Below are 57,671 nucleotides of genomic sequence, written 5' to 3'. Positions count from 1 at the left end.
GTAGCTGAACCGGGGTGGCTGTAGCCAGCAGGACGCTCCGGCTGCGTTCGGCCAGATCATACATGAATCGGAGCAGATTGTTGGGATCAACGGATACGTAGCTCCGATTTTGGCCCAGATTTTGGCGACGGGCACGATGGGCTTCATCAAGAATGGCGCAATCATATTTGAGCCGGAGCAAGTTTTGAGCCGTCTCAGCGCCGTGACTAATCAGACCGCTGGAGACGATGCCAACCCGGCGTGGACATTTGAGGATACCTTCCGGGCCGATGGCCGGATGTTTGTAACCTTGTTCATCCACCCAGCAACGTCCATTCCATACCGCTGAAGGCATAGCCAGCAAATCACGCATTTCGGCCTGCCATTGCCATAGCAGAGTTTTGGGACACACCACTAAAATAGGACGGGTACCCGTGAGGGCGATCAGTTGGGCCGACATAGCCAGTTGCAGGGTTTTGCCCAAGCCAACCTGATCGGCCAGCACAAAGCGGGCACGTTTGGTGGGGCCTTGATGGGCATCAAACACCAGTTTAACAAAATATTTTTGATGCTCCCACAATCCAACCTCGTCCCGGTAAACCGGCGTTTCTACGATGGCCGCTGCCGGATCGGTCTCTGCCCCGTCGCCGGTCAGCCAATCATCAACCAGGTAGATAACGCGGCGATGAGCCAGCCGTTTGAGGTCTTGAATAACTCCTTCGGCCAGGGGGCGTGCCCGGCAGTCGCCCCACAGCGCGTTGAATTCCTCCTGCACCCAGACGACGGCCTCGGGCGAGGAGTCTTCCCAAACAATCTCATAGTTGAGCCGCCAGGCCGATTTCGACTCATTGGCACTGCCCACAAAGCAGGTTTGCGAACCATCGGCCAGGGTGATGACCCCGGCTTTGCCGTGAACCAGGCCAAAGACCTGGTCGGGCAAAACTTTGACTTCCAACTTGCCACTGCTCAACAGTTGATAGAGGTGGCTAAAACGCTCGCGGATGCGCGTTTCGCCTTCACCTTGAAGCAAATTTTCCGGGCGGGAACTTGTCCAGGCCCGGCGGATAGCCATCTGCGCGGCTTTGGCGGTTCTTACATCTTGGGGGTGTAAATCAGAGTTGCAAACAACCCGAATTTTGCCGGTAACGGTTTCTAGTTCTTCGCCAACCAGTTCCAATAGAGAGGAACTGAAGTAACCGGCAATACGATCATACTGTTGGGCACCTTTGAGGCGAGGGGACAGAAAGGAGTGATCCAGTCGCTGGCGACGGGAGGAGAAACGACGGACGACTGAAGCCTTAGACGTGGTCATTTCTCACCGTGCCGGCCAAGAGTTCCGCTGCTTGACCGTCTTTGCGCCAGTGGGCCATAGAGGAAACGCGGACCAGCGACGCTAAATAATCTAGAAGGTGGATGATCCGCTCCCGCTGGTTCCAATAATCCGGCAGTTCGGTTTTGAGCCAGTTGAGACCGGTTTGTGTTTCTTCAGTTTGACGGACTTGATGCACGGCAAAGAGACATTGGCGCAGCAACGAACCATCAAAGCCAGCCCCGGACAGCCCCTTTTTGCCGAATTCGGTGGCGCTTTTGAGGCGGGTTTCATTGGCGCGAGTATTGGCCAATAGCTCGGTGTATTCGGCGGCGCCAAAGCCCCGGGCCAATTCCTGATAAACACCACTACGATATTCGCCGTGACTTTCCACTTCCAACCCCTTCAAATAGAACCGTTCCATTGGAGATAGGAACCGCCAAATGTCGGGGTTGAAGTTCCGGGGCACCAGGTGGTCGGCGGCAATTTTGACCGCATCGCGGATCAATTTTTCTACCGGGCTGATTTCGCCGGGCTTACGCTCACGCAGAATTTCTCGCTCCGGGTTAATCTCTTCGATAGGTTGGGCGGTCAGCACTCGCAGAGCGGCGGCATAGGCAGCCAGTTGGTAATCAGCATCGCCAAAGTTGGGGTCGCTATCATCTTCCAGCCGGGTCATAGTATCAAGCTGGCGGCGCACTTCGGCCTCAACATCGTGGATGATCTCATCCATGAAGAGCGGCTCGGTTTCCTTGCGTTTGCGCAACACCAGCAGAACCGTACCTTGGACGTAATTGCCTTGTTTGAGCGCCGAGTCGGTTTCGGTGGCAATAGTCCAGGCCTGGGTGACGTGTAGTCCAGCAGCCCACAAGATCATGGTCAGATCAGCCCAGACAGCAGCATCCTGGTGGGTGAACATCACGATTTGCAAGCCGTTATCCGGCATGTTTTGCACCAGGCGGGTGTAAGCATCAACCATAGCCCGTCGAAAACTCTCATCACTACCCTGCACCGCCAGTGCCCGCTTGGAGTCAGTATACCAATCGGGAAAGAGCTGGGACAGTTGCTTATCGTACCATGCCAGGAAGAACTCCGACAATTCATGGTAATTTACCGCATCAGCGTAGGGTGGATCGGTGATCCAAATTGTGCAGGTCTCTGAAGTGTCACGGGCATCTGAAGCCATTGTATGTGAGGACACGCAAAACGATGGAACCAGTCGTAAAAAAAACGACGTTTCAAGGTATGTCAATCCTCGACACCCATAGTTAAAAAGGGTATTTAGAGCTTGATTGCCAAATGTCTGGATTACCATTTCTTTGCCAGGATTAGGTGCCCATCTTGTTAGTCGTGAACTCCAATCAGTGATACTGTTAATACCAAGTAAACAAACAGCACGTTCCGCTTTGTTCGTTAGTTTGGCATTCTCCTCTGCAAATAAACCTGCTAGTAACAACTGACGTGGCGTAAAAAGATGGTGCCAGTGGGTCCAGCCACGTTCCCTCTGCAAACGAGTAGTTTCACTGCCAGGTATAATGGCACGGCTGGGAATAAACCCTTTTACCTGCCAGTGATGAAAACGCTCTTTAAGCAATTCCAATACTTTGGCTTCCCGCTGCAAATCATCGGTGGTTGGAGCACGGTAGTGACGTCGGGTGCGTTTCCGTCCTTGGCTATCAAGATACGTCTCGACCCAACGGATACAGTAGAGCCGCTCCTGAAACACATCATCTGGACGAGGAACAAAATCGTCATTTCCCCACAAACGAAGGTTGCGCCGGATGACCTCAATAGGGGTAGAGGGGCCACCATCCGGGGGAATGAGCCGTGAATTATCTACTGTACCGCGACTTCGGGCTGTTTCCATTCCCGCTTCAGAGGCAGCTTCCACAATTTCAATATCGTACCGTCTGTTCTTTTTGTCGGGTACAAGCTTAGCGATGATATTTTTGCTGGCCGCAATAACCCAATTGGGGGCTAAAGGTATCCACCAACCAGACTCGGGATCGCGTACTTCCACACAATATAGAAAAACGTCGGCCCGCCACCCCAAACTGTTGTGCTCTATACCCCAAGAATTTATCTGTTTGCCAACGGCCTCATACACGTGCTGTTGGGCGGCCTCAACTGCTGCTACAGTTTCCTGCCCACCACCATCAATATTTAATGCCGCCCAGGTTAACAAGGCTGCCATCGGGTTTAGATCGGCTCCATAAGCTTCCACCCCCAATCGTGCCGTTTCAAAAGGAATAGAGCCGCCACCGCAAAAGGCATCGCCCACCCGAGGCACGTGACCAAAACGGAGTTGACCCAATTCCTGCACCAGTTCCGTCAAATTGTTGGCTTGAGTTCCTAGATGAGCATTAATCTCGTCCCACGATTCTGGCGCAGGACCATCAACCTGTTCGGGCCGGTCGCAATAGATCAGTTTTTCATCATAGCTCATCCGATCAAAAACTAGCCGTTGCAATTCCTCACGTTCTTCTGCTTCGGCACGAGAAAAGCGGCGTATCTGAGGGGCGTCAGATGGAGCGGTTGGGTCCAGGAATCGCTTCTGAACAGAATGTGGTAAAACCAACAACTCTTCAAGCAGTCTTTTTCCGGGAATAGTCTTGGTTTTGCGGTGCCACAAGCCCTCACTATCCATCGTCATCAACTTCAAGAAAATCTCCCGATCTTTTTCTGGCTCGGTAGTGGTAGGCAGCAACAACCCTAACAAGGCGGCTCGCACTAATACTAGCGGCTTGCGGCCCCACCATTTGCCTAGACCGGTCAAGGTTTGTCCATTACCAGCCTTACGTTCCTTATAGCTTTCCATCGAAATTTTGGCGACGGGGAATTGGTGTTCAATGAAACAAGGGGCATCCGCCAGTGGGGTTTCGGCGGGTGGCGTGGCAGATTGGGGCTGGCTGGTCACAATTACTCCTCGTTTAGTTCAGTTTCCCGGAGGGCAGCAAACAAGGGCGTTTCGGCAGCTCGACGGTAAAATTCGGGGAGAGTGGTTTGAGTTGTAAAATGATCCGTAACCGGATTTTCGGTTAAGGCGTGGCGCACAGCTCTGCGCCAACCTTTGCCCCGGTCGTTCAGGCCGTGGCCGGTGGCAGCAGCGGTTTGGGTATACAACCACCAGCGTTCCTCTGGCTCTAATCCCCGCCAATTGGCAATGGCCGCCGGGATCAGGCCGGGGTCAGCATCTTCAATGGCCCAAGCCAGCAGCACCAGTTCTTTGCCCAATTCGCGGCGTACCAGATTGGGGCCAATTTTCCAACTACCAGATTTAACGCCATACTTTTTCAAACGGCGGTTAAACTGGGCGCGTAACTCATCGGCAATGGCCTCCCACTTGAGGTGGGCTAGGCGCACCCGAATTTGACCATCGCTGCGGCTGCCATAGGAGACCTCACTGGAACCCTCAACTGGGTCCCAAGTGAAATGCTCACTGATTTCAACGTGATCGTGTTGGCCGCGCGGAATATTTACCAGAAAATGGTGCGTGCTATTTTCTGGTTCAAAGCCAAATGTATTTTGTAAAAGCCGCTCAGTTTGTTTGCTCATCAGTTACCACTTTTTTGACCGTGAGACTGCTTAAAACAGATGAAAAAGTATACCGGATATTATACACTGATTTTGCCGGTTCGACAGATGACTACTGCTGGACTTCGCCGGGTTGTAAGGTAGTTTTATCATCCTCCACCCATTCCAGCAAATCTTGCCCCATCTCAAAATGAATAGCCTCAGCCCCAAGTTGTACCTGGCCGGTGGTTTGCAGTTTGCGCAACGCGGCCAAACACTCCTCGATAATGGCCGGTTCAACCCACTTCTCCGAGTTGGTTTGCAACTCAAGCCAGTCCCGGTCGCCGCTTTCACCGGAGATGATCGCCGACACGCCCAGAGGGATACCTTGATGTTTTTTGAGCTTCTCAATAAAGTCGTAGGTGTCGCGCGTACTGGAAAATCTGAAACGCTGGGTTGGTTTCCAGGTGGCCGGACGGTCGCGTTCAACTTTAACCGTCTCATCTCGATCCCAACTGATGGGGATACGCTCTACCTGAGAGCCGATATTGTCACGTTCGGCATAAGCCAAAACCAGTTGCGAACTGCGGGAGATGATGAAAGGCTCATTATATACCGCCCCGACCGTTTTGGGGTCTGAACCATCGGTAGTGTAGAAAATCGGAGCACTTGGCGCAGCTTGCAGCTCCAATTTTTTGTCGGTGCCACTTTGAAAGGTTCGATACTTGAGCGTAATGCGGTTTTGCCAGCTTTTGGCCGGGCCGGTTTCGTGTTCGCCGGTTGAATCAACCACCAGAAAAGAAACACGCAACTCAGCGGTTTTTAATTCGTCGCCCTCAATTTTGGCCGAAGCGGTTGTGGCTGCACTGCCAACATCATAGTAAATGGTATCACCGTTCCGGGGGGTCAGCTTAAGTTGGGCTTCCCCCGTATCATTATCGCGCTCCATCTCTTGGATGGTAAGATCGGTCTTGGGTTGCGGGAAGGGCCCCTTGTCCACAAAGCCACCCTCCTCGCGCCACACATCGCGCCGTAGACAATCGGTTTTCAAATCATCCAAGGCGCTGGGTAAATGCCACTGCCATTGGGTATTGGTGGCGGCGCGCAGTTTTATCTCGCTCCAGGGTAATGATTGGGTAGTAAACAGGCGGCGTTCGCATTTCTTTTGAAAAACTTCACCGGTTACATCAGTTTCAAATTTAGCCTTTTCTTTGAGCAGTTCAACAATTTGGTCCTCGCCGCTATAGCGGTTGCCTTCAAACTGCATGCTGAAGTCGGCGCTGGTTAGGCCGTTTTTTATGGGGAACCACAAAGTGGTAAAGGTTTCTCGCACCGCCGAATGAAAGGCCAACAGAGTGCGTTCGGCCAGATCTTTAGCCTGAGTCATCTGTGGATCATTGTCCGGCACATGCTCGGCGGCTAACTCATCCAGGATTTGCTGGATCGCCCTCAAACGTTTGCCAGTATCAATCAGGTCGTTATAGGTGTTTCGCGTGCCGGTTAAAAAAGCGAGCCGGTTTTGGTAAGTGGCTTGGTCAAAAAATCGCTGCAAATCTTGTCGCAAGCCAGACCCCGGATGTGGTTCGGTGATAATGAGGGTGACCTGGTCTTGCTCCAATTCGATTTCATCCACCGCCGGTAAGGCCAGTACGCGCTGGTAACACCAGCGGTTGGTCGGCTGGAAAATTTCGGCCAGCCGGGTACGCAATTCCCGCACCGCCTGTTCAGCCTGATACGCCTTCACCAGCGACTCAAGTTTGGCGTTGAGATTCTGTGTATTCTTAAAAAACAGTTTGCCGTCGCGGGTACTGTGCAAGTACCAGGCTGCGGTGGACAACCGGGCCAAAACGTCGTTCTTAAGTTTGGAAAGGTCACGGTCTGGTTCGGCTAAAAAGGCAATGAGTTCAGAGATGGATAATCCCAAAACGGCGTTAGGCACATTTGCCAGCGAAGCCATAAAGAGCAAGCGACAGGCGTCTTGTGTGTCGGTACCGCCCAATTGGGCATCCATTACCTCTGCCACTGCATTGCCACCGGAAGCAATATCGTGAGCAACAGCATTGCCCAGTGTATTGTTGATTTGATCAATTTCGGTCATCGTTTCCTGGTAATTAAAATCCAGATCGTGGGCGGCAATCAGATAGCGTTGATTGGCTGCCCCAGTTTCCCACAATCGGGAAACGACAATTCGCATCAACCGGATTAGCCCGCGTGTCTGCTGAAAGCCGAGATTCTCGCGGAAACGGGCGTACAAGTCGCGAATAGCGGGATGGAAAGGATAAGACACCTGGATGCGGGCAGCAAACTGCTCCGGCGACTCATTGGTGATGTCCATTTGCCTGGCATCACGAACGGCTTTGGCGTAGCCCTGCGCCACCTCACTGATTTCGCTTTCAGTGGGGAGGGTTTCAAAAATACGTTTACGCAGAATATGGTACAGTTCGTCCGAGTTGATCCGAACCGGCTCCAGGCTCATAGCCGTGCGATGAGTTTCTTTCTCCAGGTCGGCCAGCACTGTTGAAATTTGCTGGCTGCCAGTTTCATAAGAGCCAGTCAGGTCGGTTAGGACCAGGCATACCCGGTCGCAAGCTTCGCGACCAATCGCAACCAATAGGTTAGAAAGCGCTGTTGCGGTTACTTCGGCCAAGTCAGAATTACCAATCGCCTTGGAACGAGCACTCTGGAAATAGGGAGGCAACTCGTCGAGCAAAATCAGGACGGTTTCATTGGCGAACAACTTCTCCCACGCTTTTTGGCCGGGGGCTTGTAAGGGTGAGTAAAGGTCTTTGAACTGATCCTTTTTGTCCATCTGTTCCGCAATAGCGCCCCAAAGACCAAACGGTGCGTCGGACTCGCGGCCAGAGAAGGCAACGACACGGATTGGCCCTAGGTCAGGGTCAGGGGTGTAGAATTCGCCCATTACCTGCTCGCGGAACTCAGGGTGCTTGGCCAACAAACCCAAGACCAACAAGTTGTGAGTTTTACCACCCCCCATCGCCTGCCTGAGTTTAAAGATACCCTGACTTGTTTTACCTTCCAGACGTTTGAAACCGTGTTCTAATAGGGTTTTCATACCTTCGGTAATGTAGTTTTCGTTGAAGAACTCTTCAGGTTTGATCCGATCGCCGATCAGATCGGTCAGATCCAGCACTGTATCTCGGCGCTGAGTGTCAAAGGCGCTTTCACGCGGGGTACAAAGTTGTTTTAGTGATTCCATTGGAGATTCCTCAAATTTTAGGAATTGTTGAAGATATGATTATTGGGTGAAGCGATTTCGCTCCTATTGGAGTGGGCTATTTTTACCTGGTAGTGAGTATGAAGAAACTAGGTTCTTTGCTAATTTTGATACTGCTTTATCAAGCCTATTCGATATTTTCTTGCCAAACCATTCATAAAGTCAATTATACCACTATTTTAAGTTTTTTTTAATCTTGCCCCCTATTCTCGATGAAAATTGCACTTACACTTGACAAAAATTTGTTTTTTGAGTAATATAGGTAGTAGATTTACTACCAATACCAAATTGATAAAAATGATTGCCAAAATTAGCCGTCAAAGCCACATTATGTTAAAATCGTCCCATAAGTACTACCTATTAAAGGACGATTCTATGCCTGAATGGCCCAGCTACACCATCAAAGAAGCCAGTCAAAAAACCGGCTATAACGAAGAATACCTACGCCGCTTGATTCGGCACGGTAAGATTGAAGCCATCAAAGTTGGTCCCACTTATCTGATTCGCGTGGATAGTTTAGAGAAGTATGTGACCGAAATTCAGAACTCAGACGATGCCCGTACCGGCCCAAAGGCAAAGAAAGAATAAGTCTCTTTTTTTAGCTAGATAGGTAGTAATTTTTCTACCAAAATAAATATGACATATTTTTTTGAAATAATAGGTAGCATTATTTATACCTAAATGGAGGTACCTGATGAATACAAAAACAATCGCTTGGATTACCGGAAGCCTGACGTTATTGATGGCATTGTTTTCCTTTGTCTTATCCTTCAATGCCTTGACCGATTTGGCCGCCCAACATGGTGTCAGCATTCCCCCACTCTTTCCCCTAGTCGTTGAGGCGGGTGTGGTTATCTTCAGTCTGAACGCACTGTACAGATCGGTAAACGGTGAAAGCGTCAGATGGCAATGGGCCTTGATCATTGGTTCCTCTTTGATCGCCGGTTCGTTCAATGTCGCCCACGCCCAGACTGACATTCTAAGCCGGGCTATGGCTGCAATGCCCAGCCTGTTTTTATTGCTGTCATTTGAAACCTTCATTGGACAGATCAAGCACGTCGTTAAACGTTCAAATACTGTCGAGAGTATTGAACAACTGACAGAGGAACTGAACACCAAACGTCTGGAACTGGATGAGCTGATCAAAGCTAAACAGTCAGCACTCAACCAACTGAACAGTGAGGCCGACAGAGTGAACAGTTCGATTGAACAAGCTCAGGAGACCTTGAACAGTCTGCGAGAGGAAATTGAACAAGCCAAACGTGTGCAAAACAGCAGTATTGCACAGGCTCAACAGGTCAAAGCGCAACAGGATGCCTTGACCATTGAACAACGCCGCGGCAAGTTGTTGCACATTCTGACCCTCGAGTGTGACATCGGCCCGACAGCCCTGGCTGACCGATTGAACACTTCGCGGGGTACAGTGTACAGCGACTTGAAAGCACTGTCAGAAACTGGACAGGTTGTCAAAAATGGTGACGGTTGGGAGGTTGTGCAATGAACACTCGTGCCATAACTCTCTGTCACCAAACTCGTTTAGCTGTGAACATCGTTGTTGAAGATGATACAGGACTGCTGGCATTTTCAATTGCGTTTGCCACGGGGTTGTTCGGGCTGTTTTGGCAAGTCAGCCAGTGGGTGTCAGTAACCAGTTATGAACTATCGGCATCAATCAGTGATGTCAAAGCGGCACTGGATTTCACAGGTAAGGTCTTGACCATCGGTTTCAATGCCCTTACCTATGGATTGGGGGTGAATTTATGAAAAATCAAATCACCATTGCTACCGTTGGACTGATCGTTCTATGTATGTTTGGCTGGTACATCGATAGCTTGGCTCACAATGAGATCACCGAGGCTGTTAGGTGGGTCGTCTACGCCCTAGCCTTCGCGATTATCGCAGTTCTCGTTGGCGTTTCCATTGTTGCGGTGCTCATTATCAATGAACGCATCCTCAAAGAGCGAGCCGACCGAAAGGTGATGGAACGCGATTCCAAAGTGATGGTAGTGCGTGCGATGGAGGGTGAACAAGTCTACATCCGGGATACTGATGACAAAGTCACTTGGCGTAGTGCACATCTGGATGGTCGGATCTATGCCAATGGAAGAGGTACATTGCCGAGCCAAGTGGAAATGGCAGCTTGGCAAACCTATATGTTACGTGGCCGCCCCAATGTGATCAGTCAGGGTATCGAAGCCCAATATTTGCCTGCGCCTACCCAGGTTGATCTGTTAGCTGCCTTGGATAGTGTACAGCGATGTCTTATCGTTGGCCCCAGTGACTCCGGTAAGACCACCCTACTTCAATGGCTCATCAGCCGGAAAGTGCAAACCTCCAAGACCATTGTCATTGACCCCCACGGCTGGCCGGATAAGTGGCCTAATAGCACCGTCGTTGGTACCGGTCGAAACTATGCCGAGATCGAAAGAGGATTGGATGCTCTGGTTCAGTTGATGACCAAACGGTATGACGAAATCGGCAAAGGTATGGTGGTTGAGGGAACCCATCCCAGAGTGACCATTCTTATCGACGAGTGGCGTGCTATCGTCTACAACGTCAAGGGTGCTAGCGAAGCCATCAAAGCTTTACTGACCGAAAGTCGTAAGGCGGCTTTTAGTGTATTTGTCGCCAGTCATTCAGATCGAGCCAAACCGTTGGGTTTGGAAGGTGAATATGACTTGAAAGATGGGTTTGCCGTCGTGAGATTATCAAATGTTAATGGTCAGCGCCAAGCGACCTTGGAGACTGGAAACGGTGAAGTACCAGCCATTCTCCCTGGCCCATTTACAGGAACTGTCCCCTACTCTGTCAATATTGACAATCTTACTTTTACCGAAGTGGATATGGAGCCGGAACCCACGGTAGCAGAAGCCTGCATTTTACGTTTGTACTCAGAGGGCAAAAGTATCTCTGCCATTGCTGAGGAAGTATTTGGCTCAAAGGGTGGTAATCAGAACCAGCAGGTCAAAGAGATTTTACAAAAATACAAAGGTGTAAAGGTGTAAGGTGTAGTTTACACCGGTTGCACCGGGAGATTACACTTTACACTCATCAAAAAGTTATAAAAAAATCATAATTGGCTAATGGTTTACGTAATTGTTAGCCAAGTAATTGATGAAAAAACAACAAAAGAATAAACCACCAATTAGGAAACAACTTGATCTTAAGACGGCATACAAAGTTTTGATTAAGGCATATCTACGGACTACCGCAGATAGAAAGGGGAATTCATGATGGGAAGAACAAGATACCAGCCTATCACAAAAAAAGATGATGCTTTGTTTGGTGACACCCAACTGCCGTTGCATCTACCGGTTGCCGTGTATTATCGCCAGTCAACCGAAGCACAAATAGGTAATATCTCAACTACTATTCAAACAGTTGATATGGTGGAACTGTTGAAGGGCCGGGGATGGGCAAAGGACAAAATAATAATGATTGATATGGACGCGGGAATCAGCGGTACAACCAAGATTGATGAACGCGAAGGCATGAGCACCCTTTTTAGTTTAATTACAAATGACAAAATCGGTGCTGTTGCCTGTCAAGATGAAGATCGCTTGTTCAGAGACATCACTCAAATTCAAGTCAACATCTTTATCGAAGCCTGTAAATCTCATAACGTGTTGGTTATCACCCCTACTGTGGTTTACAACTTCTCTCACCCGCAACTAGGGACATTTCACGCTCGGCAGTTTCGGTTCAAGTCAGAAATGGCTGCTGAGTATATCGATTCCTATGTAAAAGGCCGACTACAAAAGGCAAAGCGGCGTTTACTGGACAACGGGTTATGGGCAGGGCCACCTATCCCTCTTGGCTTCATGATAGATATGAGAAAAACACTACCCAGTGGTAGTCCTAACCCCAACTGGCGTAAACTGGTAGAATTCCAACCTTTTGCCGATGTCACACGAGAATATTTTAGATTATTTGTTTCATTTGGAGGTCAAGCCAGAACTACTGTGAGGTATATTAATGAACACGGACCGTATTTCCCAAACCCTAAAGAGTGTCAGCCACCAGAGGGATTTAAGATCGTTTATCGAATAAGACAGACTGGCGGAAAGTGGTGTTTGAGCCGGACTGCTCTTATCAGCATGTTTACAAATGCGATGTATCTTGGGCATTGGATGGTCAATGGGAATATTGTGCACTGGGATAACCATGAGGCAATTATTGACGAAGAGTTGTTTATGAGGGCGTTCAATTTTCTGTCAAAAGTAACTTTGGATGGAAAAAAGAATCCAAATTACAATCCTGCCCGTCAATACCGTAGGCCACAAAAAGAAGAAGAACGGCCAAAGGAGAGACCATTATGTGTAGGTCTAGTATTTTCTCAGGAGGATGGGGAGTGGCGGCGAGTGGGTTCAAATTGGGTAAGCCCTCTCCAACATTATACTTATACGTATTGGTCTATACATGATGATACAAAGTATTTATGGAGTAAAGCTGCGGATTTTGTAGACGAAACGATCAGTTCGTTGATAACAGGTAAGCTACAAGCCACCTTCGACTTTGATACTTGGGAAGACTCTGTTAACGCCTATATCGAAGAGTTTGAAGAAAAGCAAAAGGTCAAACGTGCCCAGTTAGATCAACTTACAACTATAAAAGAAAATCTGGTTGGTAGTTTGAGCACCTTAACAAATCCTGAAATGATCGCTGCCGCACAACAGAAATATGAAGATGCACAGGCTGAGATCAATCGCTTACAATCTGAACTGGCTACCGATACGGGTAATATATCTCAAATCAATCGGTTAAAGAAAATTAGGGAAAATTGCGGTGAAGTGCTTGAGAATTGGGGTACTATGACCAGAGATGAAAAACGAGAGGTTTTACTTTCGTTTATTCAAAGGATAGAAGCTAACCCGACAGATGGACATGGTTTGCGCCTTGTTATTCGTTGGAAAGATAGAACATCAGATGAGATAGTGCTTCCCCGGCAATCGACGACAGGGACACAATGGCTTCCTTACGAGGTAGAAGAACTGTTATCACTGGTTGCTTCTGGCGCTGATCAGATCCAAATAGCTAGGGCTTTTCCTCATCGAAAGTGGGAGATGATCAGAGATAAATATTATAGAACAACAAGAAACGGGATGCGCAAATTCGTCCCCAAACCTATAAAAGATACAGAAACCTATTTTGATTATTTGAAGCGTATTGGGGGAGGTGGTGATGATGATGAGTGTTTGGCGTATATCAAAGATGTCAACTGTTCAGAAACAAGACCCCACGATGCGCCAGGCTGATCTCGCCGGGTTTGGGCCAGCGCCCGCCACCAATCAAGCCCGCGTAACTCACCGTATGGTGCGGCGAGCGAAACGGCCGGTGGCGCACCAGCGGCTCATCCGGCGAAAGTTGGTCGGCCACGGAGTAAATCCGGGTTACGTCTAAAGCCTCTTCCACCGTCATCTTGGGCAAAATACCGGGCATTGAACGAGCGATCAGGGTTTTGCCCGCTCCCGGCGGCCCGCTCATCAACATATTGTGTCCCCCGGCCGCGGCCACTTCCAGGGCGCGTTTGACATGCTCCTGCCCCTTGATCTCCGCCAGGTCGCAGGCATAAGGCGGTGGGTCGCCGTCCAGGGAAAAGTTGACGGCATAAGGGGCTAATTTCTGGTGGCCGCTCAGATGGTCCACCAATTGCAGCAGGGTTTCAAGCGGATAAACAGTCAGCCCTTCAATCAGCGAAGCTTCGGCGGCATCCGTGGCGGGGACAAAGAGGGTGGTGAAGCCTTCCTGTTTGGCTAAATTGGCCATCGGCAGCACCCCGCTCACGTGGCGCACGCCACCGTCCAGCGATAACTCGCCCATCACAATGGCCTGGCCCACCTCGCCGTAAATCTGCTCCGAGGCCAACAGAATGCCAATGGCAATGGGCAGGTCGTAGGCCGGGCCGGCCTTGCGGATGTCAGCCGGGGCCAGGTTCACGGTCAAACGTTCCGAGGGAAAAGGCAGGCCGGAATTTTTTATGGCTGCCCGCACCCGCTCGCGGCTCTCTTGCACGGCGGCGTCGGGCAAACCAACAATGGTCATCGAGGGCAAACCCCGCGAGATGTCAATCTCTACTTCAATCAATGCGCCGTCCAAACCTACAACGGCGCAACTGGTAACTTTGGCCAACATTGAACCCTCCCAGCCCAGAGGATCGAAATTTGAAAGACTTTGGAAAAAATTTCAACCATTATACCGGTTAAATTCTGTTGAGGCCAATAATCCTCCATTAACCTGTTAATGTCGCCGCAGAATGGTGCCGTTGGTTCCCACAATAATGCAAGAACCCCCTATACAATCAATGCCATTCAGGGTTTGAGTAGTGGGCGAAGTTTCTGCACTCCAGGCGCTGCCGCCATTATTGGAGCGCAGAATAGTGCCGTTGGCCCCAACGGCAAAACAAAGCGAGGTTGAGGAACAGCTAACGCCATTCAGATGGTTGGTTGTGCCTGAACTTAAAGGCGTCCAGGCCCCGCCGTTGATTTTTTGGGCCACCACGCCATCTGTGCCCACCGCCACGCAATTATCACCATCAACACAGCTAACCGACATAAGAGTTTGCACCGGGTTGGTGAATAAATCTATCTTTGAAATAATCCCTATTCCCCCCGGACCATTTGGATTAGGATAGGTGCCAATGATCCGGCCCCCCAGCCCAACCATCCAACAAGTTTTTTCGGCAAAACAATCAACGCCGTACAGAGGCGTGTTTCCCATTCTGCCATTGATCCAAGTTTGCCCGCCATCATCCGTCACCCTGGCTTCGCTATCTTCCCCAACCGCCACGCATTGGGTAGCCGAGGGACAATCTACCGCATTCATCTGATACGTTTGGTTAAAATTCCAGGGCCAGGTTTTCCCGCCATCGTTAGAAACCAAAATTACGCCGGGGCTGCCTTTGCCTACGGCGACACATTTTGCGGCGGTGGGACAACTAACGTCATATAACACCAGCCCGGCGCTCACGTTGACCAAACTCCAGTTATCGCCACCATCACTGGTATTTAAGGTCACTGCCTGCCCGCCCACAACGCAATCAACGCTAGTGTAAGGTTTGCAACCTATCCCATAGAGTGAATTCCCAGTTCCAGAAGTTTGGGCTAGCCACCCATCTAACGCTTTAAAGATTACGGGTAAGTAGGCGTAATAGTAACTAACTGTAACCACCTGACTGCCTGTTGTTGGCGTCATTACCTCGCTGCTGGTTACCGCGGCGGTGTTGGCAATTTGCAATCCATTAGCCAAGCCGCTGTTAACGGTAACCGGGAAGGTAACGGTAATGGTGGTGTTGGGGTTAATAGTCACGTTTCTAACCAGCCGGGGCAGATCACCGGCATTTTGGGCCACCGTGCCGGTGCTGCCCTGCAAGGTAACCGGTCCGGCAAAAGTAAGATTACTGTCCAGAGTATCAGAGATGACGGCGTTGGTTGCTATGGCGCCGTTATTGTTAACAACAATCATATAAGTTACCCGCTGGCCTGGATGAGGTTTATCACGATCAACACTCTTGGTAAGAGTAAATATGGGGCCGTTGGCCTGAACCAGTAGCGGCGGCAGAATGAATAAAAACAGCCCGGCCAAAAGAATAATTACCGACAAATATTTATTTTTTTTAGACATCATAACTGTACCCATCATTCTCTGGACACTATATTTCCTTTTAATTGTTATACTTGGTTTCGACATGGTTTCCCCCTTGGTGATGAACATTTGAAATGCAAAAATTCTACAAGCGCAGCATTGAACCAGGCCACGAGAAAAATAGACTTACCTAATTGTAGCCCGGAAAGGAGGGGATTTCAAATGAAGCCAGAGATGAATCATCTGGAGAACACCTCCACAGGGTTAACCAAAGCCCAGCCTTTTTTGCTACCCAAAACAACCAGTAACCACAAAACAAAGGGCGGTTTGCTTATTGAATTTGCCTTTTTCTACTGCCGATATATTACCGCCGGCGTTACTTTGGCCTCTCCATCTATGGCTTGAAAAAGTGTTTCTGTTTGAAACGTTTTATCCAAAGCCTGGGCCAGATCGGCCAGCAAATCATCCGCAGACTCGATGCCCACGGCCAGCCGCACCAAACTGTCGCTGATGCCAATTTTGGCTCGTTCTTCAGAAGAAAATTCATAATAAGAGGTTTGGGCCACCTGCCCCACCAACGACTCCACGCCGCCCAGGCTGGGACCAATATAGGGAATTTGCAGGCGGTCAATAAAGTGGCCGGTACCGGCTAAATCGGTTTCCAATTCAAAGCTGACCACCCCGCCAAACCCCGACATTTGCTCCACTGCCACCTCGTAATCGGGATGGCTGACCAGGCCGGGGTAATAAACGCGCCGCACCGCCGGATGTTTGGCCAGGAAATGGGCAATTTTATCGGCAGTTTGATTCTGGCGTTGCACCCGCAATTCCAGCGTTTTTAGCCCCCGCAGCAGCAGATAGGCCGAGTGGGGATCGCTGATATCGCCAAGCATCCCCTGTGTTTCCCTAATGGCTCCCATCAAATAATCCGAACAAATCACCACCCCGGCCAGCAAATCGTTGTGGCCGCCCAGGTATTTGGTGGCCGAATGGATCACAAAGTCAACCCCAAATTCCAGCGGCCGCTGGTTGATGGGTGTGGCAAAGGTGCTGTCAACCACCGTTTTGATATTGTGCCGGTGGGCCATAGCCACCAATTTCTTTAAATCCAACACCCGCACGTAAGGATTGGTCGGCGACTCGGACAGGATGACTTTAGTATTGGGTTGAATAGCTGCCTCCAACGCTTCATAATTCCCCATTGGCACCTGAGACGACTCTACTCCGTAGCGGGCCAAAAATTGGGTTACAAATTGGCGGGTGCGACGATAACAATCGTTGGTAAAAATCACATGGTCGCCCGCTGCCAGCAGGCTAAGCAAGGTTGAAGTGACCGCCGCCATGCCACTGGCAAAAAGGCAGGCTGCCTCGCCGCTATCCAGGTTAGCCAGTTTAGCCTCAACCGCGGCCACGGTGGGATTGCCGTAGCGCCCGTACTCCTCTCGTCCATTCTGCGCGCCCCACTTGTGGGCTTCCTGGAAATTAACCAGATCGCGGGTGTTTTCAAAAGTAAAAGTGCTGGTTTGAACCAGGGGCGTGGTGAGCGCGTGATAAGGTTTCACCCGATCTTCACCGGCATGAACAACGCGGGTGCTTAAATGTTGGTTGGTCATCAAATAATCTCCTTAATTTTAAATGTTACAAACAAAAAAAGGGCCTCTTACCGGAAGATAAGAGGCCCTTTTGGATGGGGCGCGGTTAATAAAAAAGCCCCTTCCTAAAGAAGAGGCCGGGCGTCGTCGCTCGATTCGCTCTCATCTTCCAGAAGTTGAATTCTGCCGGAATTGGCACCGAAAATTGGGATAAATTCCAATCAGGTTGCCGGGGCTTCATAGGGCCGGTCCCTCCGCCCCTCTGGATGAGCACAGAGTGCTGGGTTCAATTGGTAAAGAAAACAATGATGATGATAGCGTATCTTGCCAGATTTGTCAAGAGTTTTTTAAAATTGGGAACTGGTCAATTTGGGGCCGGGCCAGACTCACTCCGTCGCCTCCGGCGCAACCCCGGCGGCCATTCGGGCCTGGCGAGTCTCATCAAACAAACGCGCATTTTCAATGACCAGGGTGGCTACGGCGATGATTGGCTCTAACAATTGCAAATCATTTTTGGTAAAACGACCCACTCGCGTGTCTACCACATTTAAAACACCAATCACCCCGTTTGGCGTGGTCAGCGGAATGGTCAGGATAGAACGTGTTTCCAGGCCGATCTTCTGGTCAACTTCCTTAAAATGTCGCGCTTCGGCGCGCGTGTTAGACACCAGCAGGGCGCCACCGGTTTGGGCGGCGTATCCGGCCAGTCCCTGTCCGGGGGCCAGTCGCCAGCCAATAACCTGGTTGCTGCCAGGGCCAGTGGCGTGTTGGCAAATCAATTCACCCGTGTCCGGCAGACACAGCCAAAATGAGGTGCCGGTAATATCCAACAAACGGTGTATTTCGTCAAGAATGGTGTGCAGAATCTGATTTAAATCAAATGTGGAATTAAACATCTGAACGGCTCGGCTAATCAGGGCCAACTCACGGTTGCGTTGTTGGAGTAACTCCTTGGCCCGGTTGCGGTTGGTGATTTCACGCGCTAATTCCTGGTTGGCCTGTTGCAGTTGTTCATTGGCCGCCAATAGCGCCTGCTGAGTTTGGCGCAGAGTAAGATGAATTCTAACGCGAGCCAGGATTTCATCAAGCGGGGCCGATTTGGCAATATAGTCAACGGCCCCTACCTCAAACCCCATCAGCCTATCGGCTGTTTCAGACAGCACCGTCATAAAGATGATGGGAATATCTTGAGTGGCTTCATTTTCTTTTAAACGGCGACACGTTTCAAAGCCATCCAGGCCGGGCATCAATACATCCAAAAGGATAAGATCGGGCTTAATTTCCTCAACCCGGGCCAGGGCTTCTTCCCCGCTGGAAACAGCAAGAACGTTAAAGCCGGCGTTCTCCAGTTGATCTCGCATGAGGCCTAAACTGATGGGCACATCGTCAACAATCAAAATTTTGCCGGTGACGCTTGTTCCATTCACCATAGCGTATTTCCTCCCGCTTTACCAAGCAAACTATGTAAAATTATATCACAAATACCAACAATAAAGTAGTGGACTCATTGCCTAAAGCTAAAGTCAGGCTCATTCTTTGACAGATTTGTTTCCCTTCCTACAATACTCTAAACGGAGCCAGATGATGCGCGCGGCGAAAATCAATCAACCAACCATAGTGCGGCCAATTAATGAGGCCGATAGTCGCAGTATCTTGCGGCTGGTAGACAGCGCCCGGCGCGTTCATCTACGGCTGCCGCCGGCCAATTTACCGGCCAAAATAAAAACGGCCCCCGGCTTTTTGGCCGAGGACCAGGTTGGGTTGCGCGGCTTTATGATGATTGAGGCCCAACAACCGCAGACGGCCCTGATTCTGGCTGCCGCCCTGCGGGACACGTGGGGAGTTAGCCCATACCTTGATTTGTTATTGCCCCAAATTGAGCAAAAAGCCCGCACCCAAAATTTAACCACCCTGGCCCACGTGAGTTACGACGATTGGTTGATTGACGGGCTAAAGGAACGTGGTTTTAGCACCCGCGAGTGGGTGGTGAATTTTGAGCGGCACGGCTCCTGGCCCCAAGCCATGGTGACGATACCGGCGATTATCCGCATCGCTCATCTAACCGACCTGCCGGCCATCCTGGCCCTGGACCGGCTGGCTTTTGCCCAATTCTGGCGCAAACCCCCGGCCAATTTTAGCGAAGCCCTGGCCAGGGCCGTATCGTTTATGGTGGCCGAATTGGACGGACAAATTGTAGGCTATGAGTGGTGCGAAATTTATCGCCAGCACGCTCACCTGGCCCGGCTGGCCGTTCATCCCGATTACCAGGGGCGCGGCATTGGGGCGCAATTGCTCTACCAGGCCATCATTGACACCCTGGCCAGGGGGGTCAACCTGATTACCCTCAATACCCAAGAAAACAACCACCGCTCTCACGCGCTGTACCGGCGTTTTGGCTTTATGCAAACCGGGCAGCGCATGCCGGTGTTGGGCAAGGAGTTGGGGTAATCCTCAACTGCCTTCAGCAGGCGTATCCTCATCAGCCTGCTCAATCTCAGATTTTTTATCAGTATCCTCTTGCGTTTCTTCAGGCAGGGCCGGTTTTGCGGACATCTGGCCGGCCACGGTTAATTCACGGAAGGCCAGGGTCCACAGGCCTGAACGGAAAATCAAGTAGAGGCCGGTAACAAAGGTCATGGACACAGTGAGCAGCACAATGAACACCAATCCCCCGGCCAGCAGCGCCGCCCACCATTTCCAGGTCAGCAAAAACACAACCAGGCCGGGAATAAGCCCTACCAGGCCGGCCAGCACCATCACCACAATTGTCACCACAAAGGATACCATAGCCCAGGCAATTCCCAGACCAATCATCAATAACACCAAAATGGCGACGTCCTTCAGGTTTTGGCGAATTAAGGCATAACTGGCTTTGAGGCTCTCAACAGCTCCCTTTTGCCGCAGCACGGCATAACGCCAGGCCAATTCCTGGAACGGCATCACCACAACGCTAACAATAATCACGGCCAAAATCCACAACAGCAACAGGCCAATACCGGCCACAATGCCAAAGATCAACAAGCCGGTGTTTTCCAGAAAGGCCAGGAAAAACGGGGAGACGGCGGCCAACAACAACACGCCAAAAATAATAATCAAAGGCAGGGCAATGATAAAACCAACCAAAAAGACTCGCCAGGCGCGTTTTGACCAGCCTATCCGCCAGCCTTCTTTAACGGTGACGCCCCCGGTTTCTTCAACCTGGTCCACCATGCCAATCAGGGCCGCGCGCGTTACTGCCTGCACAACGGCGCTCACCACCGCCATAAACAGAATCAGGCACAACACTGCCGCCACAATTCCCCCAATAATCAGCCAGATATTGGCGGAAGTGAAGAAGGATTCATAGGGCCAATCAAAGCCCTGCTCAAACCCATTGCCGTCGTAACTTCCCGGCGGCGGTCCGCCACTGCCGCCGCCATTGCCGCCACCACCGCCGGTGGCGCTACAGAGGGCCAGGAAAAAACCAAAAATCCACAAAGCCCGGTATTTGATGGTAATTTTAAAAGAACGTTTAATGAGGTCTACGTAATCCATTTTTTAACTCCTTATCTTGTCTGATCGCCTTGATACAAAGATCAGGCTGAACCAATTAAAATACAAAATCATGATAACGCCGATTGAAACCATATAAAGCAAAAATGGTAACATCACGCCTAACCCTAACCTGAGCTTTTGGCCTATTTCACCCAGGTAAGCCAGGTAAAAGGGATGGATCAAAACCAACCGCCACAGGTTAGTGGTAAATTGCTCAAACCACCCGCCAAAACCAAATGTTTCCACCAACCGAGCAACCCAATTGAGCTGGCTGCTCAACCAAAAGATGGCCCTGACCATCATAAAAAGTAACACCAGCCCCAAACCAGAACTCCACCCAATGATGCCCAGGTTCACCTGGGTTTTTGTTTCTCTGGCCGGCAGTGATAACGGTTGTTTTAATTGGGCCAGGCCGGAGGGTAAAATCCAGCTTTGTAAAATAGCGGCCAGGGCTTGTAATTCGGTTACACGCGCCCGGCAAATTGAACATCCGGCCAGGTGCGTTTCAACTTTCATCCTTTCTGCGCTCCCCAACTCGCCGTCGAGATAACGTAACAATTCCGCTTCTTGGCTATGCATCAGGCGTTCTCCGGTAATGGTTGCAAACGTTTTTTTAAAACTGAACGGGCGTAATTGAGCCTGGACATCACTGTGCCTACCGGAATATCCAGGATTTGGGCAATTTCTTGGTAAGAATGGTGGTGATATTCTCGTAAAATCAAGGCCGCGCGGCTTTGCTCCGGCAAACTCTGCACCGCCTGCTTAACCAACTCGGCCTGCTGCTTGCGACTCACCTGGCCTTCCAGGTCAATCCTGGCATCTTCTGTCCTGGCTGCGTCCAACTCAACGGTGGGGCGCTGGCCCCGCCAAAAATCAACCGTGGTGTTGTGGGCAATTTTCAGCAGCCAGCTTTTAAACTTTTGCCGGTGCCGGTACTTTTCCAGGCCCAACCAGGCTTTGATGAACGTTTCCTGGGCCAAGTCTTGAGCCGTATCCACCTCGTTGCCCAGCCGATACAGAAAACCCAGCACGGTGGCCTGATGTAAGGCTACCAAAGCCTGAAAAGCTTCTTTACTGCCCTGCTGCGCCGCTTTGACCAATTCTGCTTCAGATTCGGTGGGGGTGGTTGCCATAGTCCAGTCCGGGTCGCTCAGATGAGCGACTGTTATTATATACAACGGATGAAGTTGTGGTTTTATTCGGAGTATCATGACGATTTGCGCCGGTTGGGGTGATATGAAAAACCGGCAGTCAATTAACCGGCTTCAATTCAACCCGACCCACCTCCGTTGCATTTTGAGCGGGATCGTACCAGATGAGCAGGGGGGTGTATGGGCCGGGGGGGGAGTCAACCGGGAGAGTCAAATCGTACACGTCCGAAACGATTTCGCCGGGGCGCCAGGCGGTGGTGGGGTAGGCGAAGTGGACGGGCGCGGCGTCGGTGGCAGTTACAATTTCTCCGGCCTGGTTGAGCAGGCGGGCCGACACTTTTAAGTTGGCGGAGATAATAGCCTCCGCCCGCCAATAAAGGGCCAACCGCACCGGAGCAGGCCCCGCCCCGGTATGGGGAACGCGCGACACGCCATAACCGGCCAGCGTAATTTCCGGGACGGCGGTTTGATTGGCCGGAACGACTTCCTCCGGCAAGGCCGATAGCGGCGCAGGGCCGACCCGGATCAGCGGGCCAACTGCGCCCAAAAACCAGCGTTCCGGCGCGCCGCGCAGCTCGCGGGTCAAATAAACGGATTTTCCCTCCCTGAGCAATTTTTCCACCGTAACCAGGCGATCCGCTTCCAAATCGGCGGCAATCGTTTCCACCTGGGGCCGCATGGTTTCCGTTTGCTGAAAATAACGAATCAGGGTCATTTCACCCACCAGGCCCACAATCGCCGCTTGATCCTCGAATGGTTGCCGCAAAATATCCAGCCCGTAATCGTGAACGTGCCAGGTATTACGTTGGGCCAACAGGGGACGGGTGGCCCGGATATTTTGGAAAATAATAAAGCCAAAAATAACCAAAGTAAGGCCGGTCAGGGCGACGCGCCAGGCTGAAAGTTTCATAAAGCCGGTAGAAATTGAACCCTCAAGCATCCCCGGTCTGCGGTTGGCGGCCCTTCCCGCCCCGGCGGCAATTTGCAGCAAAAACGTTGCGCCCACGCCGCTCCACATGGCCCATATCAAAAAAACGGGGATAAAAAACACCTCAATGTCGGTGACCCGGTAAAAAATATTGAACGTAAAATAGGTCAAAAAGGCCAGGCCGGTCAAGGCCAGTATTTTGCGCCGGCCCACCCAAAGCAGGTAAAAGATACCCACAAAACCGGGGACCAGCGTATAGAAATGGCTGCGCATTAAATCCCAATAAAAGCCGGCGCTGCGTTCATGGTCAAAGGGGTTGTCAAATATGAACGTGCCATAACCGCCGGCGCCAACCTGTCGCCAGAAACCGGGCCAGTTATTTTGGTACGTGCCGTCAAGCGAACCGATATGCCCGCGCAGAGGAAGGTAGAGGTAAAGCAGTAAAGGCGCCAAACCCAGCAGCGCTCCCAGGGCCAGGATTTTCCAGGTGAAACGGTAGGCCCGGCGCGTCAGATAGAGATAGAGCGCCAGCGCGGGCAGGAGCAAAACCATAGTGCGATGATGCGTCAGCGACAGGCCGGTCAAAAAAGCCAGCCAGTAAAATTGCCGGTGTTCTTTGGGGGGAGCAGGCGGCGTAACCACGATGAGAAGCAGCAGAGCCACAAAAAAAGTATTCAGCGCGTAAACCTCGGCGATGGTGGCCTGTTGCCAAAAGACCGGGCCGGTAGCCAGCAACAGCGCGCCGCCAACGCCGCCCAGGTGAACGGCCCAGCCGGGTAAAGGTAAAGGCCCATTTATCCGGGGCGAGTGGCTATTGGCCCCCACTTGCCGTATTAACAGGTAAAGCAGAGCTACCGTGGCCGCGCCAAACACGGCGCTCATCAGGTTCACGCGAAAGGCCACGTTGCCCACCGGCAAAAAGGTGAATAATTTACCCAAGAGGGTATAGAGGGGGTAGCCGGTGGGGTGGGCGATGCCCAATTGGTAGGTGACCAGTTGGAATTCCAGGCTGTCGTCAAACAGCGTTACCACCGAAGGGGCCAGGGTGGTGAGGTAAAGGGCCAGGCTGGCCGTAAAGAGTATCGCGGAAATAAAAAATGGAAGATATTTAGAGACAGCGGAGGGGGGAGGCAAAAGAGCATGGGAGAAAAATCTCCAATCCTCCAAATCTCCCTTGCTCCTTTGCTTTTTGGCCTTGTTTCTTCTACGCACCGTGCCCACCGCCCGCACTTGTTTACCGGGCCAGTTCTTCCGGCTCAATGGCAATTTCAACCCGGCCGGTCATGCCGGGCCGCACGTCGTGATCTGCGCTGTTGAAATCCAGGTAAACGGTGAACAGGGCCGTGTCCCCATCCTTCCGTTCGGATTGCAGTTCAATACGGTAGACCAGGGCCGGAAACGGGGTATTGGGATAGGCTTTCAGGTAAATGTCGGCTTTGTCGCCGGGCCGGATGTCGCCCAGGTTGCGCTCGCTAAAATTGCTGGTGGCAAAACGCAACGGTTCAACCTGGGCCAGGGTGACGGAAGCATTAGCCGTTGACATACCGGGCGAGGCATTGACTGCCGTCACCTCGCCATCCCAGGGGGCCAGGAGTTGGGCTTTGACCAGATTGGCCCGGGCCTCGTTTACCTGGAGTTGAGCCTCGTTGAGCCGAGCCTCGTTGACGGCTAACGCTTCGGGCCGCAAGCCGGCCTGCAATTTATCCAGCCGGTTTTGAGCCTGAACAACTTGCAATCGGGCCGAGGCGACTTGGGCCTCGGTGGCCGGTTTGGTGGCTTCGTTGTAGATGGCCTGGGCGCGTTCGTAGTTGAGGGTGGCCCGCTGCAATTCGGCGGCCTGGGGACTCATGCCTATGCCTTCGGCATAAGCCACCGCGTCGTAAGCTTCTTGAGCTTGGCGCAATTCAACTTCGCGCAGGCGTAAATCGGCGGCGGCCTGGGTGATGGCCTCTTCAGAAGGCAAACTCAACAGGCGAGCCAGTTCTGCCTGGGCGGCGGTCAAACTGGTTTCAGCCTCGGCGATGTCGCCGGGCAGGGCGGGAGCGGCTTCGTTGGTTATTTGCGCTTGCAGCGAGGCCAGGCCGGCTTCGGCCTTCACCAGGGCATTGCGCAGGTCGGTGGCGTCAATCCGGGCCAGCAGTTCACCTTTTTTAACCCGTTGGCCGGGTACCACGTAAACTTCCTCAATGGTCGCGCTGACGCCGGGCACCTGAAAGCTGAACGTTTGGGGTGGCAGCGGCAGCACCACCTGCCCATCGGCGGCGATAGTGGTTTGGTAGGCGGTAATGGGGGTGGGTAAAGGCGTTGGCGTTCCTGCCGGGGTAGGGCTTGGTTGACCAAAGCTAAGGCCTTCGCCGGAAGCGTCGCAGGCAGAGAGAGCCAGCAAACTCAGAATGGTTAAGATTATGATCAGGATATTTTTCATTAATGTTCCTCTGTCAGGGGAGCAAGGTTGCAGGTGTAGCAGAATTTATCTTTCCTACTTCTACCCTGCTACCCTGTTACTATACCGGAAATGATAACAAACATGGCTGGGTCTAATCATAGCCCAAGCAGGCACATTTTGGCAAGAATGGTGGGCGAGGCCATTGTTTGTCTTTAATAAATAAAGAAAGGACGTTTTTATATTTCGTAAAATTCACTTACAAAAGATATTGACAAAAATAAGGTATCGTGATATAATAATACATACTTACACGTAATTAGAAAATATCATTTATAGTTTAGGAGATTTCGAAAATGGCAAAGGAAACAAAAAACAACGGCGCAGACGAACCTGTGGTTGAAGAAGCAAAGGCCCAGGGCGATAAAGTAGCCAAGGGTATGGACGAAGCGGGCAAAAAGGTTTCTGAAGGGATGAGTAAAGCGGGTGAAAAAATGTCCGAAGGGATGAGTTCAGCCAGCAAAACCCTTAACGAGGCGTTTAAGCAGGTAGAGGGTTTGGGCAAGGCCTTGGGCAGCGCGCTTCAGGATCGGGCCAACGTGGTGATGGTGCGGGTCAATAACGACAGCCTCACTTACCTGGACATGCTGGTTGAAGCCGACATCACCAGGAGTCGTTCCGAGAGCGCAGCCTTCCTCATCAACGAAGGCATCAAGGCTAACGATACGCTCTTTAAAAAAATTCGCGATATCACCGACCAGATTGCGGCTCTCAAAGCCCAACTCCGCGACGCCGTGGACGTTGAATAATCACCGCCATCAGTTAAAGTTTGCCGCCGGCAAGGGGAGGCGTTAAGCCTCCCCTTGTTCTTTTTGCGTTAAGGGACATGATTAGAGGCTTCGCATCCTTATAAATGAAGTTTTTGCCCCCTTCCCCGCCATTAAGATTGAGTATTGAAAAGACTTTCAACATTTCGGATTCGATGATATAATTGTTGTAGTTATAGATGTCCAGGAAAATTTCTTCCAAAAAACAGGGCAGCAAGGTAGCAGATATAAAATTTGTTACTCTGCTACCTTGCTACCGATTTTAGCGGCAAAAACTTTTCTGGAGCACTATATAGAAATTGATTTGTTATTTCTCCCTATTTTTGCCCACGTTCAAACTGATCGGCCTTTGCTTCATTAATGGTTTATTGTTTTGTAGCCATAACCCATACACACCAAAATCTTCAAAAAGAGACGAGGCCTGGCTCTCATCCATCAAATACATAGAGGTATAACTGATGAAACTCCCCGGTCTGCTTTCGAAACCCCATCGCCGTCAAAACGAAGCCGGTTCAACCCGGCCAACGGCACCCCTCTCTAACAATGCCCTCATTAATTTACGCCAGGTTGTCAAAACTTATGAAACGCCTGCCGGTTCATTCACTGCCCTCAAGGGCATTGATTTGCAGGTTAATGCCGGCGAATTTGTGGCCGTGATCGGCAAATCAGGCAGCGGCAAATCTACCTTGATCAATATGATCACCGGCATTGACCGGCCCACCTTGGGCGAGGTGTTTGTCGGCGGCACCCCCATCCACAAACTCAATGAAGACCAAATAGCTCTCTGGCGGGGCCGTAATTTGGGCGTGATCTTTCAATTCTTTCAACTGCTGCCAACCCTGACCTTGCTGGAAAACGTGATGCTGCCCATGGAGTTGAGCCATTTATATTCCCGGCCAGAGCGGGAAGAGTGGGCCATGCATCTGCTAGAGCAGGTTGACCTGGTTGATCAGGCCCATAAATTCCCCACCACCTTGTCGGGGGGGCAGCAACAGCGCGGGGCCATTGCCCGCGCGCTGGCTAATTCACCGGCCGTGCTGATAGCCGATGAGCCGACCGGCAGCCTCGATTCAAAAACATCCGATACCATTTTTGAGCTTTTTGAAAACTTTGCCGGGCAGGGCAAAACGGTTTTGATGGTCACCCATGATCGAGACCTGGCCGGTCGGGTTTCGCGGGTGGTGTTTATTGCCGATGGCGAGATCACCGATCAACAAATTGCCGCTGCCTTGCCCTCGTTGAGTAAAAAAGATCTGGCCGAGGTTTCCGCAAAACTTGAACCGGTCAAATATAACCCCGGCGCTACAATTGTTCAACAAGGTGACCCGGCTGAACATGTTTACATTATCATCAAGGGTAATGTTGACGTTATTTTTCAGCACGCCAGCGGGCAGGAAGTTACCATTGGCCACCTGAGCAGCGGCCAGTACTTTGGTGAAATGGGCTTGTTGGAAGGCGGAAAACGCACGGCCTCGGTGCGAGCTGCCGCCGATACGGAAGTTGTAGCTATGCAGTTAGACCGCGATACATTAACCGACTTGATGGCCCGGTCGCAAATGACCAAAGAACAAATCATTCATCTAATGCGGGAGCGGGCGACGGGACAACGTTTAGCCGAAGCTTTGCCGGTTCTGAGTCAGGCAGAACTGGACGAGATAATGGCCAAGGCTAAACCCACAACCTTTGCCCCGGGAGACACTATTGTACACCAGGGCGATACGGCCACCGAGTTTTATATTATTACCGCCGGCCGGGTTGAAGTTATTGAGCATCGCCCGGACGAGCAGGCAGTTGTGATAACACGCTTAGAGGCGGGTCAACATTTTGGTGAATTGGGTTTGTTGCGAGGCGGCAAACGGATGAACACCGTTCGGGCGGCAGCCGATACCGAGGTTGAAGTGGTGGCCCTGGATCAGGCCACGTTTCGATACCTGGTTCAGGAAAACAAAATGGTAAAAGCAGAAATTGCGCACGTCATTACCCGCCGGCAAGTGCAAGCAAAATTAAAAGACTTTATGCCCGATCTAAAACGCCGCAAACGCCAGATCCCGTTTGGGAATGAAGAGGAAACGGCCAATGATTAACCTGCGGACGCGCAAAATCCTGCGTGATTTGTGGGGCAATAAAATCCGCACCGCCCTGGTGGTATTAACCATTGCCATTGGCGTGTTTGCCGTAGGCAGCATTGCTCGTTCCTGGGTGATACTCTCGCGTGATCTATCCAATAGTTACCTGGCGGCAAATCCGGCCAGCGCCACTATCAGCACCTACGCCGCTCGCAATTTCAATAACAACGTGGTTGAACTGGTAGAGGGGATGCCCGAAGTCAAACAGGCCGAAGGTCAAAATGGACTCAGAGCGCGGGTTAAAGTGGGGCCGGACAACTGGCGCGCCTTGAGATTGGTGGTGCGGGATGATTACGATGACCTGCGGATTGCCAAATTTAGCTTGGAAGCAGGCCAATGGCCCCCGCCCAACCAAACCATGCTTCTTGAACGTTCGTCCATCAACCTGACCCAGCTTGATATTGGCGAAACCACCCTCGTTGAACTCCCCAACGGCAAACAACGAGAAATCATGGTAGCAGGCTACGTTCACGATCTTAACCAAACCCCCACCGTATTTTCTTACATTGCCTACGGTTACATTACCGCCGAAACCCTGGAAAAACTCACCGGCGAACGGGGTTTTAATGAATTGATGATCACCGTGGCCCAAAATCCTTTTGACGAGGATCATATTCGTGATGTGGTAGACAAAGTTACCCAAAAAATGGAGGACAATTACCTGATCATTGCTTCCAAAGAAATCCGGGAGCCGGGCAAACATCCCCTGGATAATATCATCCAGGCGGTGATCCTGATCTTATCTATGCTGGGCATTCTTTCGGTGTTTTTAAGCGCCTCGTTAGTGGTCAATATTATTTCCTCCATCCTGGCCCGGCAAGTGCAACAGATCGGCTCGCTCAAAGCCATTGGCGCTACCAGCCGCACCATTATGTCAATGTATATGCTGGCCATTGTGATTTTTGGTATCCTGGCCCTGATTATCTCCGTGCCGTTAGGGATGGTGGCGGCGCGGCAAAACACGGTATTTATTGCCGGTTTGCTTAATTTTAATATTACCAGCTTTGAAATTCCGCTCTACATTTTTGGCCTAGAATTATTGGCCGGCCTGATTGTGCCCTTTCTGGCGGCGCTGTATCCCATTATCAGCGGCACCCGCATTACCGTGCGCGAAGCCATTGGCGCCGGCGGGGCAAAAACAGCCCAGTTTGGGGCCAGCGCCTTTGACCAACTTTTTGAAAAATTTCGTGGTTTGCCCACATCCATTCTCTACGCCTTTCGCAATATATTCCGGCATAAAGGCCGCCTGGCCTTAACCCTGGTGGCCTTGAGTTTGGCCGGGGCCATTTTTATTGCCGTAATGAGCGTGCGGGATTCGCTTTTTTTAACCACCAATGATATTGCCGCATACTGGCAAGAAGATATTTCGATCAGTTTTGTCGACCCGCAACGCCTGGTTGAAGTGGAACGAGAAGCCCTGAGTGTCCCCGGCGTGGCGCGCGTCGAAGGTCGCTTGGTGAAACTCGGCTTCCGGGTCCGGCCTAATGGCGCCGAATCGAAACAAACCACCACCATTCACGGCGTATCGTTGCCAACCGAATTTATTACCCCCACGGTTATCAAAGGGCGCTGGTTACAGGCGGGAGACACCAACAGCCTGGTGATCAACACCGATTTTCTCGACGAAGAACCCGACCTTGCCATTGGTGATACGGTTGAGCTAAAAATTGAGGGCCGTACAATAAAATGGACAGTAGTGGGCCTGGTCACCAGCCAGATTGTCGGCGGCACCGATTTGATGGCCCCCATCGCTTACACCAATTATGATTACCTGGCCAAAACAATGGGCGAAGTGGGCCTGGTAGACCGGCTGCTCATCAGAACCCAAAAGCAGGATATCGCGTTTCAAACAGATGTGTCCGACGCCCTGGAACAACACTTTCAACGGGTCAACTTACGCATCCGGGGCAAATTACTCAATACCGATGTTCGGACCTCATTGCAAAATGTATTTGCTATTATTTTAAATCTAATGCTAACCATGACCCTGCTGTTTGCCACGGTGGGCGGTTTAGGTTTGACCAGCATGATGAGCCTGAACGTGCTGGAACGCACTCAAGAAATTGGCATTATCCGGGTTTTAGGCGGGCCGGGGCGGGTTGTGTCGCAAATTGTGCTTACCGAAGGCATTTTTATTGGCCTTTTAAGCTGGTTTTTGGGTATGTTGTTGGCTATTCCCTTGAGCATCTATTTTGGCAATTCTATCGGCGTGACGTTTTTAAATATACCGCTTGTTTATACGTTTCCCTTTTGGGGTATCTTTTTGTGGCTGGTACTGGTTATTATTCTTTCCACCATTGCCAGCCTGATTCCGGCCCGCAGCGCCTCCCGGCTGAGCGTACGTGAGACCCTGGCCTATGAATAATTCCCAAATTTATGACTCAAATTCGCTTTGAACCCATCCCCGCCACCACGCTGGTTGACCTGTTGCGCTGGCGAGCCGTACACCAACCTCAACGCCGGGCCTATACTTTTTTAGAGGACGGCGAAACCGAAGCAATCCATTGGAACTATGCCGAATTAGACCACCACGCCCGCGCTATTGGCGCACAATTGCGTAACTTGGGAGCCGCCGGAGAAAGGGTTTTATTGCTTTACCCGCCGGGCCTGAACTACATTGCGGGCTTTTTTGGCTGTTTGTACGCCGGGGCTGTGGCCGTACCCACCTATCCCCCCCGGCGTAACCGGCTCGACTTCCGCCTGGAGATGATTGTTAAAGATTCCCAGGCCGCTTTTTGCCTGGCCGAAGCCGCTGTTTTATCCGGTTTGGAACAGCGGCTGGCCCAATTGCCCGATCTGGCCCAACTACAATGGCTGGCCACGGCACAAATTGATAATACCCTGGCCGGTCAATGGCAAGCCCCTGCCATCACCGCCGATACGTTGGCTTTTCTGCAATATACCTCCGGTTCAACCGGCTCCCCCAAAGGGGTTAAGATCAGCCACGGCAATGTTTTGCACAATGCGGCTATGATTCAGCATGGATTTGGCGACACACCCGCCAGCCGGGGCTTATCCTGGCTGCCACCCTATCACGATATGGGCTTAGTGGCCATCATTCAGCCGTTATATGTTGGGGCACCCACGGTGCTGATGTCGCCGGTGGCCTTTTTGCAAAAACCGGTTCGCTGGCTCCGGGCAATTTCTCATTTTGAAGCCACCACCAGCGGCGGGCCAAATTTTGCCTATGATCTTTGCCTTGAAAAGATTACGCCCGAACAATGCAATGGGCTTGATCTCAGTAGTTGGGACCTTGCCTTTACGGGCGCTGAACCAGTCAGGCCAGAAACCATAGAAAAATTTACCCAAACTTTTGCCCCCTACGGATTCCGGCGGGAGGCATTTTACCCCTGCTACGGATTAGCCGAAGCCACGCTCTTTGTGACCGGCGGGCTAAGAACGGCTCCGCCCGTTGTCCAATACGTTGACCGGACTGCCCTCGGGCAAAACCAAATTATGCCTGTGCCGGCCTGTGCCGAACACGCGCACGCTATTGTCGGCTGCGGGCAAGGTGGGGCCGGTCAAAAAATATTAATTGTTGACCCGGAAACCCTGAAACCGTGCCGGCCGGCTGAAATTGGCGAAATCTGGGTCGCCGGACCCCACGTGAGCCGGGGTTATTGGAACAAGCCGGAGCTATCCGCCCAAACCCTTAACGCTCACCTGGCCGGTACGGGCGACGGCCCTTTTTTGCGAACCGGCGATTTGGGTTTTTTGCAGGATGGAGAACTATTTATTACCGGACGCCGCAAAGACCTGATCATCATTCGCGGCCAAAATCATTACCCGCAAGATATTGAACTGACCGTAGAAAAAAGCCATCCCGCGTTGCAGCCCGGAGCCGGCGCGGCCTTTTCCATTGACGTTCAAGGGGCCGAACGGCTGGTGATTGCCCAAGAAATAACCCGCCACGCCCGGCAAACCCTGAATGTGGCGGAAGTTACCGGCGCTGTACGCCGGGCCGTGTTAGCAGAGCACGGCTTGGACGTTTACGCGGTGTTGTTGCTCAAACCGGTCAGCATCCCCAAAACAACCAGCGGAAAAATCCAACGGCAAGCCTGTAAAACCGGCTTTTTAGATAAAATCCTGGCCGTCCAGGGAGAATGGCAGCAGACCACGCCCCCCGCAAAGGATGTGCCCGGCCCGGAAACATCGGTTAAAGCGACCAGACCGCCCAGCAACGAAACCGATATTCAAACCTGGCTGGTTGAAAAAATTGCCCAACAACGTCAATGCCCGGCGGCAGACATCAATATCAACACTCCGTTTACCCACTACGGGCTAGACTCGCTGGCCGCTATCACGCTATCGGGCGAACTGGCAGATTGGTTGGAACGTCCTGTATCGCCCACTCTGTTATACGATTACCCCACCATTGTCACCCTGGCCCAACACCTGGCCGGAACAACCCCGGCCCACCACAGCAGCCCGGTGCCGGGCACAGACTCCATGTCGGGCACGGACCTCATCGCCATTATTGGCCTTGGCTGCCGTTTTCCCGGCGCTAACGATCCCCCGGCGTTTTGGCAACTCTTGCGAGAGGGCGTTGATGCCATTGGCGAGGTTCCGCCGGGTCGTTGGCAAACGGAGAATTTTGCCAACATGTCGCCGGACACGTTGAGCATCCGGTGGGGCGGGTTTTTGGAACAGGTTGATTTGTTTGACCCGTTCTTTTTTGGCATTTCGCCCCGCGAAGCGGCACAGATGGACCCCCAGCAGCGGCTCCTGCTAGAAGTGAGTTGGGAGGCTTTGGAAAATGCCGGGCTTGCCCCGCCCCAACTGGCGGGCAGCCAAACCGGCGTATTTACGGGCATCAGCAGCAACGATTACGCCCGGCTGCAATTTGGCCCGTTAGCGCAGTTCACCACCTATACCGGCACCGGCAATGCGCTTAGTATTGCCGCCAACCGCCTCTCTTACCTGCTTGATTTACGCGGGCCAAGCCTGATCGTTGATACGGCTTGTTCATCGGCGCTGCTGGCCGTTCACCTGGCCTGCCAGAGTTTGCGCCAGGGCGAAAGCGATCTGGCGTTAGCGGGCGGGGTCAACCTTATTTTATCGCCCGATTTATCCCGCATTTTTGCTCAAGCCGGCATGCTGGCTGCCGATGGCCGCTGCAAGGCGTTTGACGCCGCCGCCGACGGTTACGGGCGCGGCGAGGGCTGCGGCGTGGTTGTGCTCAAACGGTTAGCCGATGCCGTGGCCGATAAAGATAATATTCTGGCCGTCATCAAAGGGTCGGCGGTCAATCAAGACGGCCGCACCAACGGCCTCACCGCCCCCAACGGCCCGTCGCAGCAGCAGGTCATCCGGCAAGCGTTAAAAAATGCGCAGGTATCGCCCCACGAAATTGGTTATATTGAAACCCACGGCACCGGCACCCCGCTGGGCGACCCCATTGAGGTTAATGCTTTGCAGGCCGTATTTGCCACAACGCAACCTGAACCTACTCCCTGCTGGATTGGCTCGGTAAAAACCAATATCGGCCATCTGGAAGCCGCCGCCGGAATCGCCGGATTGTGCAAGGTGGTTCTGGCGTTGCACTACGGCGAGATTCCGCCGCATGTGCATCTCGCCTCGCTCAACCCGCATATTTCGCTGAAAAATTCTCCCCTGGCTATTCCCACCGAACGCCAACCTTGGCCGGCCCATAAACCTCGCCTGGCCGGGATTAGTTCCTTTGGCTTTGGCGGCACCAACGTGCATCTGGTGGTGCAAGAAGCGCCGGCTATAACCAAACCGGACCGTCATACTGTTCAAGACCGACCGTTGCACCTGTTAGCTTTGTCGGCCAAAACAGCCCCTGCGCTTGAGGAATTGATCCGGCGCTATCAGACTATTTTAGCCACCACGCCGGGCCAAAACATAGCAGACGTTTGTTTTAGCGCCAACAAGGGCCGCGTCCATTTTCAGCACCGGCTGGGAGTTGTGGCCGCTTCGTGTGATGAATTGCAGCAAAAGCTGGCCGCGCAAATGCCCGTGTCAACATTGGCTGGCGGCAAAAAATCTCGACCCCGGCAAACCGGCATTGTTTTTCTATTCACGGGACAGGGAGCGCAATATGCGGGTATGGGACATCAACTCTATGCAACTCAGCCAACGTTCCGCAACGTTATGGATCGCTGTAACAAAATTTTACAGCCCTACCTGGACGTGCCTTTACTGGACATTCTTTATTCCGGCCAGGCCAACCTTCAATCTACTTCTCTTGACGACCCGGTCTACGCCCAACCGGCCTTGTTTGCCCTGGAATACGCATTGGCCGAGGTGTGGCGCTCGTGGGGCGTGGCGCCGGCAGTGGTTTTGGGACATAGTGTGGGCGAAATTGTGGCTGCGTGCGTGGCGGGCTGTTTTAGCCTGGAAGATGGCCTAAAACTGGCAACCGAACGGGGCCGCTTGAGGCAAGCTTTACCCCAAAACGGCGAAATGCCGGCCGCGCTTGAAGGGGCGGCCGGCCAAGTGCCGGTGAATGCGTTGCGGATGCCATTGGTGTCCAATCTCACCGGTGAAATCTTCCCTCCCGGCTATATTTTGGATGCGGCTTATTGGCGACGCCAAACCCGCGAAACGGCTCAATTTGCCGCCGGCATCAATACCTTGTTCCGGCAAGGCTACCGGACGTTTTTGGAACTCGGCCCCCGACCTGTTTTGTCAACCCTGGGCCGGCAGGGCCGGGAAGATGAAGTTGCCATCTGGTTGGCGTCGCTCAATCAAGAGGAGGAGAACTGGCGCGTGCTGCTGGAGAGCGCGGCCACCTTATACGGCCAGGGAGTTGATATAGATTGGACCGGGTTTGACCGGGACTATCCGCGCCGCCGGATTTCCTTTCTGCCAACTTATCCCTTTCAACGGAAACGATATTGGTTTAGCAGCCTGCCCAGTAATGACAAGCGCGCTCAGCCGGATATCGGTTCTGCTAAATCTGACCCGCAACCTGATGACCTGGCCGGTATCACCGATGAAATGCTGGAACGGCTTATGCAGCAACAACTGAAAACTATGGCGAACTTGATGGGCCGGCAATTAGCAACGTTGTCCGATAATGACCCAGAGTGAGGTAACTTGATGACCCAGGCAAAAACAGAACCCATCGCCATTATTGGGATGGGATGTCGATTCCCCGGCGGCGTGGAGACGCCCCAGGCTTTTTGGGAGCTACTCCGCCAGGGGCAGAACACCGTAACGGAGATCCCCGCCAGCCGCTGGCCCGTTGACGACTATTACGACCCCGACCCGGACGCTCCCGGCAAAATGCACACCCGGCACGGCAGTTTTTTGGATCAGGTAGATCAGTTCGATCCCCAATTTTTCAACATCTCGCCGCGAGAAGCCGTCAGCCTTGACCCGCAGCAGCGGCTGCTGCTGGAGGTGGCCTGGGAGGCGGTTGAGCACGCCAATATTCCGCCGGAACAGTTGCGCCACAGTTTAACCGGGGTTTTTATCGGCATCGGCGGTTTTGAATATGCGCTCCATTCGGTTAGCGCCAACGGCCTGGAGCAAATTGATGCCTACTACGGCACCGGCAATACCTTGAGCGTGGCCTCCGGTCGAATTTCGTACACGTTGGGATTGACCGGGCCGAGTCTGTCGGTAGATACGGCGTGTTCTTCATCGCTGGTGGCGCTGCACCTGGCCTGCCAAAGTTTGCGGCACCGGGAATGTAATGCGGCCCTGGCCGGCGGCATCAATTTGATGATCGCGCCCACCACCACCATTGGTTTTTCCAAAGCTCGCATGATGTCCCCCACGGGCCGCTGCAAAACCTTTGCCGCCGACGCCGACGGTTACGTGCGGGGCGAAGGCTGCGGCGTGGTTGTGCTAAAACGCCTGTCCGACGCCGTGGCCGACCAAGACCATATTCTGGCCGTGATTCGTGGCTCGGCCATAAATCAAGAAGGCCCCAGCCCCGGCCTGACCGCGCCCAGTATTTTGGCTCAGGCAGCCGTAATCCGGCAGGCGCTGGCGAATGCCGGGGTGGAACCGGCGCAGGTGGGTTATGTGGAAACGCACGGCACGGGCACGCCCGTCGGCGATCCCATTGAGGCCCGCGCATTGGGCGCAGTTTTTGGGCCGGATCGCCCCCCGGAGCAGCCGCTGTACGTGGGTTCGGTGAAGACCAATATTGGGCATTTGGAAACGGCGTCGGGCATGGCCGGTTTAATCAAGTTAATTTTGGCCTTGCAGCATCAGGAAATTCCGGCCAATCTTCACTTTCAACAACCCAGTCCCCACATTCCCTGGGCCGACATTCCTCTGCAAGTGGTCACCCAACATCGCGCCTGGCCGGGCCAGGGGAAAAAATTGGCCGGATTGAGCGGCTTTGGCTTTAGCGGGACCAATGTTCATTTTGTCTTGGAAGAAGCGCCGGCCCCGGCTGAACCCAAGCCGGATTTGGATAACCGGCCGCTTCACTTACTGACATTATCGGCCAAAACAGAAACGGCCCTCATTGAACTGGCAGACCGCTACCGGAATCTACTGGCGGCGCAACCCCATTTGGCTTGGCCGGAGGTTTGTTTTGCCACCCACACCGGGCGGGGCCATTTTCGCCACCGGCTGGGCCTGGCGGCGGCGTCAACCGAACAGGCCGCGGAAAAACTGGGCAACTTTGCTCAAGGACAACACGGCGCCGGGGTGTGGGCGGGATTTGTTGAACGCGAAGAGTCGCCCAAAATCGCGTCCCTGTTCACCGGCCAGGGATCGCAATACGTGGGCATGGGCCGCCACTTGTACGAAACCCAACCGGTGTTCCGGCAGGCGCTGGCTGAATGCGCTAAAATTTTACGGGATCATTTGCCCCAACCGCTACTCTCGGTGCTTTATCCGCCCCCGGAAGAGGCTTCGCCCATTGATGAAACCGCTTACACCCAACCCGCTCTCTTTGCCCTGGAATATGCCCTGGCCCAATTGTGGCAATCGTGGGGAATCACACCTGCTGTTGTGCTGGGGCACAGTATTGGCGAATATGTAGCTGCTTGCGTGGCGGGCCTTTTTTCGCTGGAAGATGGGCTAAAGCTGGTGGCGGCACGCGGCCGTTTGATGCAAAACTTGCCCGCAAACGGGGCGATGGTGGTTGTATTTGCCGGTGAAGCCCAGGTCGGCGCTGCCCTGGCCCCATACCACCGGGTTGTCTCAATTGCCGCCTACAACAGTCCCGGCCAAATTGTCATCTCCGGCGAAAAACAAGCTATTGAAAAAGTGGTTAATGCGCTGGAAAAGGACCATATTAAAACGCAACGTCTGACTGTTTCCCACGCCTTTCATTCGCCGTTGATGGAACCCATGCTGGCCGAATTTGGGCAAATTTTGGCCGGAGTTACATTTTTTGCGCCCCACATTGACATCATATCCAACGTCACCGGCCAACTTGCCGGCGATGAGGCGCAAACGCCCGACTATTGGCTGCGCCACGTGCGCCAACCGGTCAAGTTTCAGCAGGGTCTGCAAACCCTGCAAGCGCAAAACTGCCCTATAGTTATCGAACTTGGCCCCAAGCCGGTTTTGCTGGGTTTGGCGCGCCAAACACTACCCGACAACAACGGGGTCTGGCTGCCCAGTTTGCGCCAGGGGCAAAACGACTGGCAACCGTTGTTGGCCGCTTTGGCCACATTGTATACTCATGGTGCCGCCATGGATTGGGCCGGTTTTGAGCGAGATTATTTTGATCAGCGTCCGTCTGTAACCCTGCCCACCTACCCCTTTCAACGACAACGATTTTGGATTGAGCCAAGCACGGCTACGCCGTCTCCCCGTAACTATGCGCCCGATGATAAAAATTTGCATCCCTTGTTGGGCCGGCCGGTTCACTCGGCGGCCTTACAACCTCATCAGTTTCAATTTGAGGCCCGCATCGGCCAGCACGCCCCCGCTTTTTTAACCGACCATCGCATTTTTCAAACCGCGCTTCTCCCGGCCACCGCTTATCTGGAAATGGCGTTGGCGGCAGGACGTATTGCCCTTAAAACCGAGACCCTGACCCTTGAAAACGTTATGCTTGAGCAGGTCTTGATTCTGCCGGAAGACGGTTTAAAAACGATACAGGTTCTGTTGACGCCGGAAAACGCCAAAACTTATATCTTTCAAATTTATAGCCTGTCCGGCAACAGCGATAACCCAACCTGGACCCGGCATGCCGTCGGCAAAATTGCGCAAGAAAAGGCTCCTGCCGATGAAATTTTGGTCGATTTGGAAAGCCGGCCGCAAACCCACCACCTTACCGAAATTCCCGCCGCAACCTGCTTTCAACAATCTCTGGCGCGGGGGTTCAATTTTGGGCCGGGGTTTCAATTAATCCGGCGGGTATGGCAGGGCGATAACCAAGCCCTGGGGCAAACTCAATTGCCCGACAAGCTGGCGCCGGAGGCCAACCGTTACCTGCTCCATCCGGCTTTGGGTGACGCCTGTTTCCAGGTATTGGAGGCCACCTTCACCGGTGAAGATACCTCGGACATCTATTTGCCCACCGGCCTGGAAACGCTGGCCGTGCGGGGCCGTCCGGGCGCCCAGTTGTGGAGTTGGGGGCAAGTGCGCCCCAGTCCACCTGAAACAAAAGAGCACGAGCTGAAGCTGGCCGACCTGCAATTATGCAACGAGCACGGTTTGGTGGTGGTCGAAATAAAAGGATTACAACTGAGAAAGGTCAGCCGGGATGTTTTACGCCAGTTGCTGCAACAAGAGATAACTAACTGGCTATACAAGGTAATTTGGCTCAAAAAAGAGATTGAGACACAGCCTGGCCCGCCCCTACCGCAACAGGCAAGCTGGCTCATTTTTGCCCATGAAACAGGGCTGGGGCGGCAACTGGCCGCGCTGTTGGCCCAACATCATCACCGCCCTGTTCTGGTTTGGCCCGGCGAAACGTATGGCCCGGCTGAAGAACCCGATCATTACTATCTCAACCCGGCCCAACCGGAACAGTTTCAACAATTACTGGCCGACTCGTTGGCCGGCGGGCAGCCCGCTTACCACGGGGTTGTGCATCTGTGGGGGCTTACGGCCTCCCTTAACAAAATTAACGTTGAGGCGCTGCCGGCGGCCCAAGAAATGGGAACTCGCTCTGTGCTGCATCTATTGCAAGCTATAGTTCGGGCCAGATGGCCCCAGCCGCCGCGTCTCTGGCTGGTAACGCGCGGCGCGCAGCCTGCCGGCCCGGAAGCCCTGCCGCTGAATATGGCTCACGCACCGCTGTGGGGCCTGGGGCGCGTGATTGCCTTTGAGCATCCCGAACTTCACTGCACGCGGCTCGACCTGGACCCGCGCCCGGACCCGGCAGAAGCGGAACGGCTGTGGGCGATGTTGGCGCAGCCTGATATTGAAGACCAAGAAGACCAGATCGCCTTTCGCCGGGGCATACGTTACGTGGCCCGGCTGATACCATACGGCAGCCGAGTAGAGGCCGGCGAGTTGACGATTCCGGTTGAGCCTTTCCGACTGACCATGTCTGACTATGGATTACTGGAAAATTTGACGTTGGCGCCGACCAAACGCAGGCCGCCCGCCGCCGATGAGGTGGAAATTCGGGTACGGGCCACGGGGCTTAATTTCAGGGATGTGCTCAACGCCCTGGGCTTGCTGCAACAATTTGCCGCCGAGTTGGGCTTCAACTCGCCTGAAGACGTGCCGTTTGGCGGCGAGTGCGCCGGGGAGATTGTGGCCCTGGGGGAAAATGTTACAGATTTTAACATTGGCGACGAGGTGATAGCGGCGCTGGCGATCGGCAGTTTGAGCAGTCACGTAACGACCAACGCCGCCTTTGTAATACCCAAACCCCAATCGCTGAGTTTTGCCGAAGCCGCCACGCTCACCACCACGTTTCTGACCGCCGCGTATGGGTTGACCCACCTGGCCAAGATTAAACCCGGCGACCGGGTATTGATTCACGCGGCAGCCGGGGGGGTGGGACAGGCAGCGGTGCAAATTGCCCAACAAGTCGGCGCCGAAATATTTACCACGGCCAGTCCGGGGAAATGGGAATTCCTCCGGGCGATGGGCATCTCCCACGTGCTGAATTCCCGCGCCTTAGATTTTGCCGATGACGTGCTGCGGCTCACCCAGGGCCAGGGCGTTGACATTGTTCTCAACAGCCTCAACGGCGAATTTATCCCCAAGAGTCTGGCCACCCTGGCCCCGCAGGGCCGATTTATTGAGATTGGCAAAATTGACATTTGGACAACGGCTCAAATGAAAGAAGCCCGGCCGGATGTGGCCTATCACGCCTTTGATCTGCTGGAGGTGGCCCAACAGAACCCCGGCCTTATCCAAAAACTCCTGGCCGAAATGAGCCGGCTGTTGCAGGCCGGGCAGCTCAAACCACTGCCGCATCAGGTGTTTTTTATAGAAAATGCCGTTGATGCGTTTCGATATATGGCCCAGGCCAACCATATTGGCAAAGTGGTGATTACCCAGAGCAAATGCATTGCTGAAAACGAAACGCCGGTTCGGCCCGACGCCAGTTACCTGATCACCGGCGGTCTGGGCGAATTGGGGCTGCTGGTGGCCGGCTGGCTGGCCGAACAGGGCGCGCAGCACTTGATTTTGACCGGCCGCCGCGGCCTTACGTCGGCGGCGGCGCAGAAGGCAGTGGATCAATTGGCGGCGGCGGGGGTGGATGTCCGGGTTATGCCGGCGGATGTGTCGGACCCGGCAGCGATAACCCACCTGTTAGAAGAGGCGGCCACAACAATGCCCCCCTTACGAGGCATTGTGCATGCCGCCGGGATTTTAGACGACGGTGTGCTCCTGCAACAAACCTGGCCGCGTTTTGAGGCAGTCATGGCCCCCAAGGTGGCCGGCGCCTGGAACCTGCACACGCTGACCCAACACCTGCCGCTTGACTTTTTTGTTTGTTTTTCTTCAATGGCCGGATTGCTCGGTTCGCCCGGCCAGGGGAACTACGCGGCGGCCAATACGTTTATGGACGCGCTGATGCACCATCGCCGGCGGTTAGGTTTGCCGGGCTTGAGTATCAACTGGGGGCCGTGGGCTAACGTGGGTATGCTGGCCGATCTAAGCGCCCATAATCAAGCCCGCCTGACCGCGCAGGGCATCACGGCATTTGCCCCCGCTCAGGGCAAACAAGCGATGGACACGCTGCTGCGGCAAAATACGCCTCAAATTGGGATATTGAACATCAACTGGTCAAAATTCCTGGCCCAGTTTTCAGCAATGCCGGCGATTCCCTTTATTGAAACCCTGGCCCGCAATGTGGCCATAACCCCCTCACCAAAATCATTGGATTTACGGCAAACGCTTCAGGCAACCCCTGCCGCAGAACGTCCAGCCGTGCTAATTGACTATTTGTGCGCGCAACTGGCCCGGGTGTTGGGCTTGAGTTCAGCCGAACAAATTGAGCCTCGACAACGCTTTTTTGAACTGGGGCTGGATTCGTTGATGGCCATTGAACTAAGAAATCAGTTTGAAAATAGTTTAGGACAAACATTACCGGCCACGGTATTGTTTGACCAGCCCACGGTTGAAGCCCTGGCTCATTATCTGGCTCAAAATCTAGAACTGCCGGAAGACAGCCCGCCAGCCAATACAAAAGCAACCACCGTTGAGACGGTATTTCCTGCCGATCCACCGGAAAGTGATGAGTTTGGCGCTACAACCGCCGGCCAAATAGAGCGGCTTTCAGAAGCCGAGGCAGAAGCATTATTGTTGAAAGAATTGGAAAAACTCAGTTTCTAAAGAGGCAAATGGTAATGAAGCCTGACTCAAACGCAAAAACAGACCTCTCTTCCACCAAACGCGCCCTGCTGGCGCTCAAAGAAATGCAGGCCAAACTCGAGGCCGCGAAACGGACCAACAACGAACCCATCGCCATTATCGGGCTGGGGTGCCGTTTTCCCGGCGGGGCCAATACGCCGGCTGCATTTTGGCAATTACTGCGCAATGGGGTTGACGCCATTACCGAGGTGCCGCCGGATCGCTGGGATATGGCGGCTTATTACGATCCGGACCCGACCGCGCCGGGCAAAATGTACACCCGCCACGGCGGTTTTATAGACCAAGTTGATCAGTTTGATCGAGAGTTCTTTAACCTGTCACCTAAAGAAACCATAAGCCTCGACCCGCAGCACCGTTTGATCTTGGAAGTGAGTTGGGAAGCGCTGGAACACGCCAATCAAGCGCCGGGCCGGTTATCCGGCACTTCAACCGGCGTATTTATTGGCATCGGCAGCTTTGACTACGGCATGCGTATTTTGGGCGGGGGAAACATTGACCATATCTACGGCTATCACGGCTTGCTGGGCAATATCTTTAGTTCGGCGGCGGGACGCCTCTCTTATCTGTTGGGCCTGACCGGCCCGGCCATCGCCCTTGATACAGCCTGTTCCTCATCGTTGGTGGCGCTGCACCTGGCCTGCCAGAGCCTGCGCCTGGGTGAGTGCAATTTGGCCCTGGCCGGAGGCGTAAGTTTGCTGTTAGCGCCCGAAGGGAACATTAATTTTTGCAAAGCCGGGGTGATGTCGCTGGCGGGCCGTTGCAAAACATTTGATGCCGCCGCCGACGGATTTGTGCGAGGCGAAGGCGGCGGGGTAGTTGTGCTCAAAAAATTATCCGACGCGCTGGCGGACGGCGACAACGTTTTGGCCATTGTGCGCGGGTCCGCCGTGAATCAAAATGGCCCCAGTGGGGGCCTGACCGTACCCAACGGCAAAGCGCAGGAAGCGGTGATGGCGCAAGCGTTAAAAAACGCCGGGGTTGAACCCGCTCAGGTGGCTTATGTGGAAACGCATGGCGCCGGCACATTTTTGGGCGACGTGATAGAGTTAAGCGCGTTGGGCCATGTTTTTGGACAAAACCGTAACCACGACCGGCCCTTGTACATTGGCTCGGTTAAAACCAATGTGGGGCACCTGGATGCGGCGGCGGGCATGGCCGGTTTGATCAAAACAATTTTGGCCATACGCCAACAAGAGATCCCGCCGCACCTGCATTTTAACCAACCTAATCCGCAGATTCCCTGGTCTAAATTGCCCCTTTTGGTGGCTACGGAACGCACGCCCTGGCCGGTGGAAACCCACCGTTTTGGCGGGGTGAACGCGTTTGGCTTGAACGGCGTCAACGCGCACGTGGTGTTGGAAATGCCTCTACCTCAAAATGAATCCCCAAAAACGTTGGCCCCTGTTTCTCCACCCCGCCAGGAACGCCCCCTGCATATCTTGACCCTGTCGGCCAAAACAGCGCCGGCGTTAAAGGTGTTGGCGGGCCATTATGTACAATGGCTGGCCGACCATCCCCAGGCGAGCTGGCCGGATGTTTGTTTTTCGGCCAACACCGGGCGGTCCCATTTGCGGCACCGATTGGGTCTCGTAGCCGAGTCGGTGGCGCAGGCCCGGGAACGATTGGCGACTTTTGGTCAGGAGCATGATGGCCGGATTGGCATATCGCAGGGACAAACCCCGGCCCCCCCACCAAAGGTTGTTTTTCTTTTCACCGGGTACGGGTCGCAATACGTGAATATGGGTCGCCAACTTTACCAAACCCAACCTTTGTTCCGGCAAACGTTGCAAACGTGCGACGAAATTTTGCGCCCCCACCTCAAAGAATCATTATTAAGCGTTCTCTACCAACAACCCCGCTCAAGCACCGTTCTTACCGAACCAAGCTACGGATTACCGGCCCTGTTTGCCCTGGAGTACGCCCTGGCCGAGTTGTGGCAGGCGTGGGGGGTCAAACCGGCAGCCGTGATGGGCCACAGTGTGGGTGAATATGTGGCCGCTTGCGTGGCCGGATGCGTCAGCCTGGCCGATGCCTTAACCCTGGTAGCCAAATGGGGCCACCTGATGCAAAATTTGCCTGAACAAGGGACAATGGCCCTGATCCGCGCCGCCAAAACCCAGGTGATAACCGCCATTGCGCCCCACGCCAACGAGGTAGCTATTGCGGCCCTCAACGGCCCGGACTTAACGGTCATATCCGGGCGGCAACAAGCCGTAGCCGCCGTGACCGCCCGGCTAACGGCTGAGGGAGTGGAGACGTATAAGCTGGACGGCTCGCCGGCTTTCCATTCGCCGCTCACAGACCCCATGCAGGATGAATTTGAAGCAGACGCGGCCAAAATCACATGGCAAGCGCCTCGCCTGCCGCTCATCTCCACGGTAACGGGCCAACCACTGAATTCTCAACGCCCGCTCGCCGCCGGCCACTGGCGGCAGCACAACCGGGGCGCGGTAAATTTTATGGCCGGGATGGCCGCCCTGTTTGAGCAAGATTATGATCTATTTCTGGAAATTGGCCCGCAACCAACGTTAGCCACCTTGGGCAAACGTTACCCCCAGGGCCAAAAAGTTACCTGGCTGCCCTCCCTAAGCCAGGGTGAAGATGACTGGCCGGTGCTGCTCAACAGCCTGTCCGCCCTATACGTGCGGGGTGTGGAGATTGACTGGGAACGCTTTGATCAGGATTATGCCCGCCAACAAAAATACCACCTGCCCACCTATCCGTTCCAGCGCCAACGCTACTGGTTTGCGGATCAACCTCCGGCTGAACCCGGCCCCATTATACCGGAAAACCTGCCGCCAACGCCAAACCTTTCTGCTAAAAAACGCCAAAGGCTGATTTTGGACGACCTGCGCTTGTTGACCGCCACGCTGCTGCGCGTCAGCCCTAACCAGATAGATACTGAAACTTCCCTCCTGCATCTGGCGGTCGACTCCATTGTTTTGCTTGACACGGCCAACAAAGTTGAAAAAAGGTACGGCGTGCCCATAACCATTCGCCAGTTCTTTGAAAACCTGAATACGCTGGCCGCCATCGCCGCCTACCTTGACCAAAACTTGCCGCCGGACTGGACCCTGCCGGAGACTGATTCCTCAACCGTCACGGAAAAAACGACTGTTTCCGCGCCACTTCCTCCCGTTTTAACAGAGATTGAGGATATTGAAATCGCCGCCACTCCGGCAGAAGATCGGCGCGAGACCATCTTGTCAACCCTGCGCGCGGTGGCCGCCGAACTGCTTAAAACTTCACCGGATAATGTTGATGAGCATGCCTCTTTTTTGGAACTGGGGGCCGACTCGTTGATTGTGGTTGAGGCCAACCGCAGGATTGAGAATACCTATGGCTTGCAGCTCAAAAATCGCCAGTTCTTTGAAGAACTATCAACCCTGGCGGCGCTGGCCGCCTACATTGACCAGAATCTACCGCCGGATTGGGGCGCGCCGGAATCCCCCCCACCGGACCTTACTGTTGACACGTCCCCGCCGCCGGAAACACCGAACATCACAACCGCGCCGGTTGAACCGCCAAAAAGTGCCGCCAAACAAAAATCCGCCGCGCCCGCGACTGCCGTAGAGCGTATTATGGCGCAGCAGCTTGAAACCATGTCGCAACTGATGGCACAACAGTTAGAGGTACTGCGGGGTCGTCGTTCCGCGCCGGAGCTGCCCCAAACGCCCGCCGTTAATGAAGTTCGCCCAGCCCTGGCGCAAATGCCAATGCTGCCTGCGGCCTCAAGCGCGCTGCCTTTTCCTATTCCACAGGTGGCGAAAACGCCGTCCCCTCACCTGACCCCACAGCAAGCGGATCATCTGGCCGCGCTGGTTGAGCGTTATACCCAACGCACGCCCCAATCAAAACAACTTACCCAGCGTTATCGCCCGGTGCTGGCCGATAATCGAGCCTCCGCCGGTTTTCGTTTTTCCATCAAAGAAATGTTGTACCCCATTGTCGGCCAACGGGCGGAAGGCGCCCGGATGTGGGACGTTGACGGCAACGAGTACATTGACCTGACGATGGGTTTTGGCGTTAACCTATTTGGCCACCGGCCTAATTTTATCACCGCCGCCCTGCAAGCCCAACTGCAACAAGGCATGCAACTTGGCCCGCAAACAAAACTGGCCGGGGAGGTCGCGGAACTCATCAGCGAGCTGACCGGCATGGCGCGGGTCATCTTTTGTAATTCCGGCACCGAAGCGGTGATGACGGCGCTGCGCCTGGCCCGCGCGGCCACAGGCCGGCCCAAAGTGGCGATGTTTGCCGGCGCTTATCACGGTCATTTTGACGGCACCCTGGCCATGGCCCGGAACGGAACCGAGGACCCGGCCGGAATACCGGTGTTGCCCGGCATATCGCCCAACATGGTGGCCGATGTGTTGGTGCTGGATTACGGCAGCCCCCAATCATTAGACGTGCTGCAAAGGCACGCCGACCAACTGGCCGCGGTGTTGGTTTCGCCCGTGCAGAGCCGGCAGCCGGATTTGCAGCCGCGGGAGTTTCTGCACCAACTGCGCCAATTTACCACCAACAACAATATCGCCCTGATCTTTGACGAGATCATCACCGGGTTTCGCATTCATCCCGGTGGGGCGCAGGCCTGGTTTGGCGTTACGGCGGATATGGCTACCTACGGTAAAATTATCGGCGGCGGCATGCCCATTGGCGTGGTGGCGGGCCGGGCCGAATATTTGGACGGCGTTGACGGCGGCATGTGGCAATATGGCGATAATTCCTATCCTGGAGCCGAAACTACGTTTTTTGCCGGCACGTTTTGCAAGCATCCGCTGGCCATGGCTGCCGCGCGAGCCACGTTGCAGCATATAAAAACGCAAGGCCCCCAATTGCAGGCGCGGTTGAACCGGCAGACAGACCAACTGGTTGCCACCCTCAATAACTATTTTAGTCAAAATCATGTTCCAATCCGGGTGGCTCATTTTGGCTCACTGTTTCGGTTTGAATTTAGCGGCAATATGGATTTGCTGTTTTATCATTTGCTGGAAAAAGGCATCTACGTGTGGGAAGGAAGAGCCTGTTTCCTCTCTACGGCTCACACCGATGACGACCTGGCTGCCATCATTCAGGCGGTCACAGCCAGTATTGACGAGTTGCGCGCGGGCGGATTTTTGCCACAACCGGCCGGCCAGGCCATCGAATCTTCGCCGCCATCGCCCGCCGGCCCAACCACCCCCCCACCACCGGCCCGCGTCACACCTCAAAACGAGCCGGACCCGCAGGTCATCCGGCGAGTACCGCTGACCGAAGCGCAAAAGCAGTTGTGGGCGTTGGCCCAACTCTGGGAGGGCGGCTCGTTGGCCTACAATATGTGCGTGGGGCTTCAATTGCGCGGGCCGCTCCGGCTAGAGGCGATGCAGCAGGCCGTTCAGCAAGTGGTCGCCCGGCACGAAGCGTTGCGCACCACCATCAGCAGCGACGGTCAATTTCAAGAAATTTGGTCAACCTGGCCGGTTGAACTCTCCCTGACCGATTATTCAAATGTACCGGAGCCGGAACACGAGGCCAAAGCCACCGCATGGCTCAACGCCGAGAGCCGGCACCTATTCGACCTGACCCGCGGCCCGCTTTTCCGGGCCGGCCTGCTCAAACTGGCGGCAAACCGGCATGTGGCCGCGCTCACGGCCCACCACATTGTGGCCGACGGCTGGTCGGCGGGGGTGTTAATGCAAGAACTGGGCGCGCGTTATTCGGCCATTTGCCAGGGGCGCCAAATTCAATGGGACCCGCCCATGCAATTTAGAACCTACGCCGAGTGGCTGGCCCAACAAAACCAAACCAAAGCAATGGCCGCCCACGAAGCTTACTGGCTGGCCCAATTTGCCAACTCGATCCCGGTGTTGAACCTGCCCACCGACCACCCGCGCCCGGCGATTAGAACATACCGCGGGCGTAGAAAATCGGTGCGCTTGCCGGCTCATCTTGGCCGTAAACTCAGGCAGGTGGGACTGGAACATAACTGCACCCTATTTATGACCCTGCTCGCGGCCTACATTGTGTTGCTGCACCGGCTGACGGGTCAAGATGATGTCCGCGTTGATATTCCCACCTCGGGACGAACGCTGGAGGGCAGCGAAACGATGGTGGGTTTTTGCGCCAACCAACTGCCCATCCGCAGTTATTTGACCGGCCCAACCACCTTTGCCGCGCATCTGGCTAAAACCCGAGAGCTTCTGCTCGACGCCTACGAACACCATGACTACCCCTATGCCCGGTTGTTGGATCATCTCTTTAAGCGTAAAAATAGCCCCTCTCCCCTGGCAACCACCATTTTTAATATGAACCCGCCGATCCCCATGCCGGAGGTATTTGAATTGGAAGCCGAATGGTTTTCGGAGCCAATCAATTTTGTGGCGCACGAAATCAGCCTGCATGCCACCGAACTGGACGACGGGCAACTGGCCCTGGATTGCGATTACGATTGCACGTTATTTGAAGACGCCACCATTGCCCGCATCTTGGGCCATTTTGAAACGTTGTTGCAGGCTATTGTTGTTGACCCCCACCAACCCATTGCCCAACTTCCATTGCTAACCCCGGCAGAGCGTCACCAATTACTGGTAGACTTCAACAATCCGCCGGTCGCCTATCCGCAATCAAACCTGCCTGAACTATTTGCAGCGCAGGTAGAAAGAACACCGGAGGCGGTAGCCCTTGTGTTTGAAGATCAACAGTTGACGTATCACGAGTTGAATGCCAGAGCCAACCAGGTGGCCCATCACTTGCAAACCCTGGGCGTTGGCCCCGAAGTTTTGGTGGCGCTGTACGTTGAGCGATCTCTGGACCTGGTTGTTGGCTTGTTGGGCATTCTCAAAGCCGGCGGTGCCTATGTGCCGTTAGACCCGGCTCTCCCGCCGGAACGGCTGGCCTTTATCCTGGCCGATACCCAGGCCCCGCTTGTATTAACCCAACAAGCACTGGCCGAGAAGTTGCCCCCCCGTGAAACCGGTTTTGTTTATCTTGATACCGATTGGCCCCTCATCGCCCGGCACAGCAAGCAAAACCCCACCACTATTATCTCGCCGGAAAATGCGGCTTATGTTATCTACACTTCCGGCTCAACCGGCGAACCCAAAGGCGTTGTGGTCACCCACGGCAATATCTCCCGTCTATTTGAGGCAACCCAGGGCTGGTTCAACTTTGACCACCGGGATGTGTGGACGTTATTCCACAGTTACGCCTTTGACTTTTCGGTTTGGGAACTGTGGGGCGCGCTTTTGTACGGCGGCCGGTTGGTGGTGGTCCCCTATTGGATAAGCCGGTCGCCTGCGGCGTTTTACAAATTACTGGCCAAGGAACAGGTGACGGTTCTCAACCAGACCCCCTCCGCTTTCCGGCAACTGATCCAAACAGAGGAAACACTGGGAGCCAATCCCAATTTGGCCCTGCGCCGGGTTATTTTTGGCGGCGAGGCGCTTGAACCACAAAGCTTGACCCCCTGGTTTGAACGGCACGGCGACCAAGCGCCCCAATTGGTCAATATGTACGGCATCACCGAAACAACCGTTCATGTCACCTATCAGCCCCTAACCACCAAAGATTTAAAAACCACCTCAGGCAGTCCTATCGGCACGCCAATCCCGGACTTGCAGGTCTACATTTTAGATCAAACCCGGCAACCTGTACCCATAGGCGTGGTCGGAGAGCTTTACGTGGGCGGGGCCGGGGTTGCCCGAGGCTATCTCAACCGGCCCGCGCTGACGGCTGAAAAATTTATCCCCAACCCCTTCCTGGACGACGAAAACAAAACATCCATCCTTTACCAAACCGGTGATCTGGCCCGCTACCGGGCCGACGGCTCCCTTGAATACCTGGGACGCATTGACCGGCAGGTCAAAATCCGGGGATTCCGCATTGAATTGGGCGACGTGGAAGCGGCGATCAACCAACACCCGCAAGTGAGGCAGAGCGTGGTGGTAGATCAGGATACGCCCACCGGCCCGCAATTGGTCGCCTACATTGTTTCCACTCAATCGGAACCTCCGGCCACGGGCGAACTCCACCGCTTTCTGCGCGATAAATTGCCCGATTATATGCTCCCGGCCATTTTCGTGAACCTGGATGACATTCCCCTGACCCCCAACGGCAAAACCGATTATCGGGCGCTGCCCATGCCCGGCCCGGCGAATCTCAAATCTACGGCTGATTTTGTCCCCCCCCAAACTCCCACCGAAAAACTGCTGGCCCAACTTTGGGCCGACGTGTTAGGGCTGGAAAAAGTGGGCATCCACGATGATTTTTTTGAACTGGGCGGGCACTCGATTGTGGCCATTCAAATCATCACCCGCGCTTATCAGGCCGGGCTGCGGGTAACGCCGCAACAACTATTTCAATATCACACCATCGCCGAGTTGGCTGCGGTTGCGGAAATGGCCCCGGTGCTACCCGCTGAAGAAGACTCGCCGAAAACACATCAATTCAGCCAACCTGTTATGCCGGAAATACCAACAGATTTGGAACCAGAACTGCCGGCCCATGCTGAAGCCGTTTATTCGCTGGCTCCCACGCAGCAAGGGATGCTTTTCCACACGTTGTTTGATCCGGACTCGGCGGTTTATTTTGAGCAATTTAGCTGTACGTTTGATACTTCACTGAACACAGTCGCTTTTCGGCAAGCCTGGCAGCAGGTGATTAACCGCCATCCGGTTTTGCGCACGTTTTTTGTGTGGGAAAATCAAAAAGAACCCCTGCAAATCGTGCGGCAAAATGTTAAGCTGCCCTGGATTGAGCTTGATTGGCGGGAGATGCCGGCCCCGCAACAACAAGCCGAGTTACAAACGTTGCTCGACGCCGACCGCCGCCGGGGTTTTGCCTTTGACCAAGCCCCATTAACGCGCTGCGCCCTGATCCGGCTGGGCCAGAAGAAGTATCGTTTCATCTGGAGCCACCACCACATTTTGCTGGACGGCTGGTGCATTCCCCTCATTCTCAAAGAAGTCTTTTTCTTTTACCAGGCGTTCAGCCAGGCCCAAACGTTACCACTGCTTGACCCGCCGCGCCCTTATGCGGATTATATTGCCTGGCTTCAACAGCAAGACGCAGCCAAAGCCGAGACATTGTGGCACAAAATGCTGCAAGGATTCAGCGCCCCCACCCGGTTGCCGGGCGATACCGGCCCCAAACGCCGAGGCGATCCGGCCGGGCGTTACGAAAAGCAGCATCTCCGGTTACCGGCCTCAACCACAACGGCGCTCCAGTCTCTGGCGCGACAGCATAAATTGACCCTGAATTCCGTGATTCAGGGCGTATGGGCGCTGCTGCTTGGCGTTTACAGCGGCGAAAAGGATGTGGTTTTTGGCGTGACGGTTTCGGGGCGTCCGCCCGCCCTGACCGGCGTTGAGGCGATGGTGGGTTTATTCATCAATACGCTGCCGGTGCGGGCGCAGATAACGGGCGAAACATCGCTCTTGTTATGGTTGCAAAACCTGCAAACTCAGCTTATGGCAGAGGAACAGTACGCCTACACCTCTTTAGTTGAAATTCAGGGCTGGAGCGACGTTCCACGCGGTACGCCCCTATTTGAAAGCCTGCTTGTTTTTCAAAACTTCCCCCTGGCCGCTTCGTTGGCGGAGTGGCAAGAGGCCCTGCCGATTGATGAGATCCATTTGTCACAAAAAACCAATTACCCGCTCAATTTGATTGTTTTGCCGGGCGCGGAATTGGCGGTGGAGATTGGCTATGATGAAAGCCGGTTTGAGGCAACCGCCATCCGCCGCATTTTGAGCAATATTGAAACCATGCTAACCCATATCGCCGCCACCGGCCTGCAACAGAGTCCCCTATCTGTATCTTTACTCACCCAAACGGAACGGCAGCAAATTTTAGAAGAATGGAATAACACCCAGGTTAGCTTTCCCCGGCAAGACAAATGCTTGCACCGGTTGTTTGAAAAACAAGCGAAACAAACACCAGAGGCGGTAGCTGTTGTGTTTGAAGATCAACAGTTGACGTATCACGAGTTGAATGCCAAAGCCAACCAGTTGGCCCATCACCTGCAAGCTCTGGGTATTGGCCCCGATGTTCTGGTCGGTTTGTGCCTGGAACGGTCGCCGGAGATGGTGATCGCTCTGCTGGCCGTGCTCAAGGCCGGCGGCGCTTACGTGCCCCTGGACCCGGCCTATCCCCCCCAACGCCTGGCCTTTATGCTGGCCGATGCCCAAGCGCCCGTTCTACTGACCCAACAACGGCTCCGGCCAAACTTGCCCAAACAGCAAGCCCACCTCATCTGCCTGGATAGCGATTGGGACACCATCGCTCAAGAAAAACAATCCAATCCCACCGGTGCGGTTGCCTCGGAGAACCTGGCCTATGTTATTTACACCTCCGGCTCAACCGGCCAACCCAAGGGCGTAATGCTGACCCACCGGGCCATTTGTAACCACATGGCCTGGTTTCAACATACCTTTTCGCTAACCGCTGCGGATAAGGTTTTGCAGAAAACACCCTTCAGTTTTGACGCCGCCATTTGGGAATTCTACGCCCCGCTGTTGGTGGGGGCGCAACTGGTGCTGGTCAAACCCGGTGGGCATCAGGACAGCGCCTATCTGGTGCAATGCATCGTTGAGCAACAGATTACCATTTTGCAACTGGTTCCATCGTTATTGCGGCTGTTGGTGGCCGATGATGACCTGGCCCGCTGCGGATCGCTGCGCCACATTTTCTGCGGCGGCGAGGCCCTGCCGGTTGACCTGGCCAAACAATTGTGGGCCAAACTGGATGTAAAATTGCACAACCTCTATGGCCCTACCGAGGCGTGCATTGATGCCACCTGGTGGACGTGCCAAGCGGACAACGGCCAGCCGGTGATGCCCATTGGCCGGCCCATTGCCAATACCTGGGCCTATATTCTTGATGAGCAACTCAATCCGGTGCCCGTTGGTGCGCCCGGCGAGTTGCATCTTGGCGGGGCGAGCCTGGCGCGGGGGTATCTCAACCAACTTGAGCTGACGGCGCAAAAATTCATCCCCAATCCTTTTGTGAAGGATGAAGACGGAAAGCTGAAGGATGAAGAAAAGCCGCGCGTTCTGTACAAAACCGGCGATCTGGCCCGCTACCAATCCAACGGAATCATTGAATTTTTAGGACGTGTGGATCATCAACTCAAAGTGCGGGGTTTTCGGGTTGAGCCGGGTGAAATTGAAACAACATTGCGCCAACATCCGGCGGTTCAACAATGCGTGGTGGTGGCCCGGCAAGACCGGCCCGAGGATAGCCGGTTGGTGGCCTATCTTGTGTTAGATCAACCAACAGACACTGCAACTACAGAGTTTCGTCATTTTCTCCGGGATAAGTTGCCTTCGTACATGATCCCATCAGATTTTGTCATGCTGGAGGCGCTGTCTTTAACGCCCAACGGCAAAATTGACCGCCGCGCTTTACCCGCGCCGGACCGCTCACGCCAGGATACGCCGGCGCAATTTGTGGCCCCCCGCGACACGCTGGAACTGCAACTGGTCCAAATTTGGGAAGAGGTGCTGGCTGTTCGGCCCATTGGGGTGCGGGATGACTTTTTTGACCTGGGCGGCCATTCGTTGCTGGCCCTCCGTTTGCTGGCGCAAATCCAGGCCCGGTTTGGCTCTCAAGCGGGGGCCAACCTGGCCCTGGGCACTCTTTTTCAGAAAGCAACCATCGAACAACTGGCGCGTTTCATCCGCCAGCAGCCCGGAAACAAACCATGGTCGGCCCTGGTTCCCATCCAACCAACAGGCCGGCGGCCGCCGTTTTTTTGCATCCACCCCATGGGCGGCAATGTGCTCTGTTATGCCGGGTTGGCCCGGCATCTGGAACCGGACCAACCTTTTTATGGCCTGCAAGCCGTGGGGCTTGACGGCGCGCAATCACCTTTGCCTACCATAGAAGAGATGGCCGCTCATTATATTGACGTGATCCGGACGGTTCAACCTGACGGTCCGTATCAGCTTGGCGGCTGGTCTTTTGGCGGGATCATCGCTTTTGAAATGGCCCAACAGTTGACCCGGCAAGGTCAATCGGTAGCGGCGCTGGCCCTTGTTGATAGTTACGCCGCCGAATCGGTAGACGAACTGCCTGACGACGCCCAATTGATCTCAACGCTGCTTAACGATCCGGTCGCGCTCTTTGGCCGGGAGGTAGCGCTCCCCCTGGCGGTTGCGGACCTGAAAGACTTATCTTTGGCTGAACAAATGCGGTATATTGGCCAACAAGCCAAAGAAATTGGATTACTGCCACAGGAAGCCGATCTGTCTCAGTTACACCGCCTGTGGGATGTCTTCAAAAGCAATGCGCATGCTTATCATCGTTACCAACCCCAACCATATCCCGAACAACTGATGCTTTTCCAGGCCGGCGAATCTCAGAGCGGGTCAAACCAAAAGCCGGACTGGCCTGAACTGGCCCCCAACGTTGAAATCCATAAACTGCCCGGTAATCACTACACCCTGCTTGAGGAGCCGCACGTGCAAGTTTTAGCCACGCACCTGAATGCTTACTTGGCTCCATCTGTGAGAAAGCCAAAATAATTTAGATGCGCCAACACGCAATGCTGCCGGGATGGCAGGTTTTTGGCCTGGTCTGGTTTGGGCAACTGGTTTCGCTCATTGGCTCCGGGTTGACCCGTTTCGCGCTGGGCATCTGGATTTTTCAGCAAACCGGCGCAGCCACGCAACTTGGTTTGGTATTGTTATGCGCCTACCTACCCGGCATTTTGATTTCTCCCTGGGCCGGCGTGGTAGCCGACCGCCGGAGCCGCCGCTGGGTGATGATCCTTAGCGATTCGGCGGCAGCGCTGGCAACGGGTTGTGTAGTAGGACTGTTGATTTTTGATCGTCTTGAGGTCTGGCACCTTTACCTTACGGCCAGTGTTAGTTCCATTGCCGAGGCTTTTCAATGGCCCGCTTACGTGGCCACCACAACCTTGTTGCTGCCAAAACAACACTTTGGCCGGGCCAGCGGCCTGACCAACATAAATATGGCCGCTGCCCAGTTAGTGGCCCCGGTATTGGGCGGCCTTCTCCTGGTGACCATTCAATTAACGGGCGTGCTTCTGCTGGATTTTGCCACATTTCTTGTGGCTGTGTCCATCCTGCTTGTTATCCGTTTTCCAAAAGTAAAATCTTCGGTCAGCGGTCAGGCTATCATAGATTCATTTATATCCAAAGTCGCCTACGGCTGGCAATACATTGCTGCGCGCCCCGGCCTATTGAGCATGCAGATTCTGATTGCTTTTGGCAATCTGGGGGTGGGGACCATCCAGGTATTATTTATACCTTTGTTGCTATCTTTTTCTTCCGTCACCATCGTCGGGACGGTTATCTCGCTGGGAGGAAGCGGTATGCTATTGGGGGGCCTGGTGATGAGCGTATGGGGCGGACCGCGACGGCTTATTAATGGCGTTTACGGGGCACAACTGATGCAGGCTGTATGTTTGCTGGTGGCCGGAATAGCTCCCTCGGTGAACCTCATCACCGCCGCTACCTTTTTCTACTTTTTTAGCTTACCCATCTTGATGGGTTGTAGCCAGGCGATCTGGCAAAAGAAGGTCCCCTCCGGCACACAAGGACGGGTTTTTGCGGTACGGCGCCTGATTGCCTGGTCAACATTGCCGCTGGGTTATTTTTTAGCAGGCATACTGGCCGACCGCGTTTTTGAGCCTTTGCTGAATCTAAACGGCCCTTTGGCCGCAAGTTTGGGGGCGCTGCTGGGCGTTGGGCCAGGCCGGGGGATAGGCTTGATGCTGGTGGCGATGGGCCTCAGCGGGATACTGGTCACTTTTGCTGCTTACCAGTATTCGCATTTACGCCGGGTAGAGGATGAACTGCCGGATAGGATCGTCTAAACTGGCATAACTATAAACTATTTTGCAGGGTACGCGCTCTCAAAAATATTAGGGGAGATGGTCAACTGCTGTTTGAGATAGAAGATACCGACCGGCCGCTGAGTGGCGGCGGCATAGCCTTGCTTTGCGAGGCAGGCCGCACTGCAACCCAGATGGTTAAGGCGCAGCCGATTTAATTTGCCCGATCCCCGGCTTATGCCTATAATGGAAAGTTGCCGTACGTTGGCCAAGATGTCAAGTAAATCTGGAAAGCCTGTCACAAAATGGCGGCGGACGGCATGTAACATATAGGGAGGTACGTGTCCTCCCGGTGAGACCCACACGTTTCACCGACCTTAACAACTAAATATGTGCCCCTTTTTCGTTGGACCAGATGGTGGAAGACCTATTCTATTAGCCCTATAGAAAGGAGCGTGCTGATGTTAGCACAACCGGAGTCCGACGAAGTCTTGGTTAAACGATTGTTGCCAAGCAGCAACGGCAACTCCGCCAGTCGCGCGGCAGCCTGGCAAGAATGGTACACGCAGGCAGGCGAGGCGTCGGTGCTGGCCTTTATCAAGGCCCAAAACGACACCGCCGAACCTGACATGGACATCTTCCAGGAAGCAATGATGACGGCATTTGTGGAGGTAGAGCGGGGGAAGTATCGCCCCCATCTCAACGTGCCCTTTGCCGCTTACGTTAAAGGCATTGCCCGCAACAAAATCCGTGAGGCCCGGCGGCGCACCCGGCGGTTTATTCCCCTTGACGACACACCCTATAGCCAGCTTGAAAGCAACGAGCATTTGGAAGCTGTGGTTGAACAGCAAGAGCAGCAGGACTCGTTGCACGCCGGTTTGGCCAGGCTCTCGCAGAACAGGCGCCAGGTGTTGGAAGGTTATTTGCGGGGCAATAGCACCACCGAGATTGCCCAATCTTTGGGCATTACCGAAGCGCTGGTGCGCCAGCACAAAAGTAGAGGCGTGCGCCATTTACGGCAAATGGCTGTTTTGGCGGTGTAAGCCGCTTAAGTAGCAACAAAACCAAGACTTCGCTCCCAACCTTAGTTGGGCGTGAGGGGTTCTGGGCGGACAAGCAGGTTCCCGTCCGCCCAGACCTCCTTACTCTTTCCGGCCCCGGTTTTTCCGTCCAGTTGTTTAAAATTAGACAAAATTCTGGGATGGGTATATGCTAAAATAGGTTTAGTGTGTTTACATCTTCACCCAGGTTCAACGATAGAAAGGAAACGGATTTCGGCGAAACGGCTATTCTAAAATCGGCCCAAAGTGAGCCGGTGGAGCTAATTTTTGCGGCTTAAGACTTTGGCCATAAACAACGGCGATTGGTGCGTTTGCTCTTTACCCCTGTTGTTTATGAACCAAGCCTCCTGTCACCGGGCAAAGTTACAGACAGACAGGCCTTTACATTTGGCTCTCCTGCGGCTGATTTTAATAAAATTTGACCGGCAGGCGCGGCGCAAGCTTTTTGACGGCTTTACGATTGAATTTTTGTTAAAAGTCTCGACGGCCTGGCTGTTTCTAGAATGGTGGGGTTGAATAATTTCTCTTTCTTTTTTTGAAATTATTCCAGCCCACCCGCGGATGCCAACTTTAACCACCATCGTCTTTTCCGTTTCGTTCAACCCACAGTCGGGTGAGGTGGGAACCTGGCGATTTTAATCGCGGCAATATAAATTGCCAACACTCGCGCTGGGGGCACATAGAAAAAAACAGGCCCTGCTGAACAAAACAGCAGGGCCTGTTGATTTATTTCTTAACCCAAGTTGCCACCTATACGGGTATGTCATTCTATACTAAAAACAGAATGAGACCGATACTTTTGTGGAGCGACAAGCTAAGGTCATTTTGAGGCCACAGGCCGAGAAATCTCCTTCTACAGGTACGGTTTTGAGGAGATTTCTCCTGTAAGCGTAGCGGCGTCGAATGACATATCCACCATTGTTACTGAAAGTAACGGTTTCAAACTA

27 protein-coding genes and 1 riboswitch (1 of these 28 running past the window's edge) are annotated in these 57,671 nt (G+C 53.7%); of the genes, 14 read left to right on the top strand and 13 right to left on the bottom strand.

Annotated elements, in window-relative coordinates; genetic code table 11:
• The 4 genes from JW953_04515 to JW953_04500 form a co-directional block, all read right to left on the bottom strand.
• Window positions 1-1,291: the 5' portion of a helicase SNF2 gene (locus tag JW953_04515; GenBank protein ID MBN1991942.1), read on the bottom strand. 1,454 nt of this gene lie to the left of the window's left edge; only the first 1,291 of its 2,745 coding nucleotides appear in the window; the start codon lies at window positions 1,289-1,291; the stop codon falls past the left edge of the window.
• Window positions 1,278-4,208: a DUF1156 domain-containing protein gene (locus JW953_04510; protein MBN1991941.1), complete on the bottom strand. Its 2,931-nt coding sequence runs from the start codon at window positions 4,206-4,208 to the stop codon at window positions 1,278-1,280. The genes JW953_04515 and JW953_04510 overlap by 14 nt, the downstream gene beginning before the upstream one ends.
• Window positions 4,208-4,843 carry a DUF3780 domain-containing protein gene (locus tag JW953_04505; GenBank protein ID MBN1991940.1) on the bottom strand — a complete coding sequence of 212 codons (636 nt, stop codon included), beginning with the start codon at window positions 4,841-4,843 and terminating at the stop codon, window positions 4,208-4,210. Before JW953_04505 ends, JW953_04510 begins: the two co-directional genes overlap by 1 nt.
• Before the next feature lie 91 nt (window positions 4,844-4,934).
• Entirely contained in the window at window positions 4,935-8,018 is a 3,084-nt protein-coding gene (locus JW953_04500; protein ID MBN1991939.1) for a DUF499 domain-containing protein, read from the bottom strand.
• A gap of 393 nt (window positions 8,019-8,411) precedes the next feature.
• Between JW953_04500 and JW953_04495 the strand changes: the two genes are divergently transcribed.
• The 5 genes from JW953_04495 to JW953_04475 all read left to right on the top strand — a co-directional run bounded on the left by JW953_04495 (window position 8,412) and on the right by JW953_04475 (window position 13,291).
• Window positions 8,412-8,624 (top strand): helix-turn-helix domain-containing protein, encoded by a 213-nt coding sequence (locus JW953_04495; GenBank protein ID MBN1991938.1) that lies wholly within the window; start codon window positions 8,412-8,414, stop codon window positions 8,622-8,624.
• Between the two features lie 106 nt (window positions 8,625-8,730).
• Entirely contained in the window at window positions 8,731-9,537 is an 807-nt protein-coding gene (locus JW953_04490; protein MBN1991937.1) for a DUF2637 domain-containing protein, read from the top strand.
• A complete protein-coding gene (locus tag JW953_04485; protein MBN1991936.1) occupies window positions 9,534-9,800 on the top strand; it encodes a hypothetical protein in 267 nt (88 codons plus the stop codon). The genes JW953_04490 and JW953_04485 overlap by 4 nt, the downstream gene beginning before the upstream one ends.
• Window positions 9,797-11,041 carry a hypothetical protein gene (locus tag JW953_04480; protein ID MBN1991935.1) on the top strand — a complete coding sequence of 415 codons (1,245 nt, stop codon included), beginning with the start codon at window positions 9,797-9,799 and terminating at the stop codon, window positions 11,039-11,041. Before JW953_04485 ends, JW953_04480 begins: the two co-directional genes overlap by 4 nt.
• A 225-nt stretch (window positions 11,042-11,266) precedes the next feature.
• Window positions 11,267-13,291, top strand: a complete 2,025-nt coding sequence (locus tag JW953_04475; protein MBN1991934.1) for a recombinase family protein — start codon at window positions 11,267-11,269, stop codon at window positions 13,289-13,291.
• Here JW953_04475 and JW953_04470 read toward each other — a convergent pair.
• From JW953_04470 to JW953_04455, 4 genes are all read right to left on the bottom strand, one after another.
• The gene (locus tag JW953_04470; protein MBN1991933.1) at window positions 13,251-14,168 is read right to left on the bottom strand and encodes a YifB family Mg chelatase-like AAA ATPase; all 918 of its coding nucleotides are present in this window, start codon (window positions 14,166-14,168) and stop codon (window positions 13,251-13,253) included. The genes JW953_04475 and JW953_04470 overlap by 41 nt on opposite strands.
• A gap of 105 nt (window positions 14,169-14,273) precedes the next feature.
• Window positions 14,274-15,659: a DUF11 domain-containing protein gene (locus JW953_04465; GenBank protein ID MBN1991932.1), complete on the bottom strand. Its 1,386-nt coding sequence runs from the start codon at window positions 15,657-15,659 to the stop codon at window positions 14,274-14,276.
• Window positions 15,660-15,967: 308 nt separating this feature from the next.
• Window positions 15,968-17,230 carry an aminotransferase class I/II-fold pyridoxal phosphate-dependent enzyme gene (locus tag JW953_04460; protein ID MBN1991931.1) on the bottom strand — a complete coding sequence of 421 codons (1,263 nt, stop codon included), beginning with the start codon at window positions 17,228-17,230 and terminating at the stop codon, window positions 15,968-15,970.
• Between the two features lie 138 nt (window positions 17,231-17,368).
• A riboswitch (SAM riboswitch) is annotated at window positions 17,369-17,482 on the bottom strand.
• A gap of 113 nt (window positions 17,483-17,595) precedes the next feature.
• Window positions 17,596-18,639, bottom strand: a complete 1,044-nt coding sequence (locus JW953_04455) for a response regulator (GenBank protein MBN1991930.1) — start codon at window positions 18,637-18,639, stop codon at window positions 17,596-17,598.
• A 151-nt stretch (window positions 18,640-18,790) separates the two neighbouring features.
• On the opposite strand from JW953_04455, the gene JW953_04450 reads away from it, so the two are divergent.
• Complete coding sequence (locus JW953_04450; protein ID MBN1991929.1) at window positions 18,791-19,657, top strand: GNAT family N-acetyltransferase; 867 nt, start codon at window positions 18,791-18,793, stop codon at window positions 19,655-19,657.
• Between the two features lie 3 nt (window positions 19,658-19,660).
• On the opposite strand, the gene JW953_04445 is transcribed toward JW953_04450, so the two are convergent.
• The 5 genes from JW953_04445 to JW953_04425 all read right to left on the bottom strand — a co-directional run bounded on the left by JW953_04445 (window position 19,661) and on the right by JW953_04425 (window position 25,247).
• On the bottom strand, window positions 19,661-20,743 hold the full coding sequence (locus JW953_04445) for a hypothetical protein (protein ID MBN1991928.1): 1,083 nt from the start codon (window positions 20,741-20,743) through the stop codon (window positions 19,661-19,663).
• A 3-nt stretch (window positions 20,744-20,746) separates the two neighbouring features.
• On the bottom strand, window positions 20,747-21,322 hold the full coding sequence (locus JW953_04440; protein MBN1991927.1) for a zf-HC2 domain-containing protein: 576 nt from the start codon (window positions 21,320-21,322) through the stop codon (window positions 20,747-20,749).
• Entirely contained in the window at window positions 21,322-21,876 is a 555-nt protein-coding gene (locus tag JW953_04435; protein ID MBN1991926.1) for a sigma-70 family RNA polymerase sigma factor, read from the bottom strand. The genes JW953_04440 and JW953_04435 overlap by 1 nt, the downstream gene beginning before the upstream one ends.
• A gap of 118 nt (window positions 21,877-21,994) precedes the next feature.
• The gene (locus JW953_04430) at window positions 21,995-23,989 is read right to left on the bottom strand and encodes a DUF2723 domain-containing protein (GenBank protein MBN1991925.1); all 1,995 of its coding nucleotides are present in this window, start codon (window positions 23,987-23,989) and stop codon (window positions 21,995-21,997) included.
• A 67-nt stretch (window positions 23,990-24,056) separates the two neighbouring features.
• Window positions 24,057-25,247 carry a biotin/lipoyl-binding protein gene (locus tag JW953_04425; GenBank protein ID MBN1991924.1) on the bottom strand — a complete coding sequence of 397 codons (1,191 nt, stop codon included), beginning with the start codon at window positions 25,245-25,247 and terminating at the stop codon, window positions 24,057-24,059.
• A gap of 314 nt (window positions 25,248-25,561) precedes the next feature.
• On the opposite strand from JW953_04425, the gene JW953_04420 reads away from it, so the two are divergent.
• The 8 genes from JW953_04420 to JW953_04385 all read left to right on the top strand — a co-directional run bounded on the left by JW953_04420 (window position 25,562) and on the right by JW953_04385 (window position 56,706).
• Window positions 25,562-26,014, top strand: a complete 453-nt coding sequence (locus tag JW953_04420; protein ID MBN1991923.1) for a hypothetical protein — start codon at window positions 25,562-25,564, stop codon at window positions 26,012-26,014.
• A 476-nt stretch (window positions 26,015-26,490) separates the two neighbouring features.
• Window positions 26,491-28,116 carry a cyclic nucleotide-binding domain-containing protein gene (locus JW953_04415; GenBank protein ID MBN1991922.1) on the top strand — a complete coding sequence of 542 codons (1,626 nt, stop codon included), beginning with the start codon at window positions 26,491-26,493 and terminating at the stop codon, window positions 28,114-28,116.
• Entirely contained in the window at window positions 28,109-30,523 is a 2,415-nt protein-coding gene (locus JW953_04410; GenBank protein ID MBN1991921.1) for an ABC transporter permease, read from the top strand. The genes JW953_04415 and JW953_04410 overlap by 8 nt, the downstream gene beginning before the upstream one ends.
• Before the next feature lie 11 nt (window positions 30,524-30,534).
• Window positions 30,535-35,214 (top strand): AMP-binding protein, encoded by a 4,680-nt coding sequence (locus tag JW953_04405; protein MBN1991920.1) that lies wholly within the window; start codon window positions 30,535-30,537, stop codon window positions 35,212-35,214.
• 9 nt (window positions 35,215-35,223) lie between these two features.
• Complete coding sequence (locus JW953_04400) at window positions 35,224-41,844, top strand: SDR family NAD(P)-dependent oxidoreductase (GenBank protein MBN1991919.1); 6,621 nt, start codon at window positions 35,224-35,226, stop codon at window positions 41,842-41,844.
• 14 nt (window positions 41,845-41,858) lie between these two features.
• Window positions 41,859-54,389, top strand: a complete 12,531-nt coding sequence (locus tag JW953_04395) for an amino acid adenylation domain-containing protein (protein ID MBN1991918.1) — start codon at window positions 41,859-41,861, stop codon at window positions 54,387-54,389.
• 20 nt (window positions 54,390-54,409) lie between these two features.
• Window positions 54,410-55,705 carry an MFS transporter gene (locus tag JW953_04390; GenBank protein MBN1991917.1) on the top strand — a complete coding sequence of 432 codons (1,296 nt, stop codon included), beginning with the start codon at window positions 54,410-54,412 and terminating at the stop codon, window positions 55,703-55,705.
• Window positions 55,706-56,124: 419 nt separating this feature from the next.
• The gene (locus JW953_04385; protein MBN1991916.1) at window positions 56,125-56,706 is read left to right on the top strand and encodes a sigma-70 family RNA polymerase sigma factor; all 582 of its coding nucleotides are present in this window, start codon (window positions 56,125-56,127) and stop codon (window positions 56,704-56,706) included.
• Window positions 56,707-57,671 lie beyond the last annotated feature (965 nt).

It is taken from the genome of Anaerolineae bacterium, assembly GCA_016931895.1.
GTDB lineage: Bacteria > Chloroflexota > Anaerolineae > 4572-78 > J111 > JAFGNV01.
The sequence above is the reverse complement of the archived record's forward strand: the minus strand, read 5'-3'. Positions and strand labels throughout refer to the sequence as shown.

Coding starts and splice junctions, on each gene's coding strand:
- JW953_04505 (MBN1991940.1), bottom strand. CDS start 4,843: ATGAGCAAACAAACTGAGCGGCTTTTACAAAATACATTTGGCTTTGAA.
- JW953_04500 (MBN1991939.1), bottom strand. CDS start 8,018: ATGGAATCACTAAAACAACTTTGTACCCCGCGTGAAAGCGCCTTTGAC.
- JW953_04495 (MBN1991938.1), top strand. CDS start 8,412: ATGCCTGAATGGCCCAGCTACACCATCAAAGAAGCCAGTCAAAAAACC.
- JW953_04490 (MBN1991937.1), top strand. CDS start 8,731: ATGAATACAAAAACAATCGCTTGGATTACCGGAAGCCTGACGTTATTG.
- JW953_04485 (MBN1991936.1), top strand. CDS start 9,534: ATGAACACTCGTGCCATAACTCTCTGTCACCAAACTCGTTTAGCTGTG.
- JW953_04480 (MBN1991935.1), top strand. CDS start 9,797: ATGAAAAATCAAATCACCATTGCTACCGTTGGACTGATCGTTCTATGT.
- JW953_04475 (MBN1991934.1), top strand. CDS start 11,267: ATGATGGGAAGAACAAGATACCAGCCTATCACAAAAAAAGATGATGCT.
- JW953_04470 (MBN1991933.1), bottom strand. CDS start 14,168: ATGTTGGCCAAAGTTACCAGTTGCGCCGTTGTAGGTTTGGACGGCGCA.
- JW953_04465 (MBN1991932.1), bottom strand. CDS start 15,659: ATGATGTCTAAAAAAAATAAATATTTGTCGGTAATTATTCTTTTGGCC.
- JW953_04460 (MBN1991931.1), bottom strand. CDS start 17,230: ATGACCAACCAACATTTAAGCACCCGCGTTGTTCATGCCGGTGAAGAT.
- JW953_04455 (MBN1991930.1), bottom strand. CDS start 18,639: ATGGTGAATGGAACAAGCGTCACCGGCAAAATTTTGATTGTTGACGAT.
- JW953_04450 (MBN1991929.1), top strand. CDS start 18,791: ATGATGCGCGCGGCGAAAATCAATCAACCAACCATAGTGCGGCCAATT.
- JW953_04445 (MBN1991928.1), bottom strand. CDS start 20,743: ATGGATTACGTAGACCTCATTAAACGTTCTTTTAAAATTACCATCAAA.
- JW953_04440 (MBN1991927.1), bottom strand. CDS start 21,322: ATGCATAGCCAAGAAGCGGAATTGTTACGTTATCTCGACGGCGAGTTG.
- JW953_04435 (MBN1991926.1), bottom strand. CDS start 21,876: ATGGCAACCACCCCCACCGAATCTGAAGCAGAATTGGTCAAAGCGGCG.
- JW953_04425 (MBN1991924.1), bottom strand. CDS start 25,247: ATGAAAAATATCCTGATCATAATCTTAACCATTCTGAGTTTGCTGGCT.
- JW953_04420 (MBN1991923.1), top strand. CDS start 25,562: ATGGCAAAGGAAACAAAAAACAACGGCGCAGACGAACCTGTGGTTGAA.
- JW953_04415 (MBN1991922.1), top strand. CDS start 26,491: ATGAAACTCCCCGGTCTGCTTTCGAAACCCCATCGCCGTCAAAACGAA.
- JW953_04410 (MBN1991921.1), top strand. CDS start 28,109: ATGATTAACCTGCGGACGCGCAAAATCCTGCGTGATTTGTGGGGCAAT.
- JW953_04405 (MBN1991920.1), top strand. CDS start 30,535: ATGACTCAAATTCGCTTTGAACCCATCCCCGCCACCACGCTGGTTGAC.
- JW953_04400 (MBN1991919.1), top strand. CDS start 35,224: ATGACCCAGGCAAAAACAGAACCCATCGCCATTATTGGGATGGGATGT.
- JW953_04395 (MBN1991918.1), top strand. CDS start 41,859: ATGAAGCCTGACTCAAACGCAAAAACAGACCTCTCTTCCACCAAACGC.
- JW953_04390 (MBN1991917.1), top strand. CDS start 54,410: ATGCTGCCGGGATGGCAGGTTTTTGGCCTGGTCTGGTTTGGGCAACTG.
- JW953_04385 (MBN1991916.1), top strand. CDS start 56,125: ATGTTAGCACAACCGGAGTCCGACGAAGTCTTGGTTAAACGATTGTTG.